This window comes from Stenotrophomonas sp. SXG-1, assembly GCF_014083965.1.
Classification (GTDB): domain Bacteria; phylum Pseudomonadota; class Gammaproteobacteria; order Xanthomonadales; family Xanthomonadaceae; genus Stenotrophomonas; species Stenotrophomonas geniculata.
Genome location: NZ_CP046588.1, coordinates 4,475,001 through 4,532,671 on the forward strand (window position 1 = coordinate 4,475,001; position 57,671 = coordinate 4,532,671).

General features: G+C 68.0%; 47 protein-coding genes (2 of these 47 cut by a window edge). 23 read left to right on the plus strand and 24 right to left on the minus strand.

The window, feature by feature from the left end:
• A protein-coding gene (locus GOC52_RS20395) for a benzoate/H(+) symporter BenE family transporter (protein ID WP_049412904.1) crosses the window boundary here: on the plus strand, positions 1–960 show its 3' portion. Its footprint begins 228 nt before the window's first position; 960 of the gene's 1,188 nt are visible here — the last part of the coding sequence; its start codon lies off the left edge, out of view; the stop codon is at positions 958–960.
• A gap of 6 nt (positions 961–966) precedes the next feature.
• Here GOC52_RS20395 and GOC52_RS20400 read toward each other — a convergent pair whose 3' ends face one another.
• The 4 genes from GOC52_RS20400 to egtB form a co-directional block, all read right to left on the minus strand.
• The gene (locus tag GOC52_RS20400; RefSeq protein ID WP_043403041.1) at positions 967–1,740 is read right to left on the minus strand and encodes a DUF2628 domain-containing protein; all 774 of its coding nucleotides are present in this window, start codon (positions 1,738–1,740) and stop codon (positions 967–969) included.
• 26 nt (positions 1,741–1,766) lie between these two features.
• On the minus strand, positions 1,767–3,953 hold the full coding sequence (locus tag GOC52_RS20405) for a lytic murein transglycosylase (RefSeq protein ID WP_191850357.1): 2,187 nt from the start codon (positions 3,951–3,953) through the stop codon (positions 1,767–1,769).
• An 84-nt stretch (positions 3,954–4,037) separates the two neighbouring features.
• A complete protein-coding gene (egtD, locus tag GOC52_RS20410; protein WP_191850359.1) occupies positions 4,038–5,012 on the minus strand; it encodes an L-histidine N(alpha)-methyltransferase in 975 nt (324 codons plus the stop codon).
• On the minus strand, positions 5,009–6,280 hold the full coding sequence (egtB, locus tag GOC52_RS20415) for an ergothioneine biosynthesis protein EgtB (protein WP_109815281.1): 1,272 nt from the start codon (positions 6,278–6,280) through the stop codon (positions 5,009–5,011). The genes egtD and egtB overlap by 4 nt, the downstream gene beginning before the upstream one ends.
• 150 nt (positions 6,281–6,430) lie before the next feature.
• Here egtB and GOC52_RS20420 point away from each other — a divergent pair, with 150 nt between their 5' ends.
• Positions 6,431–7,711, plus strand: coding sequence for a GGDEF domain-containing protein (locus tag GOC52_RS20420; RefSeq protein ID WP_191850361.1), 1,281 nt, complete (start codon positions 6,431–6,433; stop codon positions 7,709–7,711).
• A gap of 3 nt (positions 7,712–7,714) precedes the next feature.
• On the opposite strand, the gene GOC52_RS20425 is transcribed toward GOC52_RS20420, so the two are convergent.
• Entirely contained in the window at positions 7,715–8,107 is a 393-nt protein-coding gene (locus GOC52_RS20425; protein ID WP_164194373.1) for a YchJ family protein, read from the minus strand.
• Positions 8,108–8,209: 102 nt separating this feature from the next.
• On the opposite strand from GOC52_RS20425, the gene GOC52_RS20430 reads away from it, so the two are divergent.
• Positions 8,210–8,989 carry a sulfite exporter TauE/SafE family protein gene (locus GOC52_RS20430; RefSeq protein WP_029550807.1) on the plus strand — a complete coding sequence of 260 codons (780 nt, stop codon included), beginning with the start codon at positions 8,210–8,212 and terminating at the stop codon, positions 8,987–8,989.
• A 105-nt stretch (positions 8,990–9,094) separates the two neighbouring features.
• Here the strand turns inward: GOC52_RS20430 and GOC52_RS20435 are convergent, their stop codons facing one another.
• From GOC52_RS20435 to folE, 4 genes are all read right to left on the minus strand, one after another.
• Positions 9,095–12,475: an ATP-binding protein gene (locus GOC52_RS20435; protein ID WP_191850363.1), complete on the minus strand. Its 3,381-nt coding sequence runs from the start codon at positions 12,473–12,475 to the stop codon at positions 9,095–9,097.
• Positions 12,476–12,491: 16 nt separating this feature from the next.
• Positions 12,492–13,193 (minus strand): DUF4194 domain-containing protein, encoded by a 702-nt coding sequence (locus GOC52_RS20440; RefSeq protein ID WP_005421303.1) that lies wholly within the window; start codon positions 13,191–13,193, stop codon positions 12,492–12,494.
• Positions 13,180–14,649: a DUF3375 domain-containing protein gene (locus tag GOC52_RS20445; protein WP_010487509.1), complete on the minus strand. Its 1,470-nt coding sequence runs from the start codon at positions 14,647–14,649 to the stop codon at positions 13,180–13,182. The genes GOC52_RS20440 and GOC52_RS20445 overlap by 14 nt, the downstream gene beginning before the upstream one ends.
• A 112-nt stretch (positions 14,650–14,761) precedes the next feature.
• On the minus strand, positions 14,762–15,373 hold the full coding sequence (folE, locus tag GOC52_RS20450; protein WP_004141296.1) for a GTP cyclohydrolase I FolE: 612 nt from the start codon (positions 15,371–15,373) through the stop codon (positions 14,762–14,764).
• A 688-nt stretch (positions 15,374–16,061) separates the two neighbouring features.
• Here folE and GOC52_RS20455 point away from each other — a divergent pair.
• The 6 genes from GOC52_RS20455 to GOC52_RS20480 all read left to right on the plus strand — a co-directional run bounded on the left by GOC52_RS20455 (position 16,062) and on the right by GOC52_RS20480 (position 21,742).
• Positions 16,062–16,517, plus strand: coding sequence for a MarR family winged helix-turn-helix transcriptional regulator (locus GOC52_RS20455; RefSeq protein WP_008265191.1), 456 nt, complete (start codon positions 16,062–16,064; stop codon positions 16,515–16,517).
• 108 nt (positions 16,518–16,625) lie between these two features.
• On the plus strand, positions 16,626–16,835 hold the full coding sequence (locus GOC52_RS20460) for a DUF1656 domain-containing protein (RefSeq protein WP_010487502.1): 210 nt from the start codon (positions 16,626–16,628) through the stop codon (positions 16,833–16,835).
• Positions 16,832–17,749 (plus strand): efflux RND transporter periplasmic adaptor subunit, encoded by a 918-nt coding sequence (locus GOC52_RS20465; RefSeq protein ID WP_191850364.1) that lies wholly within the window; start codon positions 16,832–16,834, stop codon positions 17,747–17,749. The genes GOC52_RS20460 and GOC52_RS20465 overlap by 4 nt, the downstream gene beginning before the upstream one ends.
• Positions 17,746–19,206: an efflux transporter outer membrane subunit gene (locus GOC52_RS20470; protein WP_010487499.1), complete on the plus strand. Its 1,461-nt coding sequence runs from the start codon at positions 17,746–17,748 to the stop codon at positions 19,204–19,206. Before GOC52_RS20465 ends, GOC52_RS20470 begins: the two co-directional genes overlap by 4 nt.
• A 3-nt stretch (positions 19,207–19,209) precedes the next feature.
• Positions 19,210–21,249: an FUSC family protein gene (locus GOC52_RS20475; RefSeq protein ID WP_126560701.1), complete on the plus strand. Its 2,040-nt coding sequence runs from the start codon at positions 19,210–19,212 to the stop codon at positions 21,247–21,249.
• 94 nt (positions 21,250–21,343) lie between these two features.
• The gene (locus GOC52_RS20480) at positions 21,344–21,742 is read left to right on the plus strand and encodes a hypothetical protein (RefSeq protein WP_191850366.1); all 399 of its coding nucleotides are present in this window, start codon (positions 21,344–21,346) and stop codon (positions 21,740–21,742) included.
• Between the two features lie 313 nt (positions 21,743–22,055).
• Here GOC52_RS20480 and recD read toward each other — a convergent pair whose 3' ends face one another.
• From recD to recC, 3 genes are read right to left on the minus strand one after another with little or no spacing between them, the layout of a single operon-like run.
• Positions 22,056–23,936: an exodeoxyribonuclease V subunit alpha gene (gene recD, locus GOC52_RS20485; RefSeq protein WP_191850368.1), complete on the minus strand. Its 1,881-nt coding sequence runs from the start codon at positions 23,934–23,936 to the stop codon at positions 22,056–22,058.
• Positions 23,933–27,613 (minus strand): exodeoxyribonuclease V subunit beta, encoded by a 3,681-nt coding sequence (gene recB, locus GOC52_RS20490; RefSeq protein ID WP_191850370.1) that lies wholly within the window; start codon positions 27,611–27,613, stop codon positions 23,933–23,935. The genes recD and recB overlap by 4 nt, the downstream gene beginning before the upstream one ends.
• The gene (gene recC, locus GOC52_RS20495) at positions 27,610–30,957 is read right to left on the minus strand and encodes an exodeoxyribonuclease V subunit gamma (protein WP_191850372.1); all 3,348 of its coding nucleotides are present in this window, start codon (positions 30,955–30,957) and stop codon (positions 27,610–27,612) included. The genes recB and recC overlap by 4 nt, the downstream gene beginning before the upstream one ends.
• A 189-nt stretch (positions 30,958–31,146) precedes the next feature.
• Between recC and GOC52_RS20500 the strand changes: the two genes are divergently transcribed.
• The 6 genes from GOC52_RS20500 to GOC52_RS20525 are packed head-to-tail and all read left to right on the plus strand — an operon-like array spanning position 31,147 to position 35,249.
• Entirely contained in the window at positions 31,147–31,935 is a 789-nt protein-coding gene (locus GOC52_RS20500) for an ABC transporter ATP-binding protein (protein WP_049412875.1), read from the plus strand.
• Positions 31,935–32,684 (plus strand): MlaE family lipid ABC transporter permease subunit, encoded by a 750-nt coding sequence (locus GOC52_RS20505; RefSeq protein ID WP_005414955.1) that lies wholly within the window; start codon positions 31,935–31,937, stop codon positions 32,682–32,684. Before GOC52_RS20500 ends, GOC52_RS20505 begins: the two co-directional genes overlap by 1 nt.
• Positions 32,685–32,743: 59 nt before the next feature.
• Entirely contained in the window at positions 32,744–33,268 is a 525-nt protein-coding gene (gene mlaD, locus GOC52_RS20510; protein ID WP_010487482.1) for an outer membrane lipid asymmetry maintenance protein MlaD, read from the plus strand.
• Entirely contained in the window at positions 33,265–33,933 is a 669-nt protein-coding gene (locus tag GOC52_RS20515) for an MlaC/ttg2D family ABC transporter substrate-binding protein (RefSeq protein WP_032128487.1), read from the plus strand. The genes mlaD and GOC52_RS20515 overlap by 4 nt, the downstream gene beginning before the upstream one ends.
• The gene (locus tag GOC52_RS20520) at positions 33,923–34,234 is read left to right on the plus strand and encodes an STAS domain-containing protein (RefSeq protein ID WP_032128488.1); all 312 of its coding nucleotides are present in this window, start codon (positions 33,923–33,925) and stop codon (positions 34,232–34,234) included. The genes GOC52_RS20515 and GOC52_RS20520 overlap by 11 nt, the downstream gene beginning before the upstream one ends.
• A 1-nt stretch (position 34,235) precedes the next feature.
• A complete protein-coding gene (locus GOC52_RS20525; RefSeq protein WP_191850374.1) occupies positions 34,236–35,249 on the plus strand; it encodes an MlaA family lipoprotein in 1,014 nt (337 codons plus the stop codon).
• A gap of 85 nt (positions 35,250–35,334) precedes the next feature.
• Here the strand turns inward: GOC52_RS20525 and GOC52_RS20530 are convergent, their stop codons facing one another.
• The 3 genes from GOC52_RS20530 to rmuC form a co-directional block, all read right to left on the minus strand.
• A complete protein-coding gene (locus GOC52_RS20530; RefSeq protein WP_053443763.1) occupies positions 35,335–35,880 on the minus strand; it encodes a glutathione peroxidase in 546 nt (181 codons plus the stop codon).
• Between the two features lie 126 nt (positions 35,881–36,006).
• Entirely contained in the window at positions 36,007–36,405 is a 399-nt protein-coding gene (locus GOC52_RS20535) for a hypothetical protein (RefSeq protein WP_053443764.1), read from the minus strand.
• A gap of 71 nt (positions 36,406–36,476) precedes the next feature.
• Positions 36,477–38,033, minus strand: coding sequence for a DNA recombination protein RmuC (gene rmuC, locus GOC52_RS20540; RefSeq protein ID WP_029380156.1), 1,557 nt, complete (start codon positions 38,031–38,033; stop codon positions 36,477–36,479).
• Between the two features lie 45 nt (positions 38,034–38,078).
• On the opposite strand from rmuC, the gene GOC52_RS20545 reads away from it, so the two are divergent.
• Positions 38,079–38,684 (plus strand): glutathione S-transferase family protein, encoded by a 606-nt coding sequence (locus GOC52_RS20545; protein WP_010487466.1) that lies wholly within the window; start codon positions 38,079–38,081, stop codon positions 38,682–38,684.
• Positions 38,685–38,845: 161 nt separating this feature from the next.
• Here the strand turns inward: GOC52_RS20545 and GOC52_RS20550 are convergent, their stop codons facing one another.
• Positions 38,846–39,853, minus strand: a complete 1,008-nt coding sequence (locus tag GOC52_RS20550) for a zinc-binding alcohol dehydrogenase family protein (RefSeq protein ID WP_010487464.1) — start codon at positions 39,851–39,853, stop codon at positions 38,846–38,848.
• A gap of 91 nt (positions 39,854–39,944) precedes the next feature.
• Between GOC52_RS20550 and GOC52_RS20555 the strand changes: the two genes are divergently transcribed.
• From GOC52_RS20555 to GOC52_RS20565, 3 genes are read left to right on the plus strand one after another with little or no spacing between them, the layout of a single operon-like run.
• Positions 39,945–40,916, plus strand: coding sequence for a LysR family transcriptional regulator (locus GOC52_RS20555; RefSeq protein WP_049412868.1), 972 nt, complete (start codon positions 39,945–39,947; stop codon positions 40,914–40,916).
• 14 nt (positions 40,917–40,930) lie between these two features.
• Positions 40,931–41,560 carry a leucine efflux protein LeuE gene (gene leuE / locus GOC52_RS20560; RefSeq protein ID WP_010487461.1) on the plus strand — a complete coding sequence of 210 codons (630 nt, stop codon included), beginning with the start codon at positions 40,931–40,933 and terminating at the stop codon, positions 41,558–41,560.
• Complete coding sequence (locus tag GOC52_RS20565; protein WP_010487459.1) at positions 41,557–41,991, plus strand: hypothetical protein; 435 nt, start codon at positions 41,557–41,559, stop codon at positions 41,989–41,991. The genes leuE and GOC52_RS20565 overlap by 4 nt, the downstream gene beginning before the upstream one ends.
• A 23-nt stretch (positions 41,992–42,014) precedes the next feature.
• On the opposite strand, the gene GOC52_RS20570 is transcribed toward GOC52_RS20565, so the two are convergent.
• Complete coding sequence (locus GOC52_RS20570; RefSeq protein ID WP_029380155.1) at positions 42,015–42,917, minus strand: LysR family transcriptional regulator; 903 nt, start codon at positions 42,915–42,917, stop codon at positions 42,015–42,017.
• Between the two features lie 121 nt (positions 42,918–43,038).
• Between GOC52_RS20570 and GOC52_RS20575 the strand changes: the two genes are divergently transcribed.
• Positions 43,039–44,034, plus strand: a complete 996-nt coding sequence (locus GOC52_RS20575) for an aldo/keto reductase (RefSeq protein WP_191850376.1) — start codon at positions 43,039–43,041, stop codon at positions 44,032–44,034.
• A 175-nt stretch (positions 44,035–44,209) separates the two neighbouring features.
• Complete coding sequence (locus GOC52_RS20580; protein WP_010487453.1) at positions 44,210–45,637, plus strand: amino acid permease; 1,428 nt, start codon at positions 44,210–44,212, stop codon at positions 45,635–45,637.
• A 55-nt stretch (positions 45,638–45,692) separates the two neighbouring features.
• On the opposite strand, the gene GOC52_RS20585 is transcribed toward GOC52_RS20580, so the two are convergent.
• On the minus strand, positions 45,693–46,928 hold the full coding sequence (locus GOC52_RS20585) for a dipeptidase (RefSeq protein ID WP_019336826.1): 1,236 nt from the start codon (positions 46,926–46,928) through the stop codon (positions 45,693–45,695).
• A gap of 138 nt (positions 46,929–47,066) precedes the next feature.
• Positions 47,067–48,236, minus strand: coding sequence for a class I SAM-dependent rRNA methyltransferase (locus GOC52_RS20590; protein ID WP_043397689.1), 1,170 nt, complete (start codon positions 48,234–48,236; stop codon positions 47,067–47,069).
• 373 nt (positions 48,237–48,609) lie between these two features.
• Here GOC52_RS20590 and GOC52_RS20595 point away from each other — a divergent pair, with 373 nt between their 5' ends.
• Together GOC52_RS20595 and GOC52_RS20600 are read left to right on the plus strand one after the other, a co-directional pair.
• Positions 48,610–49,572, plus strand: coding sequence for a TerC family protein (locus GOC52_RS20595; RefSeq protein ID WP_010487446.1), 963 nt, complete (start codon positions 48,610–48,612; stop codon positions 49,570–49,572).
• A 106-nt stretch (positions 49,573–49,678) separates the two neighbouring features.
• Positions 49,679–50,449 (plus strand): rhomboid family intramembrane serine protease, encoded by a 771-nt coding sequence (locus tag GOC52_RS20600; RefSeq protein WP_010487444.1) that lies wholly within the window; start codon positions 49,679–49,681, stop codon positions 50,447–50,449.
• Between the two features lie 108 nt (positions 50,450–50,557).
• Here GOC52_RS20600 and GOC52_RS20605 read toward each other — a convergent pair whose 3' ends face one another.
• The 5 genes from GOC52_RS20605 to yidC all read right to left on the minus strand — a co-directional run.
• On the minus strand, positions 50,558–51,673 hold the full coding sequence (locus GOC52_RS20605; protein WP_191850379.1) for a glycerophosphodiester phosphodiesterase: 1,116 nt from the start codon (positions 51,671–51,673) through the stop codon (positions 50,558–50,560).
• A 104-nt stretch (positions 51,674–51,777) separates the two neighbouring features.
• Positions 51,778–52,695 carry a BRCT domain-containing protein gene (locus tag GOC52_RS20610; RefSeq protein ID WP_227199920.1) on the minus strand — a complete coding sequence of 306 codons (918 nt, stop codon included), beginning with the start codon at positions 52,693–52,695 and terminating at the stop codon, positions 51,778–51,780.
• Positions 52,696–52,849: 154 nt separating this feature from the next.
• A complete protein-coding gene (gene mnmE / locus GOC52_RS20615; protein ID WP_010487439.1) occupies positions 52,850–54,199 on the minus strand; it encodes a tRNA uridine-5-carboxymethylaminomethyl(34) synthesis GTPase MnmE in 1,350 nt (449 codons plus the stop codon).
• 3 nt (positions 54,200–54,202) lie between these two features.
• A complete protein-coding gene (locus GOC52_RS20620; RefSeq protein WP_010487436.1) occupies positions 54,203–56,875 on the minus strand; it encodes a polysaccharide deacetylase family protein in 2,673 nt (890 codons plus the stop codon).
• Positions 56,876–56,990: 115 nt separating this feature from the next.
• Positions 56,991–57,671 carry the 3' end of a membrane protein insertase YidC gene (gene yidC / locus GOC52_RS20625; protein WP_043397705.1) on the minus strand. Its footprint extends 1,035 nt past the window's final position, so 681 of the gene's 1,716 nt are visible here — the last part of the coding sequence; its start codon lies beyond the right edge, outside the window; it ends in the stop codon at positions 56,991–56,993.

Here is a 57,671-nt window from a genome sequence, read left to right on the forward strand (position 1 = left end):
GTGACCGCATGGTCGACACCGGGCGCGGCGATGCTGGTGGTCGGTGCTGGTGGCGACTCGCTCGCTGAAGCCACCGGCGCATTCCTGCTCGCTGCGGTGCTTGGCATGCTGGCAGGCTTCTCCGGGGTGTTCGCACGATTGATGCAGCGGGTGCCGATGGCGCTGGCCGCCGGCATGCTGGCCGGCGTGCTGCTGCGCTTCGGTCTGGACGTGTTCGTGGCCATGAATTCCCAACTGGTACTGGCACTGGCAATGTTCGCCACCTGGCTGGCGGGACGCCGCTTGTTCCCGCGCTATGCGGTCATCGCCACACTGCTGGTCGGCATCGCGGTCGCAGCCAGCCGTGACCTGCTGCACGCACAGCAGGTGCAGCTGCAGCTGGCGGTGCCGCAATGGGTGACCCCGTCCCTGTCCTGGACTGCGGTAGCCGGCATCGCCCTGCCCCTGTTCGTGGTCACCATGGCCTCGCAGAACATCCCCGGTGTGGCAGTGATGCGTGCCTCCGGCTATGACGCGCCGGTGTCGCCTCTGATCGGCTGGATCGGCGTGGTCAATACATTGCTGGCGCCGTTCGGTGCCTACGCACTGAACCTGGCCGCGATCACGGCCGCGATCTGCATGGGCCGTGATGCGCACGAGGATCCGGCACGGCGCTACACCGCCGCCATGGCCGCTGGGGCTTTCTATATTGTCATCGGGCTGTTCGGTGCCACCGTGGCCGCCCTGTTCGCGGCTTTCCCAAAGGAGCTGGTGGCCTGCGTGGCCGGTATCGCGTTGTTCGGCACCATCGCCAACAGCCTGGCCAGTGCGCTGGCAGTAGAGCAGGACCGCGAGGCGGCACTGGTCACCTTCCTGGTCACCGCCTCCGGCGTCTCACTGGCCGGCATCGGTTCGGCGTTCTGGGGCCTGGTGGCCGGTGCGCTGTGCCTGCTGGTGCTGCGGCCGCGTCAGGGCCGCTGACCTGTCCTACCCCGCCAGTGCGGCGCCGACGGTGCTCAACACCACCGAGATGACGATGGCGGCCAGTGTGGCGACCACGCTGGTGCCGCCGCGTGCGGTCAGCTCGCTGCGCAGCCGTGCGTCATCGCCGCCGCTGACGGCACGGGCTTGGGCGATCAGGCGTTGGCAGTGTGCCAGGTACCAGGTGTTGCCAAAGGTGCCGGTGGTGACGCTGAGCGCGATGGTGATGACCAGCGACACGCCTTCGGGCACATCCAGCAAGGTCTCCACCACGCTGATCAGCAGCAGCAGGCCGACCCACATTGCCGCCAGGCGGTACATCCTGCGGTACATCATCCAGATCGGGCCGAGCAGGAAGGCCGGCCAGTGCCAGGTTCCACTGGCGGTGGCAATGCCCTGATCCAGCCGCCAGCGCTGGCGATAGATCGGGAAGTTGCCGCCGACCACGCTGGCGTACAAGGCCATCTCGCCCTCCAGCCCCGCGGCGGCAGCCGTATCCGGTGCAGCGGCGGGGGCTCGATACGGATCGGACGGATCGCCGACACTTGGCGCAACGACCTCAACCGGTGGGGCTGTGTCGATATCCGGAGCCGGCGCCATCTCGATGGGCGTTGAATCCTGTTCCAGCTCCGCCAAGGGGCGCCACGAGGGCATGCCTTCGCGCCACAGCAGCGTGCGTGCCGTCACCGTGCCATCCTGCTGCAGGCGACGCAGGGCGGCCAGGTCCACCGGTCCTTCGCTCTGCCTGCTGTTGGCGTACCACCACTGTGCGTCCTGCATGAAAACATCCTTGCTGCGTTGATTCGTTACCGGGTTACCGGTGTCCACGGTGCCGCGGACAATGTCTGTGACAGCACATGGCTGCCACCCGGCGGCAGGGTCACCACGTCGGGTCCGGCGTTGGCCGCTTCCAGGCAGACGTAGTCGCGCCAGCCCTCACCCACATCTGCCATCTTCGCTGCAGCCTCGGCACCGGGATTCCACGCCACCAGCGAGCGGCTTCCTTCCGTACGGATGTCGATGCGGCGTTTCAGCACCGGATCACGCAGGACATAGTGACCCTTGGCCTGCGTGTAGATGCGGTCGCTGCGCCCGGGATCACGGGGATCGCGCAACGTCCAGGCGCCCTGCTGCCGACGCGGCGTCGCATAGTTCTCGAACTTGTCCAGATAGTCCAGTCCGTCCACGCCGTCCACATCCACCGCGCTGGCATCACCCACGCGGAAATAGTTGTGCAGCGCCTGGGTGATGCTGGCAGGGGAACTGCCGACGTTCTCGGTGATCAGTCGCTGGGTCAACTGGCGGCCTACACGCACAGTCATCCTCAATCGCAGGTCCAGGCTCTGCAGCACCGGGGGTGCCAGCGTGAGCTCGATGCTGCCGTCGTCCAAGCGACGGGCCTGTTGCAGTTCCCACGGCACGGTACGGACGAAACCGTGGGCGGGCACGTCGTTGCCCTGGCCTTGGCGGCCGAAGTACGGCCAGCAGACGGGGCTGCCTCCGCGGATCGGCGTGGGCAGTTCGGCGCGCCGGGGGGACAGCCACATCAGATCCGGCTGGCCCTTGGGCACGAAGGAAAGCAGCTGGCCGCCAAACACACTGATGGCCGCGCTGGCGTCGCCGGTTTCCACCAGCCAGGCATCGAGCCCCTGGTACTGCCCGCTGCGTACACCCTGGATCTGCTGCACGTGGGATCGACTCCGTATGGCCGGCGATTGCACGGCACTGTAGTTGCTGGGAAGCATGAAACGCGTGGGCACCGGTGCAGTGCGCGGCGCGTTCTGCAGAGTGCGAAGGATACGCTGTCCCGCGCGCCCATCTGCGTTGGCCCAGCCCAGGCGCTGCTGCTCGACCTGGATAGCGCGACGCGTGGCCGTACCGATCATGCCGTCGGCGCTTCCGATGTCGTGGCCGCGGGCCAGCAGCAGGGTCTGCAGCTGGCGGCGCTCATCGCGGCCGATACCGGGATCATCGGTCGGCCAGGCCGTGGCCAGGCCCGTGCCGCCACGCAGCTGGTCGGCCAGCGTGGCGATCGCCAGCGCGTAGCTTTCGGCAGCGTTGTAGCTGTAGATCGCGTCGTAGTTGCGGAACACCAGCAATGCCGGGCCCTTGTTGCCGGCCGGCAGCAGCAGGGCGGCGCGCGCATCCGCCGGCAGGTTGACCGGAGCCAACGCGCTGCCATCCAGCGCGGTCACGCCCTGCGCACGCCAGTCGGCCAGGGCGCGACGCTGGGTGCGCCCCGCCTGGCTGGCGTTGAAGCCGGCAGGAACGCGAACTTCCATGCCCCACGGCTCTCCGCTGCGCCACCCGGCGCGCTTGAGGTAGTTGGCGGTGGACGCCAGCGCATCGGGAACGCTGCCGACCAGATCGCGGCGGCCATCGCCATCACCGTCCACGGCGATGCGTGCATAGGTACTGGGCATGAACTGCGTATGCCCGAAGGCACCGGCCCAGGAACCGGTGAGGCCCTGGGCCTGCAGGTCCCCGCGGTCGATCAGCTTGAGCAGCGCCAGCAGTTCACCGCGGAAGAAGGGTTGGCGACGGCCGGCGCAGGACAGCGTGGCCAGTGATTGCAGCAACGGGCGCTTGCCGAACACGCGGCCGTAGTCGCTCTCCACACCCCAGACCGCGACGATGGTGGCCGGATCGACGCCGTACTGCGCCGAGACCCGATCGAGCAGGTCGCGGTGCTGCTGCAGCATGGCGCGACCATCAGCCACGCGCTGGCGATCGACCAGCGCGGCCAGGTAGTCCCAGATCGGCGTGGTGAATTCGGGCTGCGCATCGAGCAGGCCGAGCACGCTGGGGTCCGGGGTGAGCCCGGCGGTGATCTCGTTGAAACGGTCGGGACTGATGCCTTGTGTCGCAGCGGTGGCCTGCAGGCCCGCCAGGCAGCGGCTGAAGGCCGGATCGACGGTGGCATTGGATGCTGCAGGCAGCACGGGGGGTGAGGCGAGAGCGGCCGCCAGGCCGAGCGTGGTCAGAATGGGCATGGCGTCCTCCGTGTTGCCGTTGCACGGCCATCTTAGGGGTAGCGGTACTGCTGAACCTGAAGGGGCACCGGCTGGCCGTCCGCCCTAGATGGCACGCAGCAGGCGCAGGCCGTAGGCGGGACTGTCGGCATTCCAGCGTTGCGTGACCTGCAGTCCCGCCTCCTGCAGCAGCGCCTCGAAGCTGTCGTCGGTGTACTTGTGGCTGTACTCCACACGAATCGGTTCGTCGGCCACAAAGTGGAAGGTCCGGCCATCCAGATGGACGTCCTGTGCCCGCTGGCTGACCAGATCGGTCTCGATGCGCAGCCGCGCGACGCTGTAGCGGGCACGATGACGGAAGCCATCGAGATCGAAGTCGCTGCCGATCTCGCGGTTGAGGCGCGCCAGCAGATTGAGGGTGAATGCGGCGGTGAGGCCCTGCGCGTCGTTGTAGGCCGCCTCGATCAGGGCCGGGTCCTTGTGCAGATCGATCCCGACCAGGGCCAGGCCGTCGCGCCCCATCGTCTGGCGCATCGCCAGCAGCAGGGCGACGGCGTCTTCGCCTTCAAAGTTGCCCAGCGTGGAACCGGGGAAGAACAGCAGTCGTCGCGCGGCCTCGCGTTCGGGCAGGGGCACGGCCACGGGATGGGTGAAGTCGGCACAGACCGGCAGCATCTCCACCTCGGGCAGCGCCGGTGCCAGATGGTCGATGCTGGACAGCAGCGCGGCGCGCGAGATCTCGATCGGGGTGTAGGCCACGGGGTTCTGCAGCGCGGCCAGCAGCAGCGCGGTCTTGCGTCCGCTGCCGCTGCCCAGCTCCACCACGTGCAGGCGCGGGCCAGCGGTGCGGGCGATGTCCGGCAGCACGCGCGCCAGCAGGGCCAGCTCGGTGCGCGTGGGGTAGTACTCGGGGGTCTGCGTGATCTGCTCGAACAGGCGCGAGCCGCGTGCATCGTAGAAGTATTTGGACGGCAGCTGGCGGGGCGTGCGCGACAACCCGGCCACCACGTCGGTGAGGACCTGCTGGCGGCCGGGGGTGAGATCGGTCAACGCCTGCAGCGCATCCTGCACCGTACTCATGCGAGGTCCCTGGCCAGACGCAGCCCGGAGAACTGCCAGCGCGCCGGTGGCATGAAGAAGTTGCGGTAGCTGGCGCGCACATGGCCGCGGGGCGTCACGCAGCTGCCGCCGCGCAGTACCCATTGCCCGCACATGAACTTGCCGTTGTATTCACCGAGGTTGCCGGCGAAGGGGCGGAAGCCCGGGTAGGCGCCATACGCGCTGTGGGTCCATTCCCATACATCGCCGAACAGCTGCCGCAGTCCACGGCCCTGCCCTGCCTGCGGGTGCAGCCGATCGTCATCGGCGAAATGGCCGCGCAGCGGCTGCGACGCGGCAGCGGCCTCCCACTCGAACTCGCTGGGCAGGCGCGCGCCGGCCCAGCGGGCGAAGGCATCGGCCTCGTAGTAGCTGAGGTGGCAGACCGGCGCGTGCGGATCCAGTCCGCGCCAACCGCCCAGGGTGTACTCGCGCTGCAGGGCGTCATCCCAGTACAGCGGATGCCGCCAGTCCTCGGCTTCACGCATTGCCCAGCCTTCACTAAGCCACCAGCGCGGCTCGCGGTAGCCGCCGGCGTCGATGAAGGCGCGGTACTCGGCATTGCTGACGGGACGCTCAGCGAGCGCATGCGCGGGGAGCAGCACGCGATGCGCCGGCGATTCGTTGTCGTAGGCGAAGGCGGCGTGCTGCGGCCAGGCTGCGGCACCGACGGTGACGATGCGCTCGGGTGATTCGATCCAGCCCTGCGCACTGGCAGCGCTGGCGGCAGGCTGCAGGTCCTCGCGGTAGGCGGGCTGCAACGGGTTGCACCAGAACGCATGCTTGATGTCGGTGAGCAGCAGTTCCTGGTGCTGCTGTTCGTGCTGCAGGCCCAACTGCAGATGCTGCAGTGCCTGCTCATCAAGGTCGCCTGCCGCCAGCCGCGATTGCACCTGTGCATCGACCTGCTGGCGGTAGTCGCGCACCTGCTGCAGCGATGGCCGCGACAGCAGCCCACGCTGCGGCCGGGCATGCGCCGGCCCGATGCTCTTGTAGTAGCTGTTGAACAGGTAATCCCAGGCGGGGTCATGCGCCGGTGCAGCGGTGAAACCCGCCAGCACGAAGCGTTCGAAGAACCAGGTGGTGTGGGCCAGGTGCCATTTGCTCGGGCTGGCATCGGCCATGCTCTGCAGCATGGCGTCCTCGGCGCTGAGCGGCGCGGCCAGTTGCATGCTGCGCGCACGCACCCGTGCGAACTGGTGGGCGAGATCGTGCTGCGGGGCAGCGACGGCGGCGGGTACGCTGTCCATGTGGGCAGCATCGGCGCTGGACGGTGAGTGCAATGTCATGGTTCAGCGTCACTTCGTTCACATGGATGAGCCTGCCGCATTCAAGAAGCCACCCCGCACGCCGCTAACGGCAATGCTGCGGCCGCGTCGTCACCGCGCTGGAATTCCTGCTTGCCCCTGCATCCGCTCCGCCAGCCTGCGCACTACCTGTTCGTGCTGCCCGTCCTGCTGGTTGCCGTAGTGGTATGGACCGCATTGGATACCGCAGACGTGGCCAGCCCGGCGCAGCGCATCCTGCCCTGGCTGCTGGCCTGCCTCGGTGCCGGCCTGGCCCTGCTCTACCACCAGGTACGTCCGCTCTGCCTGCTGCTGGTGGTGGCGGTCATGTTCGCGCTGCTGCACCAGGACGTGGGCGGCTACCTGCGCAGCGGCCATGTCGGCGCGCTGACACCCCTGCGCTTCCATGCCATCTCGGCGTGGCTGCCATTGCTGTTCGCCGGCCTGTCGTTGTGGCCGGAGCGCGGGCGTCGCCGCCACGACCTGCTGTTGCGCTCCGTCGCCAGCGGTACGGCATTGCTGATCTTCCTGCTGCTGGCCACGCAGCAGCCGCGCGGCATGCACGATCTGCTGTCGAACCGTCACTGGGCGTGGATCCCGGCCGACTGGAACGCGCTGGCGCAGCTGCCGGCGCTGCTGTTCCTGCTGGCCACGGCGGCGCTGGGCTGGCAGGCCTGGCGGCATCCGCGGCCGCTGCACACGGCGATGCTGCTGGCCCTGCTGTGCCTGTGGTGGATGCTGCCACGGGTATTCCTGCAGCCGGTGCTGCTGCCAGCGCTGAGCAGCGCTGCCCTGCTGCTGATGCTGGGTGCGATGCTGCAGGAGTCGTTCCACATGGCCTTCCGCGATGAGCTGACCGGCCTGCCCGGGCGCCGCGCGTTCAACGAGACCCTGCAGCGGGCACGCGGCACCTACAGCATCGCGATGGTGGATGTGGACCACTTCAAATCGTTCAACGATACCCACGGCCACGACACCGGCGACGACGTGCTGCGCCTGGTGGCCTCACGGCTGGCGCGCGTGGGTGATGGTGGACGTGCGTTCCGCTATGGCGGCGAGGAGTTCGCGGTGGTGTTCCTGGACCGCCCGGCAATGGCCTGTGTCGATGCCGTGGAAGCCTTGCGGCAGAGCATCGAGGACACCCGCATGCAGCTGCGTGACCGCAGCACCCGCAGCCGCGACGATGACGCCGGGCGCCAGCAGCGCGGGCGCGGCGGCAGCGGACAGGTAGTGCAGGTAACGGTAAGCATCGGTCTGGCCGACACCCGCGTCGGTCTGCGGCCGGCGGCGGTGGTCAAGGCTGCCGACCAGGCGCTGTACGTCGCCAAGGACGGAGGCCGCAACCAGGTGCGCGCGTATGCCGGGCAGGGCGCGCTGGCAGTACGCGGTGGCTGAGGCTCAGAGCGCGTCGAGGTAATACCAGCGGTCTTCGATGCGCAGGAAGCGGCTGTGCTCGGTCATCTTCACCGCGCTGCCGCCGCCCACCCGGTAGCGCGCGGTGAACCGGACCTCAGCGCTGCCGGCGCCGGTGACGGTGTGCTCGTGCACGGTCAGGCCCAGCCAATACGTACGCTGGCCGGGCGCATCATCCAGCGACAACTCGGCCGGACGCGTGTCCGGGTGCCAGCTCTGGCGCAGGTAGTCGGCCAGGCCCCGCACATAGGCGCTGTAGCGCGAACGCATCAGGCGCTCGGCATCCGGCGCGGCTTCACCGGCGTGGAAGCGGCCGCAGCAGGCAGCATAGTCGGCGGGCAGGCCGCAGGGACAGGGATCGGCAGGTTTTCGGCTCATATCAGCATTGTCGCCGGGTTGCGCGGATTGATCCACGCACGGCACAGGTCGCCGGGTACAGGACAGGCGTATGCTGTCGCGCCCCCACCTTGATTGATCGCCGTGCTGGAACTGGTTCCCCCCGAGTTGTGGTGGCTGGTGGTGATCGCCTTCATCGCCGGTCTTGTGGATGCCGCCGTGGGTGGCGGTGGCCTGGTGCAGCTGCCTGGACTGTTCACGGTGCTGCCGCAGCAGACGCCAGCGATGCTGTTTGGTACCAACAAGTTCAGTTCGATGTTCGGTACCGGTGCGGCGGCCTGGCGCTATGCGCGCAATGTGCGCTTCCCGTGGAAGCCGGTACTGTTCGCGGCCGGTACGGCCTTCATCTTCTCCTTCGCCGGGGCCACGGCGGTAAGCCTGCTGCCCAAGGACGCGGTGCGCCCACTGGTGCTGGTGCTGCTGATCGCGATGCTGGGCTACACACTGTGGAAGAAGGACTTCGGCGCGTTGCACCGGCCGCAGGAGATCGGCCGCCGCGAACTGGTGATCGCGTTGGCGATCGGTGCGGCGATCGGCTTCTACGACGGCTTCTTCGGGCCGGGCACTGGCAGCTTCCTGATCTTCCTGTTCGTCCGCTTCTTCGGCCTGGATTTCCTGCGCGCGTCAGCGGCATCGAAGGTGGTGAACCTGGCCACCAACGTCGCGGCAATCTCGTTCTTCGTGCCGACCGGCAACATCCTGTGGCTGTTCGCGCTGCCGATGGCAGCAGCCAACATCATCGGCTCGGTGGTGGGCACGCGCCTGGCGCTGAAGGGCGGCACACCCTTCATCCGAAAGCTGTTCGTGGGGCTGGTGGTGGTGCTGATCGCGCGGATGGCGTGGGATACGTTCCGCGGTTCGTGAGGGACGTTATGAAATGGTAGGTGCCAACCTTGGTTGGCACGTTGTTTCAGGTCGCGAAGAGCAGCCGAGCATGGCTCGGCCCTACAGGTGGATTGCCCGAGGCGCTCAGGCCTCGGCTTCTTCCGGTTCGTTGGCCTGCTGGCGGCTGCGCTCGGGCAGCTTCAGGCGCTTGCCTTCTTCGTCGTACTCGATCAGCAGCACGCCGGAGTCGTGGCGGCCGCTGATCTCGACGAAGCAGGCGCCGCCGATGAACGGTTCCAGCGTCATCACCGACTTCAGCGGGGTGGCGACCACCATCTGGAAGCCGAAGTTGTCGAAGATGTTCATCGCCAGTGCGGTGAACTCGTTATCGGCCTTGTCGAAGGCTTCGTCGAGCACGACCGCGGCGTAGCTGGGCAGCTGGCTGTCGGCACCGCCGAGCTGGTAGCGCAGCGCGGCCGCCAGGCAGGTCGTGGCCAGCTTCTGGCGCTGGCCACCGGACTTGCCGGCGCCGCTGCGGTAGATCTCGACCTGCTGGCGCGTTTCCGCATCCAGCTCGACGCCGATGAACTCCACGTGCATGCGCACGTCCAGCACCAGCTCGCGCCAACGCTTGTCCTCGCCTTCCTGCGAGCCCAGGCGGTTGACCAGCTGGCGCAGCACGGTGAACTGCGATTCGGCCAGCTCGCGCTGCTCGGTCTGCTGCTGCGACAGCACTTCGCGCAGCTGCAGATGGAACTCGCCGACTTCCGGCAGGCGTCGGTCGTTCAGTTCGATGGTCAGCAGCGTGCCTCGGTTGAACGGCACCTGTTCCAGGCTGGCGTTCACTTCGTCCAGGCGCTGGCCGATCGACTTGCGGGCCTCGGCGCTGTGCCGCTGCAGGGCCAGCAGGTTGTTCTTGCTCTGGTTCTGCAGCAGATCGAAGAAGCGCTCTTCGTGCTGCGGCAGGCCATCGCGCTCCAGGCGTTCGAGGCGTGCGAGGAAGTCCTCGGCCGAGGCCACCGAGACGGTGAAGTCGCCCGATTCCTCCGGCCACTGCTGGATGAAGCGACGGAAGCAGCCGATCAGCTGGTTCTCGATGCGGTTGAGGTCCTGCTGCGAGGACGACAGCTGCTCGTTCAGCGCGTTGCTGACCTGGCGCATGTGCGCTTCCAGCGTTTCCAGGCTGAGCGGACCCTGCTCCTGCAGGCGCTCGGAAAGGCCGGCTTCCTGCTCCTGGGCCAGGCTCGGCAGCACCAGCGCACGGCTCTGCTGGCGTGCGCGGTCGAGGCGATCGCGCTCCTTGACCAGCTGGCCACGCTCGACGCGGACGTCTTCATAGGTGCGGCGCGACTGTTCGATGTCCGCGCGCACCGCGTCGATCTGCTTGGCCAGCTTGGCGAGGTCGGCGTTGCCTTCGCGCAGGTCGCGCAGCGTCGCTTCGATATCGCTCAGGCGCTGCTGCGGGGCGGCGATATCGATCTCGTTCCAGCTGATGCTGACCAGCTCGTGACAGGCCAGGCGGCGTTCGTTGTCGCGATCACGCTGGCCACGCAGGCGCGCGATGTCGGTCTCGCAGCCGGCGATACGCTTGGCCAGTTCCTGCGCTTCACGCTCGAAGGCGCCGACCTTGTCGTGGTTGTTGAAGCCGAGAATCCAGCGACGGCGGTCGCCCACCGCGCTGCGGTCGTCCTTCTCGAAGCGGTCGCCCGGATGCTTGACCTGGCCTTCGCGGGTGATGCCGCGATCGACGTTGCGCAGCTGCTTGGCATCCACGCACTCGTAGTCGAAGCGCTTGCCAAGCTCACGGCGCAGCCAGCTTTCGAACACGTGCTCGCGCAGTTCCAGCTTGTGCAGCAGCGACTTCGCCGACGGCTCGCGCGCGAACGCATCATCGTTGCGGCGCACGCGGTAGTAGGTGAAGCGCATGCCCAGGTGGGTACGGTTCACCCACTCGGCGACGTCGTTGTAATGCTTGTCATCGACCAGCAGCGACAGCGCGAAACCGCCCAGCACGCGCTCGATGGCACCCTGCCAGCCCTGCTCTTCGGAGCGGACCTGGATCAGTTCGCCAACGAACGGCAGCGCTGCTTCGGCGATGCCCGTTTCCTCGGCCAGGCGCGCGCGCAGCTTCTGCATCGGCGCAGGGATGTTGGACGGCGTGCGCTGCATCGCTTCGAGTTCCGCACGGACTTCGCCGAAGCGGCGCTCGTCATCGCGCTTGCCACCCAGGCGATCGCTGATCGCGTCGTCCAGCGCCGAAGAGGCACGCTGGCGGTCCTGCAGCTCGTTCTGCGCGCGCTCGACCAGCTCGGCGAAGCCGTGGGCGTCGTCCGGCAGTTCCGCCTGCAGCTGCTGCGCCGCCTGGCGTGCCTGCTCGCGCTTGGCCTGGCGGCGGTCGCGCTCAGCTTCGGCACGACCCTGCTCGCGTTCCAGTTCCTCGATGCGCTCACCGCCCTGCTGGCGGCGCTGCAGCTCCAGTTCGGCCAGGCGCTCGGTGTGGTTGTCCAGTGCGGCACGGCGCTGGGCTTCTTCGCCAAGCAGGCCGCGGTCACGCACGTCCATCTCGCGCAGGCGCGCCTCGATCAGCGCCTGGCGCCGGCTTTCGCGGAAACTGTCAACACCGAGCTTCAGCGCTTCGTCGTCGCCACGCCGGCGATGCATTTCCTTCAGGTCGTTGTAGTAGGCGCGCGCCGGCAACAGGGTTTCCACCTGGCGGCGCGCGGTGACCACCGCCTGGTGCGCGCCATCAAGCTCGGCGAAGTCGCTGACCAGGCGCTCGGCGGCGTCGAAGGTCTTCGGCGTGTCGAGCATGAAGTCGCGCAGGAAGACATTGAGGTCGCCCAGGTTCTTCGCCGACTGCGTCTTGTGCAGCAGGCGCAGCGCCATCTCGTTGTCGATGCCGAGCAGGTCGCGGAAGCGCTCGGCGTAACCGGAGAAGGTGTCGAAGTGGTGCAGGTCGGACAGCTTCTGCTTGAGCTTGCGCAGGTCCAGGTCGAAACCACCAAGATCCTTGGCGATGTCGAACGGGCGCTCGGCGATCATGTAGTGCTTGCGCACATCGCCAGCCGAGGTGCCGTTGCCGGAGATCCACAGCAGGCGCACCAGGCTGACCACGCGGCCATCGCCGGCGCGGTATTCCAGCACCAGCGCAGTCCAGGTGGCGCCCTTGCGCAGGTACTGGGTGGCGATTTCGCCGGTGCCGCTGTCCTGCTGGTCGGCCCACGCGCCACGCACGTAGGACACCAGGTTGCGGTCGCGGCCACTGCGTTCGGCTTCACGCGCGGCTGCGTTGAAGTCGACGATGGCCGGCGGCGTCAGCAGCGCGGACATGGCATCGAGCAGGGTCGACTTGCCCGAGCCGGAACGGCCGACGAACAGGAAGCCGCGCTCGGCGATCGGCACTTCGGTCAGGCCGTTGAAGGTACCCCAGTTGTGCATCTGCAGGCGGCGCATGCGGAACTGCTGCAGGCGTGGGTCCGGCAGGCCTTCGTTGAACAGGGCGGGAGTGTGCTTGGAGATAGCCATGCGATGGTCGGGTCTCTCAGGCCTCGGCGGCCGGGGTTTCGCGCAGCTGGCGGTAGACCGCCGAGAGCTGGGACACGTCTTCGGCGGAGAACAGCAGCTTCAGCGCCGGCGAGACTTCGTGGCGGTCTTCCTGGCCGCTGAGGCGGGTCAGGATGTGGTTGTCCTTCATCTTCTGCACCGCCGAAGCGACACGGCGGTTGAAGCCGGCGCGGTCGGTGGACAGGTTCTTTTCGTAGATGGCCAACGCTTCGGCCATCTCGGCATCGGCGACCACCGCGCGGTTGCCGCGCGCATCGGCCTCGGCCAGCTGCTGGCGAAGGTACAGCAGCAGCACCGAGTCGATGAAGGTCAGCGGCGAGGTGCGCAGCAGCACCGGCGCATCAACGTCTTCGGTATCGGCCTGGCGGGTGAACGCCACGCCGCTGTCACGATCGAGCACCAGTTCCAGGAACAGGTCCGCCAGCGACGAGCGGATGGCCGCCTCGCTGCGGATCAGCGCCGGCCACAGTTTGGCGTGGCGCAGCTGGTCGATGCTGGGGCCGATCAGCAGCTGGCACAGCGCGCGGCGTGCGTCCAGCGGCAGGCGCCCGGTATCGCCGAGGTAATACACGTCGTTGCCACGGCGGGGCTGCGCCACGGCCGCCACCGGCTCGGCCTCGTAGGCGTCTTCCGCCACGTCGGCCTGCGGTGCGTCGATGGGATCTTCATGCCAGCTCATGGCGTCTCTCCTGAGTGAACCAAACCAGCGGGATGCGGGCGCGACGGATCTGGCCGTCGCCACCACGCCATTGCGCAAGCTCCTGCTCGCCGGCAACCACGTTGCCGAAGCGCGTGCCCAGCGACAGGTAGCCGATGACGCTGCCGAGGCCCTGCGGCGCTTCGCGCTGCGACAGGGCCTGGGCGATGCTGAGCCGCGGCTGTGCATCGAGCAGGTCGTGCAGGTCGCGGCGCAGGGTACGGAAATCGATTTCGGACGAGGCGACCAGATCACCGACGCTTTCCAGGCTGATGGCCGCGGCGTCGTTGTACTCGACATTGCCATCGACCTGGGCACTGCGCGGATCGTGCAGCCTCCACTGCGACCACGAGCGCAGGCGGCTGGTGGTCAACTGCAGGTCACGGCCGATGCCACGCTGTGCGGGGAATTCGTCGCGCAGGGCCAGCGCTTCGGACTGCGCCTGCTTCAGCAGCTGGTTGAGGCGACGCTGTTCCAGGTAGCCACGGCTCTGCACGAAGCCGCGCAGGCTGCGCGCGAAGTTCTGCAGCACGTCGTGCACCTGGCCACCGCGTTCGAGCATGGTGCTGGTGAAGCTGCGCAGGAAGTTGCGTTCGTTGCGGTCCAGGCGGCGCGCAAAGCCACGCGCCAGCACCGCTTCCAGCGCGGCATCGAGCTGGGCGCTCTGCTCGGCGTCGTTGAGCAGGCGCCAGAACGCCTGGAAACTGCGCCCGGCGTCACTTTCGCCGATGACATCCACGCCTTCGAACAGTTGCGACAACACGTCGCCGCGCTCGCCCTCGTCGTCGATGATGCGTTCGCGGAAATCGCGATTGAGCTGCTCGAAGTCATCGCGCACACGGCGGAAGTCCTCGGTCAGCTCGTCGGCCAGACCGATGATCTGGCGGGTGCGTTCCAGCGCGCGCTTGCCGTCCAGCGCAACCACGCGGCCAGTGCCGACCCGGGCGATTTCGGCATCGATGCGGTCGCGCTCGTCGTGCAGCGCGGACAGGCGCGCATCAGGATCGGCTTCGGTCTGCGCAGCCAGCGCCGAGAGCTGCTCAATGACCAGCGCCAGGCGGCTTTCGGTGGCGGCCACGCGGGCCTGCTCGAGGCCGTCGGCGAAGCGGATCGCCTGCAGTGCGGCGGTGGACAGCTCGTACTGCTCCTGGTCGGCGCCTTCGGGCAAACGGCGTTCCAGCCAGCCCTGGGCCAGCCAGTGCGCGATGTAGGCCTGCGCGGTACGCGGCAGCTCGCGCGAGAGTTCATCGCCGGCCAGCTGGTCCAGCGCGCGCTGCAGGCGCTCGTTGAGCACCGATGAAGGCAACGTGCGCTCGCCGTCCATCAGCAGGCCCTGCAACAGGCCGATGATTTCCGGGGCGTGGTCGGCGGCAAGCAGCTTCCACTGGGGCTGTTCGCGCAGGTGGCGGTAACGGGCAATGCGTTCGCGATGCTTCATGCAGCGAAAGAAGTCTGTAGGGCTGACAGGGACGAGCCGCCATGCACGGCTGCCGCGGGGGCAGCCGTGGGCATGCCGGCCGCCAGGGGCCGGCGCGGTGCGGGCAAGCGGCTCAGCGCTTGCCGCCCACTTCGATGAAGCGCAGGAACTCGGCGCGGGTGCGCGCGTCGTCGCGGAAGCTGCCCAGCATCTTGGAGGTGACCATGCTGACGCCGCGCTTGTGGATGCCGCGCGTGGTCATGCACTCGTGGGCGCCTTCAACGACCACGCCGACACCGATCGGCTGCAGCACATCCTGGATGCACTGGGCGATCTGCGCGGTCATCTTTTCCTGCACCTGGAAGCGCCGGGCGTAGGCTTCGACGACGCGGGCCAGCTTGCTGATGCCCACCACCTTGCCGGCCGGCAGGTAGCCGACGTGCACGCGGCCGATGATCGGCGCCATGTGGTGCTCGCAGTGGCTTTCGTACTCGATGTCCCGCAGGACGATGAGTTCGTCGTAGCCGGCCACTTCCTCGAAGGTCCGCTCCATGTAGGCGCGCGGGTCGTCGCGGTAACCGCTGAACCAGTCGCCGTAGGCTTCGGCGACACGGCGGGGGGTATCCAGCAGGCCTTCACGGGACGGGTCCTCACCGGCCCAGCGCAGCAGGGTGCGCACCGCATCCTCGGCCTGGTCCTGGGTCACGTCGCCCTGCGGGGCGGCCTTTTCGTTGTTCTTGCTCATTGCGTACAGCGTCCCGAACGGGGGGCGAGCATCGTACCCGACCGGGGGGTGGGTCGTCCTGTTGGGACGGTTCATCGGGGGTCGTTGCTGGCGCGTCGTTGCTATCGGATTGGAGGAGGAGAGGGGGCTGCGCAGGACACGCCGTGAACCCGTCCCTGGGGGCTCGATGGCGCCATCCATGGCGCCAACGGTCCTGCGCAGCCCCCTCTCCCCCTCCCTGACGTTTTCCTGCGGGCGCGGCCGGACCGCCCGAAAGCGGGGTCAAAAGCTTGGGTTCATGGCTTCGGAAGCGCCGCGCGACTGCGCGACTGCTGTGGTGGGTGCGAACCGTTGGTCCGCACAGCTTTGGCTTCTGCCCCTGCCTTTAAAGAGCCAACCCACCGCGCTCGCGGGGGGATGGGAAGGCAGCGGGGGCCGGGCGGGGCAGGACCGTCCGCGGCATGGATGCCGCGGCCGAGCCCCCAAGGGTGAGGGCGCTTTGCTTGCGAGGCATGCATCGCAAGCGCCCGAACGCACAGCCGCCAGCGGCTGGGCCGGACCCCGGAGGGGGGTTCACGGCGTGTCCTGCACCGTCCGGCCCCCGCCGCCCCACCCGGCACCAGGCAGGCGCAACGCTTTCCTCAACCCACCCACCCATTCAGCAAAACCATTGATAGGAATGAAATTAGTAGTATCCTATCTATCTCTTATGGACCGACCCCTCGACGAGCGCACCGTGCTGCAGATGCAGCTCAGCTCCGGCCTGCTGTACGCAGGGCGGCAGTGGCAGCGCTTGGCCGACAGTCGGCTCGGCAGCTACGGCATCTCCACCGCCTGCACCATGCCCCTGCTGATGATCGGACGCTCCGGCGGTGGCATCCGCCAGGTGGCACTGGCCCAGCAGCTGGGCATGGAAGGGCCCTCCCTGGTGCGCCTGCTGGACAAGCTGTGCGCCAGCGACCTGGTCCGCCGCGAAAGCGATGCCAGCGACCGCCGCGCCAACCTGCTGTGGCTGACCGACGCCGGGCAGGCGCTGGTCAGCGAGCTGGAAGACCAGCTGATCGGCCTGCGCCAGGACGTGTTCGGCGAGCTTTCCATGGATGAACTGCACGCCGTGCTGAAGGCCTGGCGCCTGCTGGCCGAGGCCGCCGACCGCATCACGTAAGAGCGCTGCCCCCGAACACCGCCGCTGCCGTGCATACGCCAGCGGCTTTTGCCCGTTGCCGTTGTTCTGTTGTCCCTCCCCTCCCCCACCTCGCCCCCGCCCCTTCCGATGCCCGGTGAATTCAGTCTCCATGGAGTGTTCGTCCCGACCCTGCTCGGGTTGATGTTGTTGGCCTACTTGGTCAACAGCGGCCTGCACGCGCTGCTGCAGCGTGCCGGCGCCTATCGCCATGTATGGCACCCGGCGCTGTTCAACCTGGCGCTGTACGGGATCGTGCTTGGCCTGCTGTTCCACCTCCTGCGTTGGATGCAATCGTGAACAAGATCGTGAAGAAGACCCTGCCCATACTGCTGACCAGCGCAGCCGTGATCGTCGCCCTGCTGGTGCTGCGCCAGCTGTGGGTCTATTACATGGATGAGCCGTGGACCCGCGACGCCCATGTCGGTGCCGACGTGGTGCAGGTGGCACCGGACGTGTCCGGGCTGGTGGAAACGGTGAACGTGGCCGACAACCAGGCGGTGAAGAAGGGCGACGTGCTGTTCGTGATCGACCGCGCGCGCTACCGCATCGCGCTGGAACAGGCCAAGGCCAGCCTGTCCGAGCGCCAGGCCTCGGTGGCGCAGCTGCGCCGCGAAATCGGCCGTGACCGCAGCCTGCAGGATCTGGTCGCCGCCGAGGACGCCGAAGTGCGCCGCGCCAAGCTGCAGGCTGCACAGGCTGCGCTGGGCACCGCACAGGCGGCGGTCGACCTGGCCGAGCTCAACCTGGGCCGCACCGAGGTGCGCGCACCGGCCGATGGCCGGGTCAACGACCGCACCATGCGCGTGGGCGACTACGTGGTGGCCGGCAAGCCGGTGCTGGCGCTGCTGGACACCGGCTCGTTCCGCATCGACGGCTACTTCGAGGAAACCCGCCTGCGCGGCGTGGCCCCGGGGCAGCGCGTGGACATCCGCCTGATGGGCGAATCGGCGCCGCTGCGCGGCCATGTCGAGAGCATCGCCGCCGGCATCGAGGATCGCTACCGCAGCAACGGCAGCACCCTGCTGCCGAACGTGACCCCGGCCTTCGACTGGGTGCGGCTGGCGCAGCGCATTCCGGTGCGCATCGCCATCGACGAAGTGCCAAAGGGCGTTGAGCTGATTGCCGGCCGTACCGCCACGGTGACCGTACAGACCAACAGCACCAAGCATGCAGACAAGGTCGGCACCGCGCCGACACAGGCGGGCCTGTGAACGCCACCCTGCCCCGTCTCGGCCTGATCGTCGCGCTGGCCAGCCTGGCCGCGTGCAGGACCGTCGGCCCGGACTACGCGCTGCCGGAAGGCTCGGCGTTCAAGCGCCCGGAGGCCAATGCGGCCTTCATCGATACGCAGAACCCGCAGGTGGCCGCCAACCAGGCGCTGCCCGACCGCTGGTGGTCGTTGTACAACGACCCGGTGCTGGACGGGCTGATCACCCAGGCGCTGCGTGACAACGTGGAACTGAAGGCCGCCGATGCGCACCTGCGCCGCGCCGCCGCCGTGTACGAACAGGCGCTGGACGCCGGCGGCTTCGAGTACGAGGCCGAGGCCGGCGTCAGCCGCGCGCAGCTGTCGGCCGAATCGTTCCTGCAGGAGCACGAGCTGCCGGTGATCAACCTGGCCGATGGCAAGTTCGCGGTCAGCTACCAGTTCGACCTGTTCGGCAAGCTCAAGCGCGGCGCCGAAGCGGCGCGTGCCGACGAGCAGTCGGTGGCGGCGGCACGCGATCTGGCCCAGGTCAGTGTGGTCGCCCAGGTGGCCGACAGCTACCTGGAAATCTGCCATGCCAACCACGAACTGCACGTGGCCGAGCATTCGCTGCAGCTGCAACAGCGCAGCCGCACCGTTACCGAGCGCCTGATCGCGGCTGGCCGTGGCACGCCGCCGGAGCTGGCCCGCGCCAATGCCCAGGTGGCGCTGCTGGAAGCTGCACTGCCGCCGCTGCATGCGCAGCGCTCGGCGGCCGCCTATTCGCTGGCCGCCCTGCTCGGGCAGACCCCGGGCCAGCTGCCGGCTGGCGTGATCGACTGTGCACACGCCCCCGGCCTGGCGCAGCCGCTGCCGGTCGGTGATGGCCGCGCGCTGCTGCAGCGCCGCCCGGACGTGCGCCAGGCCGAACGCAAGTTGGCCTCGGCCACCGCGCGCATTGGCGTGGCCACCGCCGAGCTGTATCCGGACATCCGCCTGGGTGCCTCGGTGGGTGCCGCCGGCCTGCTGGAAGACTTCGGCACGCCGATGACCCAGCAATGGTCGATCGGCCCGCTGATCTCGTGGACGTTGCCGTCGTCGGGCACGCACGCGCGCATCCACGCCGCCGAAGCCGGTGCCGACGCGGCGCTGGCCGAGTTCGACCACACGGTCCTGCAGGCGCTGCGCGAGACCCAGACCGCGCTGGACCGCTATGCGCAGGACCTGCGCCGGCTGCAGTCGCTGCGCATCGCGCAGGAGCAGGCCGCACTGGCTGCCGAGCAGAACCGCCGGCTGTACCAGGGTGGCCGCACGCCGTACCTGTCCAGCCTGGATGCCGACCGCAGCCTGGCCACCAGCGATGCCACCCTGGCCGCCGCCGAAGCGCAGGTCTCACGCGACCAGATCCATCTGTTCCTGGTGCTGGGCGGCGGCTGGCAAGCCAGCACCGCTGCGGCCGGCACCCCGACCGCAGCGAAGTAAGCCATGAACGCGCTGACCGACCGCCAGGCCTGGCTGTTCTCGATCAAGACCTACCTGGCCGCGGTGGCCGCGCTGTACATCGCCATGGCCGGCAACCTGTCGCGCCCGTACTGGGCGATGGGCACGGTGTACATCGTCAGCCAGCCGCTGCTGGGCCCGACCCGTGCCAAGGGCGTGTACCGCATCGTCGGCACCCTGGTGGCCGGCCTGGCCACCCTGCTGGTGCTGCCGGCACTGGTGGAAACGCCGCTGGTCCTGAGCGCGGCGATGTCGATCTGGCTGGCCGGCTGCCTGTTCATGGCCCTGCTCAACCGCGGGCCGCGCGGCTACGCGTTCCTGTTGGCCGGCTACACCACCGCCTTCATCGGCTTCCCCGCAGTGACCTCGCCGGAAACCATCTTCGACACGGTGGTGGCGCGCAGCGAGGAGATCATCCTCGGCACGGTGGTGGCGGTGCTGTTCGCCTCGCTGCTGTTCCCGGCCTCGGTGCGCCCGATGCTGCGCGCCCGCATCGGCAACTGGATGGAGGACGCCGCGCAGTGGTGCCGGCAGATCCTGGAACGTGGCCGTGCACACGCGCCGCGCAACCGGTTGGCCGCCGATCTGGTGCAGTTCGAGGCGCTGATCGAATTCCTGCGCCGCGATGATCCACGCCATGCAGGGTCGGCGGTATCGATGGAGCGCCTGCGCGAGCGCATGCTGCTGCTGTTGCCGGTGCTGTCCTCGATCGCCGACCGCCTGAGTGCGCTGCGCAGCGATGGCCAGGCGTTGCCGGAAGGCCTGCCGGAGCTGATCGACGACATCCACGACTGGCTCGACGGGCCGACCAATGCCAGCGAGTACGCCCGCCTGCGCGCGCGCATCAGTGCGCTGAAGCCGCAGGTGGACCGCGACCTGCAGCACCTGCAGCTCGCCAGCCTGCTGCTGCGCCTGGAAGAACTGGTGGACCTGTGGCAGGACTGCCGCACCCTGCAGCACGCCATCGACCACGGCACCGCGCCGCTGGACCGCGCGCACTACCGCATCCGCACCGAACGCGTGGCCGCCGACAAGCACGTCGACTACGGCATGGCGCTGTTCTCCGCGCTCAGTGCCGGCGTGGCACTGATGAGCTACTGCGTGTTGTGGATCGCGCTGGGTTGGGAAGGCGGCGGCAACGGCGCGATGATGGCCGCGGTGACCGCCGCGTTCTTCGCCGCACAGGACGATCCGGCACCGAGCATGGTGTCGTTCCTGGTGTGGGCGATGGTCGCCTCGGTGGTGGCCGGCGTGTACCTGTTCGGCGTGTTCCCGGCCGTGCACGACTTTGGCCTGCTGGCACTGGTGCTGGCGGTGGCGTTCCTGCCGCTGGGGCTGATGCTGCACCACCCCAAGAGCGCGCTGTTCGCGCTGCCGCTGACGGTGAACCTGGCCGCGCTGTTGAGCCTGCAGAACACCTACAGCGCCAACATCCAGACCTTCCTCAACTCGTCCATCGCAATGTTCATCGGCATTGGCTTTGCAGTGGTGATGACCCGCCTGTTCCGTTCGGTAGGTGCCGAGTGGACCGCACGCCGGCTGGTGCGGCAGGGCTGGACCACGCTGGCCGAAGCCGCCGAAGGGCGTGGCCAGCAGGACCGCCAGCGCTTCGCCGCGCGCATGCTCGACCTGCTGGGCCTGCTCGCACCGCGCCTGGCGGCGACGCCCGAGGGCAGTGACATCGCTTCGGTGGACATGCTCAATGAGGCGCGCATCGGCCTGAACATCCTGCAGCTGCGCCGCGCGCGGCTGGAGCTGCCCGAGCGCAGCCGCGAAGCGGTCGAGCACATCCTGGAAGAGATCGCCGTGCATTACCGCCGTCAGATCGCCGCGCGCAAACCCATTGTGGCGGCCGAGGCGCTGCGTGAGCGGCTGGATACCTCGCTGGGCCGGGTCGGCAGCGTGGGCGCCTGCAAGGCCCGCGACGAGGCGCTGATGGGCCTGATCGGGCTGCGCTTCGCGTTGTTCCCGGAGGCGAAAGCGTTGGCGCCGGGATGGGTAGGCGCCGAATCGCCGTCCGTGTAATGCGATCCGCCGGGCGCGGCCCGGCGCTACCATCGTGGTTCGGTAGCGCCGGGCCATGCCCGGCGGCCACTCGCGATCCCCACAGGACGGTTCAATGAGTTACGACATGATGGTGTTCGAGGCCAGCGCGGCCCCACGCGAGGCGGCGGCCTTCATCGCCTGGTTCGAGAAGCAGACGCAGTGGAACGAGCGCCACGAGTACGACGACCCGGCGGTCAGCAGCCCGGCGCTGCAGGCGTGGTTCGCGGAGATGGCGCAGGACTTCCCGCCGATGAGCGGCCCATTGAGCAACGACGATGACGACCGTGCCGAGGTGACCGAGTACAGCATCGGCCGCCAGGTGATCTACGGCGCCTTCGCATACTCGGTGGCCGAACGTGCGCATGGCCGCGTGCAGGACCTTGCCGAGAAGCACGGCGTGGGCTTCTTCGACGTCAGTGCTGACGAAGCGGCGATCGTGTATCCGGATGGGCTGGTGTTGATCGCGGAATGAAGGCGGCGGCAGGGCTGCGCCCTGCACCTGCCGAGGCAACGTCAACGTCAACGTCAAAAGCGGGCATTCCGTGGGATGGCGCGGTGGGTCCGGTTGCGGGGGACGCTGCAAGTACGTCCCTGTAAGCTCGGTCGCCGCATCCATGCGGCTCACGCCCCCGCAACCGGACCCACCCCGCCTTCGACAGATCTCCGCAATCTGTCTGGATGGCATGGCCTGCTCTTGGTAGGTGTCGACCTTGGTCGACACGTAGATCCACGCCATGCGTGGATGAGGGTGCGCGTTGTGATTGGAGGAATTGGAAGGACTGAGGTCAGAACAGCTGGCCCTGCACCGTAGGCTGTTCGATGCGTGCCGGCGCTTCAACCACCTCTTCCGCACCCAGCCGCCAGGCCAGGCCACCCAACCGGCTGGCGTGGCGTTTCAATGCGGCCTGCAGCACGTCGGCGCTGCCGGCCACATGCAGTACCTGGCGGGCGCGGGTCAGGCCGGTGTAGACCAGTTCGCGCGACAGCACGCGGCTATCCTGGCGTGGCAGCTGCAACCACACTTCGTCGAACTCCGAGCCCTGTGCCTTGTGTACGGTCATCGCGAACGCGCTTTCGTGCGTGGGCAACGCGGCCGGGTGGAAGGCGCGTGGCTGCTCGACGGTATCGCCAGGGAACCAGGCCACCATCGCACCGCTGTCATCGCGCAGGCAGATGCCGATATCGCCATTGAACAGGCGGTGCCGGTAGCTGTTCTCGGTGACCAGCAGCAGGCGGCCCTGGAAGTAGCCCGGGGTGTTGCCGGCCAGCAGCTGTTCGATGCGGCTGTTGAGCCCGCGCGCGCCCTGCGGGCCTTCGCGCAATGCGGTCAGCACGCGCAGGCGCCCGGCCTGCTGCAGGGCACTTACCGGATCAGCGGCCTCGGCCAGCGCGCGCCAGTGGCCGAGCAGATGCTCGCGTTGGCCACGCAATGGGTCGGCTTCGCCTTCATGGAAATGCACGCCAGCCAGTGAACCGCCACGCAGCAGCTGCAATGCGGTGCTGCTGTCGCCTTCGCGCACGGCATGCGCCAGCGGCGCCAGGTCCAGCGCATCACTCTGACGGTAACCGCGCTGCAGCTGCACGCGGCGGCCAGCAAAGGCGCGTGGTGCCGCCGGCGGCTGCAAGGTGGCCGGCGCCAGCAGTCCATGCAGTGCCTGCGCGTCGTCGGCGCGGGTGCCGATGCCATCGCCGCTGGCGCGCAGGATCGCGCTGAGTACGTCGCCGGCTTCCACCGACGGCAGCTGGTCCGGGTCGCCGAGCAGGATCAGCCGGGTGCCACTGGCGATCGCATCGACCAGCTTGGCCATCATCGGCAGATCGATCATCGACGCTTCGTCGACCACCACCACGTCCACCGGCAACGGGTTGTCGGCGTGGTGGCGGAAGCGCGGCGAATCGGGAATCACGCCAAGCAGGCGATGCAGGGTGGTGCCGGTACTGGGCAGTGCCGCGCACAGTGCCGGGTCCACACCGTCCTCCTGCAGGCGCTGCACGGCCAGCCGCAGGCTCTCGGCCATGCGTTCGGCAGCGCGCCCGGTCGGCGCGGCCAACGCCACCTCGGGCAGCGGCGGGCCGGCATACCGGGCCTGCGCCGCCAGCAGCAGCAACAGGCGCGCGATGGTGGTGGTCTTGCCGGTGCCGGGGCCGCCGGTGACCAGTGCCAGCGGATGGCGCAGGGTCACGCCGGCTGCGCGTGCCTGGTGATCTTCACTGTTCAATGCCTGCGGGAACAGCTGCGCGAACAGCGGCGCCAACGCCGTCATGTCCGGCGCCGGCAGCGGATGCCGGCCGATGCGCTGCAGCCCGGCTGCCAACTGACGCTCGTACTCGCGATAACGGCGCAGGTAGAGCAGGCCGTTCTCCAGCACCAGTGGCGCATCCTCGGCGATGGCGTCGGACTGCTCGGGTGTCGCCACCCACGGCGACGCACGCAACTGTGCCATCCAGTCGTGCGCGGCAGGCCACTCGGGCACGCCTTCCAGCAACCGCTGCGGTTGTGCCGGATCGAACGCGGCGTGGCCCTGCGATACCGCCAGCGAGGCCAGCGCCGCCGCCAGCGCCACACTCTCGGGCGTGTCGTCGCGCAGCCGCTGCAGGCTGGTCGCCAACGCGTGATCAAGGGTGCGCAGCTGGCCCTTCTGGTGCAGTTCCTTCAGCAGGCTCATGCGCTGGCTCCACGTGCACGTGCGGCCAGTTCGGCCTGGGTCTGCTCGCCACCGGCGAACAACGCATCCAGGGCATCCACCAACGCCAGCGGGAAACGGTCCACATGCACGCCATTGCCGGTGCCATCCAGGCCGCGGCAGAACAGGTAGCGGATGCCGCCCATGTCACGTTCGTAGTCGTAGGCCGCGCCCAGGCGGAAGCGCAACCAGCGATGCAGGGCCACGGTGTAGATCAGCGCCTGCAGGTCGTACTCGCTGTGCCGCATGGCAATGGCCAGCAGGTCCGGGCTGTAGCCGGGCAGGCGGTTGGACTTGTAGTCGAGCACGTACCAGCGCCCGTCGCGCACGTAGGTCAGGTCGATCATGCCGGTCATCAGCCCTTCCAGGCGGTGACGCTGGCCGAAGCCTCGACGACCACTGGAAACGCCGTGCGCATGAAGGACCTGCAGCAGCGCCGGCACCGTGGTCGGTTCGATGGCGAAATGGAAGTCGATTTCTGCGCGGCGCTCGCCTTCACCCAGGCTGTGCAGCGCACCGCCTTCGGGTAGCGGCACGGTCAGCGTGTGGCCAACCAGCGGCACCAGCACGGCCACGCCGTCGTCCAGATCGGCATCGGCATAGCCTTCGTCGTGCAGCGCCTTGCGCAGCACCTCGGCCTGCCCCTCAGGGGCTTCCAGGCCCGGCTGCCAGTCAGCCCATGCAGCAAAGTCGACGTTCTCCATCGCCTCATGCAGCACGTTGCCGAAGCGACTGCCCATGAAGCGCGGATCGAGCGGGGCGTTGTCCTCGGCGGCCGCGGTCGGTTCAGGCAGCGCCGGTTCCAATGGCAGTTCCGGGCCGGCCGGTTCGTCGGCGGCCGGTGCCGGCAGCTCGGTGGCGGCCGCTTCGATATCGCTGCCAACGCCTGCATCTGCGTGGGCCAGCTGGGTAAAGCTGTACACCCACCAGTCGTGCGGCACGCGCCGGGTCAGTGCACGCACGGCTGGAAGCTCACCTTCCACTTCGGCCGCCAGCTGCGGCAGCGTGGCCGGCGCCTCGCTGTCATCGATGTGCACATCGGCGAGCGCGCGCAGCGCCTGCAGGTCACCCAGCAGCGGCGCCAGCCGCGTCTTGCCGAGCCCGGCCAGATCACCCACGGCGATCCACAGCGCATGCTCGGCGCGGGTCAGTCCCACATACAGCAGGCGCGCATCCTCGGCGCGCTGCTCGCGTTCGCGCTGCGCGGTGGCCGCTTCCCAGGCCTCGTCCTTGTCCAGCTTCCAGTGCAGCTGGCGCTGGCCGCCCACATGCACCGTGCAGTGCGAGGCCGTGTTCGGTGCGCCGCCGTCGATGCCGACGAAGGGCAGGAACACCAGCGGATACTCCAGGCCCTTGCTCTTGTGCAGGGTGATGATCTGCACACGGCGCGCGTCCGATTCCAGGCGCAGCAGCTGCTGCTCGTCATCCTGGTCGGCGCTGGCCATCTGCCCCTGCAACCAGTCCAGCAGCCCGTGCATGCCCAGCGCCTGCGCGGAGGCTTCCTGCAGCAGTTCACCCAGCTGCAGGTAATTGGTGAGGCGGCGCTCGCCATCGATCAGCGCCAGCAGACGCTCGCCCTGCGCGGCACAGACATCGGCGATCACCGCGAACGGCCCGCCGCGCTGCCAGCGCTCTCGCCAGTGCAGCAGCTGCGCCTGGAACCCGCGTTGCAGGTCGCCCTCGCGTTCCATCGCCGCAATCGCACTTGCGCGCTGGCCGAGCAGTACCGTGGCCAGCGCTGCGCGCAGGCGGCCCTCGTCGGCCGGTTGCAGCAGTGCCAGCAGCAGCGCACGCAGATCACGCGCTTCAGGCGTGGAAAACAGGCTCTGTTTGCCGGCTGCCACTGCCGGAATGCCGACCGCGGCCAGTGCGCGCTGCACCAGGGTGGCCTCGCGATGCGAGCGCACCAGCACCGCGATGTCACCGGGCTGCACCGGGCGCCCACGCAACACGGCATTGCCCGCACGCGCCTCGACCAGGATCTGGTGAATCGCGGCCACGCAGGCCTGGGTCGCCGCATCGCGCGAGGCATCGGCGCTCATCGCCTTGTCACCGCCACTGCGCAGCACGCGCAGGGTGAGCGCCGCGGCGGCATGGCCGTCGCGCTGGTAGTCCGCATCGCTGCGCACGCCACCGGGCCGCACCGGCTCGAACTGGATGTCGCGTTCGAGGAAGGCGTCTTCGCCGGCGTTGTCGTACAGCGCCTGCAGCGCGCGCAGCACAGCGGGTCGCGAGCGGAAGTTCTGGTCCAGCACCGGCGCCTGCTGCGCCACCTGCTTGGCCTTCAGGTAAGTGTGGATATCACCGCCGCGGAAACCGTAGATCGCCTGCTTGGGGTCGCCAATCAGGAACAACGCCGGTGCCAGGCCCAGCTCGCGCACCTCCGGCGAATCACCGAACACGGTGTGGAAGATGCCCCACTGGCGATCGTCGGTATCCTGGAACTCATCAACCAGCGCGATGCGGTACTGCGCGCGCAGCTGCCTGACCAGCGTCAGTCGCTGCGGGCCTTCCAGGGCGAGCGCTACGCCATCGATCAGATCGTCGTAGGTCTGCACCCGGCGGATGCGCTTCAGTGCCTGCAGCCGCTGCGTGGCGTCGGCGCGAAGCGCGTGCAGGAAATTCAATGCGGTGGCACGCAACCAGGCATCGCGTTCGGCCAGCAGCACGACATAGCGCGCCAGCGGTGCCTGCAATGGCGACGACGGCGTGCGCTCGGCGAATTTCTTGTTGGTCTTGGCGGCCAACGCCTCCGGCAGCAGCGCCGGCAGGCGTTCGCTGATCAGCAGCTCGCGCGGGTCGGCGCGCTCGGCCCAGGCCAGCAGCTGCCGGCCCAGCGGATGCAGCCAACCCAACTTGTAGGACACGCCGTTGAGCCACTTGTTGTCGACCGCATCGCAGAGGTCGATGAAGAACTGCTCGCCATGCTCGCGCACGCTTGCAGACAGTGCTTCTGCCGCGCTCTGCAATGCCGGGTGTGGATCGGCCAGTGTCACCGGCTGTGGCAGCGGATGCAGCGGTGGCGTGCCCAGCAACGCGCGCAGATCGGCGGCCAGCGCGTCCGGGTTGGACCACAGCCAGGTCAGCGGCTCCAGCGTGACCGGGTCGTTGGCGTGCACCCGCCACAGGTCGGCCGCCAGCTCCTCCAGCAGCTCGCGGTCACTGGCCAGCAGTTCCGGCGGATCGAAGGTATGGCCGCTCTCCAGCGCATGCTCGCGCAGCACGCGGGTGCAGAAGCCGTGGATGGTGAAGATGGACGCCAGATCGATCTCGTCTGCGGCCACCTGCAGGCGGCGTTTCAATGCGGCGGCGCTTTCGCTGCCCTCGTGCAGATGACGCTGCAGCACCTCGCGGGTGAGGCGCACGTCCGGCGCTTCGCCCTCGGCCGGTTCCAGATCGACCAGGCGTGCGGCCAGCGCCAGGCGCTCGCGGATGCGCTTGCGCAGTTCCTGGGTAGCGGCGTCGGTGAAGGTCACTGCCAGGATCTGGCCGATGCGCAGGCCCTGCTCCACCACCAGGCGGGTGAACAGCGTGGCCAGGGTGAAGGTCTTGCCGGTGCCGGCGCTGGCTTCGATGAGGCGGATGCCGTCCAGCGGCAGGGTCAGGTAGGGATCACGGCTGAGGGATTCGATGCCGTCTTCGGCGATGGCGGTGCTCATGCGTTGCCCTCCTGGCGTGCTTCGGCGCCGAGAGTGCGGCCTTCGCGCACCGCGCTGAAGACCACCTGGCTGTTACGCAGCAGGTCGGCATAACTGGCATCGGTGGCGAACGGGTCTGCGCCGCGCAGCAGCAGCTGCCAGGCGTCGCTGCTGGATTCACCCCAGGTGCGGTCGCTGCCGTGCCATTGCTTCCAGCCTTCGCTGCGCTGTTTTTCTGTCGGCGCGTTGTACAGCACCCAGCCGGTATACGGGGCAAAGCGCAGCGGCTCGCGCAGGCCACGCTGGCGCAGCTGCAGCAGCGCACGCAGCGCCGCGCGCGCCGCCGGAACGCTCAATGCCGGCAGCACATGCGGGCCGGGGCCGGCATCGCCGCCATCGTGGAACTGCACGAGGGGCAGCGCGTCGCCAGCGGCGTTGGCCAGCAGCCAGTCCAGGCCCTGGCGGATCACTGCATTGCCATTGAGCGTGCCGGCACGCAGGCGCACCAGCCCTTCGGGATGCCGATCGGCCACGCGGCCATGCAGGCGCACGCCATCGATGTCCACTTCGTAGCGGCGGCTTTCCAGTGGATCGCCCTGCATCCAGCCCAGCAGCGCACTGGCATACGGGCGTGTCTTCAACTGCTCCACCTCGAACTGGCGCTGGCCCAATGGACCTGACGGCAGCAGGCCACGCGCGCGCAGCCGCGGGTACAAGGGCTCGGTATCGCCGCTGAGCGTGGCGCGTACCACCGCCGCCTGCACGCTGCGCTTTTCCGGCCCGCGCGACGACAGCACCAGCGGTTCCAGGTCATCGACCTCCTCGACATCGTCGGCCAGGCGCAGGCCCAGCGACTGTGCGAGGAACTGCCCGGCCGGGTCGCACAGGAAGCGGCGCAGGGTATCGAGCGCGACCTCCTCTTCCACCGCATCGTCGAGCGGCGGCGGCAACGGTGCATCGAACCATGGTTGCAGGCCACCGCGCTGGCCGGTCAGGCGACCGGCGGCCGGATGCCACTGGCGGCGATAGCTGAAGCGGCGTGGATCGCCATCACCGAACGCGGCTGGCGAGAACGGCTGCAAGGCGTGACGCACGGTGAAGTCGCGGACCGCCGCAGTCGGATCGAGGTGATACGCGGCGGCGGCATCGATCAGTTCGCTGACCAGTACCGACGGCTCACGCACGCTGCCATCGCGCGGATCGGCGCCGAGATAGCTGAGATAGAACACCTCCTGCGCGGCCGCGAACAGCTGCAGGAACAGGAAGCGGTCATCCTCGCGGGTGGAGCGGTCGCCCGGACGGCGGCGCGGCGTATCCAGCTCGGCGGTGAGCTGGTTGAGACCGGCGGCAGGGTCACGGCGGGGGAAATCGCCATCATTGAGACCGAGCACGCAGATCACCCGGAACGGCAGCAGCCGCATCGGCACCATGCGGCCGAAACTGATGCCACCGGTCAGCAGCGGTGCGCGCGTATCGGCCTCCCCCAGTACGCCGGCGAAGTGCGAACGCACCACCTCCGACGGCACGCCGTCTTCGAAACCGGCCTTGGCGGCATCGTCGGCGAACTGGTTGAGCAGCTTGCGCAGGCGCTCCAGCGCGCGCTGGCTGTTGGGCGAGCTGGGCGCGGTGGGCAGCAGTGCATCCAGCAGCGACAGCAGGCGCTGCCGCCACTGCGCCGGGGTCAGCAGCTCGCCGAGGCGACGCTGATAGATCGCCAGCACGCGCAACAGGCGCAGCAGCCGGTCCAGCGCGTCCAGCGCGCCGCCTTCCAGTTCGATCCACGGCGCCACACCGGCCAGGTCAGCCTCACTGCCGGTGGCATGGCCGAGTACCAGGCGATCCAGCGCGAACTGCCAGGTGTAGGCGTCGTCGGCCGGTGCCTGGTGCTGGTTGCGGTGCTTCGCATCCAGGCCCCAGCGTGCACCGGCCTGCTGCAGCCAGCCATGCAGGCGATCGAAGTCCACCGCTTCCAGCCCGGCCGCTTCGGCCAGCGGCGCGCTGGCCAGCAGGTCCAGCACTTCGTTCAAGCCAAAGCGCGAGACCGGCAGGCCCAGCAGATGCACGAACACATCGGCCAGCGGCTCGCCCGCCAGTGGACTGCTGTCGGCCAGCGCATACGGAATGTGCTCCTCCTCGCCGCCGCGACCGCCGAACACGGCTTCCAGGTACGGCACATAGGGATCGATGTCCGGCGCCAGCACCGCGATCTCGCGCGCCTGCAGCGGCGGGTCGAAGCGCGGATCCTGCAGCAGGCTGCGCAGCTGGTCGTGCAGCACCTGCAGCTCGCGCAGCCGGGTATGGCAGGCGTGCACCCGCAGGCTGGGGTCGTCACTGCGCAGGCCTTCGCGCAGCTCGCCCGAGGGCAGTGCGCGGCGGTGGAACAGATCGCGCTGCAGGCGATGCAGCAGGCTGTCGGACAGGCCGCCTTCGTCCAGGGTCGGCCGGGTGTCCTCCTCCGGATCGGAATAGGCGGCGATCTCGCCGGCCGGATGCACCACCTCGTAACTGCCGAGCACCGCCATGAAGTCGCGGCCGGCCGCACCCCAGGCTTCCAGCAGGCGGTTCTCGCCGGCCGCTTCACCGAAGGGATCGGGCGCGCCGCTGCGCAGGCGCTCGGCCAGCGTCTGCAGGTCGCCCCAGTAAGACTGAACCGGGGTGGGCATGTAGAAGTGCAGCTCGCCCACCCGGGCCTGGGTGGCCATCACCCGCAGCACGTCGGGCGAGATGTTGAGCGTCGCAAACGCAGACATGCGCGGCGGCAGGCCTTGCGGCAGCGGCTGGCCGGCGCCTTCGAAGCGGTCCAGGTACTCCTGGATGCGGCGGGCGCGATAGTCGTGGCCCCGGGTGATGGTGCGCCACAGGATTGCCTGCGGATCGGCCGGATCGGCCCCGGCCGCCCAGCGCAACAGCCAGTCACGCCGCCAGGCCTGGTACTTCTCGAACACCGAGGCCAGCTCGCCGGCCAGCGCCCACGGCTTCAGAGCATCATCGCCGGCAAGATACGACTGCAGCGCGCGCATCGGTGGCTGCGCCAGCAGCGACGGATCGCGCAGCGCCTGGTACAGCTTCCAGTGCAGGCCGGCGGCGTCCAGATCGTCCTGCTCACCGCTGACGTTGGCCTTCAGCGCGCGCGCCACGAACTCGCCCGGGGTCAGGAACTCGAGGTTGGCAGCCACACCGAACTCGGCCGCCAGTGTCGCCTGCAGCCAACGCCGCATCGCCACCTGCGGGATCAGCACCACTTCCGGCGCCAGCAGCGGCTGGCCCGGTACCGGCGCACGCACGTTGCGCGCCAGCAGCGCGGCCAGCACGTCCAGGGAGTTGGAATGGTAGAGGCGGAAATCGCTGCCTGGGTCACTCATCATGCACAGTGTGCAGGACGGCAGGCAGTATTCAATGGTCAGCCCATCGCCGGTACGGATTGTTCCGGGCTGCCGGGCGATTGTCCCGGCCTGCGCGAGGCCTTGCCGTGCAACAATACTGGACCGTCCAGTCTGCTTATGTTCAGCCGACGGGCCCGATCCTTCGATGTCTAAAAAACGTTAATGGTGCCCATGTCGGCTTCCTCCTCCAGTCTGGTGCAGTTATCCAACGTCCGCATCGACCGGAGCGGACGCACGATCCTGCGCGACGTGTCGCTGCAGGTGCCAAAGGGCAGCATCACCGCGGTGCTCGGTCCGTCCGGCAGCGGCAAGTCGACCCTGCTGGCGGCGCTGACCGGCGAACTGCGCCCGGTCGCCGGCGAGGTCACCCTGTTCGGCAAGCCGATCCCGCATGACAGCGGCGCGCTGCTGGAAATGCGCAAGAGCGTGGGCGTGCTGTTGCAGGGCAACGGCCTGCTGACCGACCTCACCGTGGCCGAGAACGTCGCCCTGCCGCTGCGTACGCACACCCGCCTGCCGACCGCCGTGCTGCGCCGGCTGGTGCAGATGAAGCTGCATGCGGTGGGCCTGCTGGCCGCCGCCGATGCCTGGCCGCGCGAGCTGTCCGGTGGCATGGCGCGCCGTGTGGCGCTGGCCCGTGCACTGGCGCTGGACCCGCCGCTGATGATCTACGACGAGCCGCTGACCGGGCTGGACCCGATCGCCTCGGGGGTGATCATGAGCCTGATCCAGCGCCTCAACCACAGCCTGGGCCTGACCAGCATCATCGTCAGCCACCACGTGCACGAGACCCTGCCGATCTGCGACCAGGTGATCGCGATCGCCAATGGCGGCATCGTGTTCCAGGGCACGCCCGAGGCACTGCAGTCCAGCCAGGACCCGCTGCTGCGGCAGTTCCTGCACGGCCAGCCCGATGGCCCGATTCCGTTCGATGCCGCGCCACGCGCGAGGGTTGCCTGATGCCGTTCGTCCAAGCCACCCGCTCGCTTGGCCGCGCCGGCCTGTTCTCGCTGACCGTGCTGCGCGGTTCGCTGCCCACGCGTGATTTCCTGGCCGAGCTGACCCGCGAGATCTACAAGATCGGCGCACGCTCGCTGCCGATCATCGCCGTCGGCGGTGCCTTCGTCGGCCTGGTGCTGACCCTGCAGGGCTACCGCACGCTGACCACCTTCGGCGCGGCCGACGCGCTGTCGACCCTGCTCGGCCTTTCGCTGTACCGCGAGCTGGCACCGGTGCTGACCGCGTTGCTGTTCATCGGCCGCGCCGGCAGTTCGATCGCCGCCGAACTGGGCCTGATGCGTGCCACCGACCAGATCAAGGCGCTGGAGCTGATGGCGATCGATCCGGTAGCCAAGGCGGTGGCGCCGCGCTTCTGGGCGGCGGTGCTGACTGTGCCGTTGCTGACCGGCATCTTCTGTTCGCTGGCGATCAGCGCCAGCTACTTCGAAGCCGTGCACGTGCTGGGCCTGGACAACGGCGTGTTCTGGTCGGCGCTGCGCAACAGCGTGGACTTCTGGGACGACTTCGGCGTGGCAATGCTGAAGTCGGCGATCTTTGGCGGCACTGCCGCGCTGGTCGCCGCCTACGTTGGTTTCCATGCCGAGCCGACCATTGAAGGCACGTCGGTGGCGACCACCCGTGCGGTGGTCAACGCCTCGCTGCTGGTACTGATGTTCAACTTCGTGCTGTCGGCAATGTTGTTCACCTAACCCCTCCACCGGCGGTGCGCAGGCGCGCGCGGCCACCACGACTCGATCAGGTAATCCACATGGCCATCCGCGGTCCCAGACTCGAATTCTCCGTCGGCGCTTTCCTGCTGCTGGCCCTGGCCTCGCTGATGGTGCTGGCCGTGGCCTCGACCAACCAGCGCTGGAGCTGGGGCAGTGAAGGCTATGACCTGAAGGCGCGCTTCTCCCAGGTCGGCCAGCTGCGCAAGCAGGCGCCGGTGAAGATCGGCGGCGTCACCGTCGGCCAGGTCGCGTCGATCGATCTGGACCCGGTGAAGTTCGAATCGATCGTGACCCTGCGCATGGACAGCAAGGTCAAGGACCTGCCGGCGGACACCTCGGCCGGCATCTTCACCAGTGGTTTGCTCGGCGAGAGCTATATCGGTCTGCAGCCGGGCGGTGATCCGGACGTGCTGAAGGCCGGCGACGAGATCGTCTTCACCCAGCCGGCAGTGGACCTGATCCAGCTGGTCGGCAAGTACATGTTCAGTGGCGGCGCCGGTGGCGGCGCTGCTCAGAAGCCCAACGATGGCGCGCAGGCGCCTGCAACGGAACCGCAACCATGAAGATGAAACTGATTCCGGCCCTGCTCGCCTCGGCGCTGCTGGCGGCCACCCCGTTCCTGGCCCAGGCCCAGGCCCAGGCCGCCGCGCCTGCCGCTGCCGCAACGCAGAGCCAGGCCGGCAAGGTGGTGATCGATGCCAGCAGCCGCATCCTGTCCACGCTGCAGCAGCGCAAGAGCGAGTTCACCAGCAACCCGGCCAGCCTGCGCAGCTACATTGACAGCGAGCTGACCCGCACCTTCGACCGCGACTACGCCGCGCGCCTGGTGCTGGGCCCGCACGCCCGCGGCGCCTCCGACGCCGACATCAAGCTGTTTGCCGATGCCATGGCCGACAGCCTGATGCAGCGCTACGGCTCGACCCTGCTCAACATCCAGGGCAAGCCGAGCTTCCGCCTGAAGGGTGAAAGCCCGCTGCCGGGCAATCGTGGCGTGCGCGTGAGCACCGAACTGGTGCGTGCCGGCAACGAGCCGACCCCGGTCGAGTACTGGATGCGCAACGTGAATGGCCAGTGGAAGATCTTCGACGTCAACATCGAAGGCATTTCCTACGTGCAGACCTTCCGCAACCAGTTCGATACCCCGCTGCGCCAGAAGGGCATCAAGCAGGTGGCCAACGAACTGCACAGCGGCAGCATGCAGGCCGGGCCCGCGGGCAATGGCAAGTAACGCACTGGCGCTGCTGGAAGGCGACACCCTGCGCCTGCGCGGGGTGCTCGACCGTGCCGCGGTGATCGCGCTGTGGCCGCAGCTGCAGGCCCTGCCGGCGAAGCTGTCACGGCTGGAGCTGGGTGAGGTCGAACGCGTGGACAGCGCCGGCCTGGCGCTGCTGGCCGAACTTGCCGCACGCGCGCGCAAGAGCGGTCACCCCCTGGCAGTCTCCGGCGCGCCGGCCGGCTACAACGAGCTGAGCGCAGCCTACCGGCTGTCGCCCGACCTGGATTTCAACGCTACTTCTGCTGCGAGCTGACATGAACGTCGTACGCACTTTCCCCCTGATCGTCCTGGCCACCGCCCTGACCGCCTGCGCCGGCAAGCCCGCACGCAGCGATGCACCGGCAGCCAGCACCGTGGTCCCTGCCAGCACCATCGCCGAGGCCTCCGCCCCCACCGCCGATGCCGCTACGGTCGATGCCGCGCCGGCCGCAGCCGTGGTTGCCGCACCTGCACCGGCCACGCCACCATCCGCACCGGCCCGCAGCGCCGACACCGATGCGGCCAGGGCCGCAGCGGCGACCGCCCCCGGTGGTGATGACGACTTCGATGCCCTCTATGGTGGTGCCGGCAACACCGGCAGCGCGGCGGCCTACGATCCGTGGGAACCGTTCAACCGCAGGGTGCACACCTTCAACAACGCGGTTGACCGCGGCATCGCGCGCCCGCTGGCCACGGCCTACACCCACGTGGTGCCACGCTTCGCCCGCACCGGCGTCAGCAACTTCTTCAGCAACCTGCGCGCACCGGTGACCATCACCAACCAGCTGCTGCAGGGCCGCGGCGCCGATGCGTGGGACAGCCTCGGCCGCTTCCTGATGAACAGCACGCTGGGTATCGGCGGCCTGTTCGATCCGGCCAGCAAGGCGATGGTACCGCGTCGCAATGAGGACTTCGGCCAGACCCTGGGTGCCTGGGGCTGGCGTCGTTCGCGCTACGTGGAACTGCCGTTCTTCGGCCCGCGTACCGTGCGTGATGTGTTCGGCCTGGCCGGTGACATTCCGCTGTCGCCGATCCGCCGTATCGAAGAGGACAAGATCCGCATCGGCCTGCAGGGCCTGCAGCTGGTCGATACCCGCGCGCAGCTGCTGGCGATCGACAACCTGCGTGACACCGCCGTGGACGAGTACTCGCTGGTACGCGATGCGTGGATGCAGCGCCGCAACTACCAGATCGAGAACGATCTGCGCAGCAAGCGCGACCGTGGCCACGACGATGCCAATTCGCCGATCCCGGTCGATGCCATGCCGATGCCGAACTGGAGCAACTGATCGCTGCAGCCCGTGCATGAAAAAACCCCGCCTCGGCGGGGTTTTTCTTTTCCGGTAGGTGCCAACCCTGGTTGGCACGCTTTCCTCAGGCCGCCAGCGCGGCCTCGATGGCTTCGCGCAGGCGCGCGTCATCGGCAGCCACGTCCGGGGCGAAGCGCGCGATGACCTTGCCGTCGCGGCCAACCAGGAACTTCTCGAAGTTCCACAGCACCGCCGGTGCTGCGTGGATCGGAATCTCCTTGCTCGCCAGGCGCTCACGCAGCGGGCCTTCGCCGATCGACTGCGGCTGGGCGGCGGTCAGCTGCTGGTACAGCGGGTGGGTGTCATCACCGGCCACGCTGATCTTGGAGAACATCGGGAAACTGACGTCGTAGGTGAGCTGGCAGAACTGCTGGATCTCCGCCTCGCTGCCCGGCTCCTGGCCGAGGAAGTTGTTGGCGGGAAAGCCCAGCACTTCCAGGCCCTGCGCGTGCTTTTCCGCATACAGCGCCTGCAGGCCTTCGTACTGCGGAGTGAGGCCGCACTTGGAGGCGACGTTGACCAGCAGCAGCACCTTGCCCTGGTAGTCGGCAAGCGAGGACGGCTTGCCGTCGATGGTGGTGAGGGAAATGTCCTGGATCGGGGTGCTCACGCGGGGGCTCCGGCAACAGCGGGGAATGGCCCACCAGCATAGCGCCGCGCGCGCTCTTGTAGAGCCGAACCTACGCTCGGCTGATGCCACAGCAGCCGAGCGTGGGCTCGGCTCTACAGGCAGGATTCAATCCACGCAGATCGTGCCCTGCGCCTTGCCCTCATCAATGCGCTGGCGGCATCCGAAGTTCTGGCGCACATCACGCTGGCAGGTCCCGGTGGCGACGCTGCCGACAGTCACCTCGCCGCCGGCCAGGCACTGGCCCATGCAGTCGCTCTTGCGGCTGCAGGCCTTGCCGGCGTCGGCGTAAGGAATCACGCACTGTTCGCGCTGCAGCCGGCCCAGCCGCTGCAGGGTGCCGCCAGCGGCCTGGCAGTCGACGTCGCGCGCTTCGCGGTACGCCTCGGCCGCTTCGGGGCTGGTGGCTGCGGCGGATGCCGCCGCCGTATCGGCAGCCGGTGGTGTGCTGCTGCAGGCGGCAAGCAGCGCGGTCAGGACTAGGCTGGTGAAGCGGCGCAGGCGCATGACGATACCTGATCGAAGCGGACAGGCCGCCAGCATACGCATCGGCGATGCAGGCGGCGTGTCAGCGTGGCTCAGGCCTCGTCGCCGTCGCCTTCACTGCCCTCGTCCTCGGCGGCCGCATCACCCTCGGCCAGATCGCCGAGCAACGACTGTGCCTGTTCGGACGCCAGCGACTCCACGCCACGCAGGCGCCGTTCGATGGTGCGGGTCTTGCGGCTGGCCTCGCCGATGCTGCGACCCACCGTGGTGATCTGCTTCTCGGCCTTTTCGAGGATGCCGGCGAACTTGCCGAACTCGCTCTTCACCGCACCCAGCAGGCTCCACACCTCGCTGGAACGCTGCTCGATGGCCAGCGTGCGGAAGCCCATCTGCAGGCTGTTGAGCAGCGCGGTGACCGTGGTCGGGCCGGCCACCACCACGCGGTGCTCGCGCTGCAGCAGGTCGACCAGGCCCGGGCGCCGGATCACTTCGGCATACAGGCCCTCGGTGGGCAGGAACATCACCGCGAAGTCGGTGGTGTGCGGCGGCGCGATGTACTTGTCGCAGATCGACTTGGCCTGCACGCGCACCGCGCGTTCAAGCTGGATGCCCTGCAGGCGCACACCCTCGGCGTCTCCCTGTTCCTGCGCGTCCAGTAGGCGCTCGTAGTCCTCGCGCGGGAACTTGGAGTCGATCGGCAGCCACACCGGCGTGTCGTCGCTGCTGCGGCCCGGCAGGCGCACGGCGATATCGACCATCTCGCCACTATCCGGGCGCACCTTCACCGCACGCGCGTACTGCTCCTGGGTGAGCGTCTGCTCGAGGATGTTCTCCAGCTGCACTTCACCCCAGCTGCCACGGTTCTTGACGTTGGTCAGCACGCGCTTGAGGTCGCCGACGCCGGTGGCCAGCTGCTGCATTTCGCCGAGGCCACGCTGCACCTGTTCCAGGCGCTCGGAGACCAGCTTGAAGGAATTGCCCAGCCGCGTTTCCAGCGTGGACTGCAGCTTCTCGTCCACGGTGTGGCGCATCTGCTCCAGCTTCTGCGCGTTGTCGTTCTGCAGCGCGCGCAGCTGTTCTTCCAGCGTCGTGCGCATCTCGGCGATGCGCTGCTCGTTGCGCTGGGTCAGTTCCTGCAGGCGCAGGCCAAGGCTTTCGGTCAGGCGCTGCTGCGACTGCGCGCCCTCCTCGCGGCCCTTGCGTGCATCGTCCACCAGGGTCTGGCGCAGCGCGCCGAGCTGGGTATCGGTACGCCCGGTGAGCTCCTGCAGCTGCTGGCCAAACGCATGGATGCGCGCTTCCTGCTGCTGGCCGAAGGTCTCCAGCTGGCCCCGCAGTTCCTGCAGCCGCTGTCCCATCAACGCCGCGCCCCTCTGCTGGCTCTCGGCCGCTTCGGCGCGCGCCTTGCGGGCATCTTCGCCCAGCGCTTCGCGCAGCAGGTCCAGGCGCTGGTCGGTGCGGGTGGACAGATCGGTCAGCGCGCGGGCGAAGCCATCGAGCTGTTCGCGCAGTTCGCTGCGCCCGGCGCGCGCCTCCTCCCGCACCGCCTGCTCCAGGCGGTCGTGCGGCGGGCGGCGCAGCAGGGCGACCAGCTGCAGGATGAGCACGGCCAATAGAAGACCGCCAATGAGCAGATATTCGGTTTGCATGGGGCAAGTGTAGGCTGGCCGAGTCTCAGCTGCTGCGTCAGGACCATGCTCGCTCTGTACGGAAAGCCCACCTCCATCAATGTGCGCAAGGTGCTGTGGCTGTGCGCCGGTCTGGACTTGCCCCTGCACCACGAACCGGCCCCCCCGCCGGACCTGCTGGCCGCGCTGAACCCCAACCGGCAGGTGCCGGTGCTGCGCGATGGCGACTTCGTGCTGTGGGAATCCAACAGCATCTGCCGCTACCTGGCCGCACGCGCCGGTCGCGAGGATCTGCTGCCACCTGCAGCGAAGGACCGGGCCCGGGTGGAGCAGTGGATGGACTGGCAGGCCAGCGACCTCAACAGCGCCTGGCGCCACGTGTTCATGGCGCGCGTACGCCAGCATCCGGACTACCCGGACGATGCCCGCGCCGAGGCCAGCCTGGCGCAGTGGAACCGGCTGATGGGTGTGCTTGAAGCCCAGCTGGCCGCCACCGATGCCTACGTGGCAGGCAGCACCTTCACCCTTGCAGATATCGTGCTGGGGCTGTCGACCCAACGCTGGCGCAGCACGCCGGGCAGCAAGCCCGCGCTGCCCCACCTCGTCGCATGGTTCGAGCGCCTGCGAGAGCAGCCCGGTTTCGCCGAACACGTCGACAACGGCGTGGCGTGAGCCGTGGTTCCCGCAGCTGTTGGTAGGTGTCGCCCCTGGTCGACACGGCTGATCCACGCCATGCGTGGATGAAGCTCCGTAGAGCCGAGCCTATGCTCGGCTGACGCCCACGCGCGAACGGCAGCCGAGCGTGGGCCCGGCTCTACAGACAGCGTCTGCTCCTACCAGCCTTCCAGCACGATCTTGCCCTTGGCGCGATGGCTCTCCAGCAGCGCATGGGCACGGCGCAGGTTGGCTGCGTCGATGCGTCCGAAATGCTCGCCCAGGGTGGTCTGCAGCACGCCCGTGTCGATCAGCTCGGCCACCCGGTTCAACAGATCGTGCTGGCGCTGCATGTCGGCGGTGCGGTACAGCGGCCGGGTGAACATCGATTCCCAGTGCAGTGACAGCGCCTTGCGCTTGAGCGCCATCACATCCACCTGGCCCGGGTCATCGATCAGGCCGAGCTGGCCCTGCGGCGCCAGCAGCTCCACGATCTGCGCGTAGTGCTGGTCGGAGTGGGTCAGGCTGGCCACGTGCTGCACCTCGCTGATGCCGAGCCGTGCCAGGCCCTCGGCCAGCGGCAGGCTGTGGTCGATCACGTGGTGCGCGCCCATCGCGTAGACCCAGTCCTGGGTATCCGGACGCGAAGCGGTGCCGATCACGGTCAGCTTGGTCAGCTTCCGCGCCAGCTGCACCAGGATCGAACCGACACCACCGGCAGCACCGATCACCAGCAGGGCCTGGCCCTCGCCACCGCCCTCGGGAATACGCAGACGGTCGAACAGCAGCTCCCAGGCGGTGATCGCGGTCAGCGGCAACGCTGCGGCGGCCGCATCGTCGAGACTGGCCGGCTTGCGGCCGACGCTGCGCTCGTCCACCAGCTGGTATTCGGCATTGCTGCCCGGCCGGTCGATCACGCCCGCGTAGTAGACCGCATCGCCAGGCTGGAACAGGGTCACCTCGCTGCCCACCGCATCGACGATGCCGACCGCATCCCAGCCCAGCACGCGCGGGCCGTCGGTGGCCACGCCGCGGCGGACCTTGGTGTCGACCGGGTTCACCGCCACGGCACGCACCGCCACCCGCAGGTCGCGCGGGCCGGGCTGCGGCAGTTCCAGTTCGATGTCGATCAGGGCCCGGGCGTCGTCGATCGGCAGGCCGGCGTGGGTGTAGGCAATGGCGCGCATGGCAGCGGTCCAGTGGGGAAGGAGTGGACAGGTTGCGCCGCGCATGGCCGCTCAGAAAGGCGCAGAATCAGGCAGCACTTTCACTCCGGCAATGAAGATGATCCGCTTCGACGACCTGCAGTTGTTCGTCCGCACGGCCGCGCTGGGCAGCTTCTCGCAGGCCGCCCGCGAGGCTGATCTGTTACCCGGCCAGGTCGCTGCTGCCGTGGCGCGGCTGGAACGCGAGCTGGACCTGCGCCTGTTCGTGCGCACCACCCGCAGCCTGCGCCTGACCGGCGAGGGCGCGCTGTACCTGCCGTACGCGCAGGAGGTGCTGGCCACCCTGCGCGAGGGCCAGGCGCGCGTGCAGGGCGAGGACACCGAGCTGCACGGCACCCTGCAGCTGTCGGCGCCCTCGGACCTCGGCCGCAACCTGCTGCTGCCCTGGCTGAGCGCCTTTCGCGCCGCGCACCCGCGGCTGCGCCTCCACCTGCGCCTGTCCGACGAAGTGGCTGATGTGTTCCGCGACCCGGTCGACGTGGCCATCCGCATCGGCCACTTCGACGACGCCAACTACGTCGCCCTGCCCCTGCTGGAAGGCAATCGGCGCGTACTCGCGGCCTCGCCCGGCTACCTGCAGCGGCGCGGTACGCCCACGCGCCTGGACGAACTGCGTGAGCACGACTGCCTGGTCTACCAGCTCAGTGGCCGCGCCTACGATCGCTGGTCGTTCGAGGTCGACGGGCGCCGCAGCGTGATTCCGGTGCGCGGTCCGCTGGTCTGCGATGACGCCGATGTGGTGCGGCGCTGGGCCGTGGCCGGCGAAGGCATCACCTACAAATCCTGGCTGGACCTGCGCGAAGACGTGCTGGCCGGGCGCCTGCAGCTGCTGCTCGACGGCGTCGGCAGCCACATTCCACTGCATCTGGTGTGCCCACACCGCAAGCAGTTCTCGCCGGCGGTGCGGCAGCTGCACGCGCAGCTGCGCCAGCACCTGCAACCTCTGCTGTCTGGCATGCCCGAAGGTCCTGCCGGCCCCCTGTCGCCAGTCCCGGCGCTGGCCGACAATGGCGGCCCCCCGTAAGAGAGAACACTGCCATGCCGTGGATGGGCATCCAGGACCTGTGGACGTTTCTGGTCGCCGTGCTGGTGTTTCTCGCCCTGCCCGGCCCCGGCACCTTCACCCTGCTGACCGCCACCGGCCGGGGCGGCGTGCGTGGCGGCTACACCGCATTGGCCGGCCTGCTGGTCGGCGACCAGATCCTGATGTGGCTGGCGCTGGCCGGCGTGGCCGCACTGCTCAAGGCCAACCCGCTGGTGTTCCACGCCGTGCAGTACCTGGGTGCGGCCTACCTGGTGTGGGTGGGCATCAGCCTGCTGCGCACGCCCAAGCACGAGGGTGGCGACGCTGGCCCGATCCGCATGCAGCCCGGCCGCTATTTCCAGCAGGCGATCCTGGTCAGCCTGCTCAACCCGAAGGCGATCCTGTTCTACATGGCCTTCCTGCCGTTGTTCATCGATCCGAAGGCACACCAGGGCATCGCCACCTTCGCGGCACTGGCCGGCATCATCCTGGTGGTCAGCATCGGCTACTGCTCGATGCTGATCGGTGTGGGCAACCTGGCCCGTCGCCGGTTGATCCAGCACCCGCGGATCAGCGATGCGCTGCGCCGCGTGGCCGGCCTGTTCCTGGTGGGGTTCGGCATCCGGTTGGGGCTGAACGGATGATCCGGCGGCTGCTGGTGCTGGTGTTCATCGGGCTTCTGGCCGACACCGCAGCGGCCAGCGTGCAGGACCATCGCTGCCTCACCGGGGGCCGCAACGACGGCATCCACCTGCTGTGGCGCTGGCTGGACGATGGCAGCGCCGACGTGCAGTACGCCGGGCAGCGAGGCCGCCTGCAACTGCAACAGGTGTCGCAGGAAACGACGGTGCTGGCCGAAGACCGCCCGTACCAGTTCGACAGCGTCTGGGAAGAACGCATCGGTGGCCGCCTCAATGGGCGCTACTACCTGAGCACCCAGGGCGCGCACGTCTACGGTTTCAGCTACGAGCGCGCCCGCGACGGGCGACGTATCGAGTTCAACGAGGACGTCGAGGCGTGGCACGAGGATGGCTGCCATTGGCCGGGAGGCGTAGCGGCGCGCGTGGTCGATTGAAGCATGCCAACCAAGGTTGGCATCTACCGGTGGTGCATCTCCGCGCGCAGGTGATCGATGAACACCCGCAGCTTGGGCGCCATCTGCTCACGCGCGGGGTAGTACAGGTGGAAGCCGGGGAACGGCGGCTGCCAGTCCTGCAGCACGCTCTGCAGTCGCCCAGCGGCGATGTCGTCGGCCATCAGCGAAGCGAAGCCTTGGGCCATGCCCAGCCCCGCCAGCACAGCGTGATGGGCGACGCCGGCATCGTTGAACACCAGCCGCCCGCTCACTTCCACGTCCAGGTCGTGGCCTTCGCGGCTGAACTCCCAGGGCATCAGCCGGCCATTGGCCAGGCGGTGCACGATGCAGGCGTGGCCCTGCAGGTCATGCGGGGTCTGCGGCACGCCATGGCGTTCGAAATAGGCCGGCGTGGCCACCACCACCTGGCGCTCAGGTGGCCCGACCGGCACCGCGATCATGCCCTGTGCGAGTGATTCGCCGAGGCGGATGCCGGCGTCGAAGCCCTCGGCCACCAGATCGGTCAGCGCCGGGTCGACGCACAGTTCCACCTGCACCTGCGGGTAGCGCGCAAGGAAATCGGGCAGCCGCGGCAGGACCATGCGATCGGCGACGATGCGCGGCAGGGTCACACGCAGCCGCCCGGCAGGCACCGAGCGCGCGCTGTCCAGTTCGGCAAAGGCCTGGTCGATCTGGTCCAGGCCGCCGCGCACGCGCTGCAGGAAGCGCGCGCCGTGTTCGGTCAGGCTGACCCGCCGTGTGGTCCGCTGCAGCAGGCGCACGCCCATCCGCGCTTCCAGCGCGCGCACGCTCTGTGACAGCGCCGAGGTCGACACGCCCAGGGCATCGGCGGCGCGGGTAAAGCTGGCGTGCTCGGCCACGTGGACGAAGGCGACCACAGCGGTGAGGGGGACGGAGGCATCCATTGTGAAGCCAGTCTTCAAGGTAAGTCCGGTGGCACGCAGTTTATCCACATGATGACGTGGAGGATGCTGTGCCCCTCGCCGCTGCCCCTCCAGGCATGGCGCCTTCCCCAAGGAGATCCGCATGAAGACCCGTACTCTCGGCCGCGCCGGCCCCACCGTGTCCACCCTTGGCCTGGGCTGCATGGGCATGAGCGCCTACTACGGCGGCCGCGGCAGTGACGATGACGGCATTGCCGTCATCCGGCACGCGCTGGACCGGGGCGTGACCCTGCTCGACACCGCCGATGTGTATGGCCCGCACACCAACGAGGTGCTGGTCGGCCGCGCGATTGCCGGCCGCCGCAACCAGGTGTTCCTGGCCAGCAAGTTCGGTATCGGCCTGGACCCGACCGACCCGAAGGGGCGGCCGGTCAACGGCCACCCGGACTATGTGCAGGCCGCCTGCGAGGCCAGCCTGCGCCGCCTGGGCGTGGACCACATCGACCTGTACTACCAGCACCGCGTCGACCCGACCGTGCCGATCGAGGACACCGTAGGTGCGATGGCACGCCTGGTGGAACAGGGCAAGGTGCGCTGGCTGGGCCTGTCCGAGGCCTCGGCGGCCACCCTCCGCCGTGCCCATGCGGTCCACCCGATCACGGCGGTGCAGAGCGAGTACTCGCTGTGGTCGCGCGATCCGGAGCAGAACGGAGTGCTGGCCACCACGGCGGAACTGGGCATCGGCTTCGTGCCGTATTCGCCGCTGGGCCGTGGCTTCCTGACCGGCGCCATCCGCAGCCCGGACGACTTCGACGCCGACGATTACCGGCGCACCTCGCCCCGCTTCGAAGGCGAAAACTTCCAGCGCAACCTTGCACTGGTGGACACCGTACAGACGCTGGCCGCCGAGCGCGGCATCGCCGCCTCGCAGCTGGCGCTGGCCTGGGTGCTGTCGCACGGCGAGCACATCGTGCCGATTCCGGGCACGACGCGGCGGGTACGGCTGGACGAGAACCTCGGTGCGCTGCAGGTGGAACTGGATGCGGCCACGCTGGACGCACTGGATGCGGCCTTCCCGCCGCATGCCGCGGCCGGTGAGCGCTATTCGGTCAGCGGCATGGCCAACATCCAGTCGTAGCAGCGGCCGGGACCAATGCACACCGGTGGCTGCCGCCGGATTGTGCCGATTCCGGCAGCCTGGCCGGGGCGCAGCGCGCGCCCCGCTATGCATGACCCCCGTCAGTGGTAATGCTGCGCTGCGTTCGGTCACACTCGGGAACTTGTCGTTCTTAGTCACCCCTTCCGAGGCCTGCATGTCCCTGTTCCGGCGCAAGTCCCTAGATTCCGTCACCGTCCACGAAGCCGGCAGGCGCCTGATCCCCACGCTCAGCTGGCCGCACCTGATCGCGCTGGGCATCGGCGCCATCGTCGGTACCGGCATCTATACGCTGATCGGCGTGGGTGCCAACCTGGCCGGCCCGGCCGTGCTGATCTCCTTCGCCATCGCCGGTGCCGTCTGCGCCTGTGCGGCGCTGTCCTACGCCGAGCTGTCGACGATGATGCCTGCCGCCGGCAGTGCCTACACCTACAGCTACAGCGCGCTGGGCGAAGTGTTCGCCTGGGTGGTGGGCTGGAGCCTGATCCTGGAGTACTCGCTGGTGGTGAGTACGGTGGCGGTGGGCTGGTCCGGCTACTTCGTCGGCTTCCTCGAATGGGTCCATACCCAGTTCGGCTGGAACGTGCACCTGCCGGCCTGGCTGGCGGCCGGCCCGCATGTGGAAGGCGGCATGATCAATCTGCCGGCGATCATCATCACCTGGCTGGTGGCCGGCATGCTGATGGCCGGCACCAAGGAGAGCGCGACGCTCAACGCCATCCTGGTCGTGTTCAAACTGATCGCGCTGGCCATCTTCGTGGCCGTGGCCCTGCCTGCGTTCGACAGCGCCAACCTGCAGCCGTTCATGCCCTACGGTTTCGCCAAGTCGATGGGCCCTGATGGCGTCGAGCACGGCGTGATGGCGGCAGCGGCCATCATCTTCTTCGCCTTCTACGGCTTCGATGCGATCTCCACCGCCGCCGAGGAAACCAAGAACCCGGGCCGCGACCTGTCGATCGGCATCATCGGTTCGATGATCGGCTGCACCATCGTCTACGTGCTGGTGGCGCTGGCCGCCGTGGGTGCGATGAGCTACGCGGTGTTCGGCCACAGCGCCGAGCCGCTGGCCCTGATCATGCGCCAGCTGGGCCATCCGACCGCGGCGATGGTGATCGGCGTAATCGCGATCATCGCCCTGCCGACCGTGCTGTTGGCCTTCCTGTACGGCCAGAGCCGCATCTTCTTCGTGATGAGCCGCGATGGCCTGCTGCCGCGTCGCCTGTCCAAGGTGAACGCACGTACCGGCACGCCGGTGGCGACCACGCTGTTCACTGCGGTGGTGGTGTCGGCGCTGGCCGGTGTCGCCCGCCTGGACGAGATCGCCGCACTGGCCAACGCCGGTACCCTGGCCGCGTTCACTGCGGTAGGCATCTGCCTGGTGGTGCTGCGCCTGCGCGAGCCCAACCGCGAACGCACGTTCCGTACGCCGCTGGCCTTCGTGGTCGGCCCGCTGGCCGCGCTGGGCTGCATCTACCTGTTCATCAGCCTGCCGCATACCACCCAGCTGTACTTCCTGCTGTGGAACGTGGCCGGCCTGGTGCTGTACTTCCTGTACAGCCGTCGCCACGCGCTGATCGCGAAATAAGGGCGCCGCCGGGCATGGCCCGGCGCCCCTCTGTAGAGTCGAGCACCACTCGACTCTACGGAGCAGCGGCGTACTCCTGCGCCTGGCGCATCACCCGCAGCAGGTTGCCGCCCCAGATGCCGGCAATCTGCTTCTCGGTATAGCCCTTGCGCAGCAGCCACGCGGTGATCTTCGGCAGCTGGCTGACATCGGGCAGGTCACTCAGGCCACCGCCGCCATCCCAGTCCAGGCCAATGCCCACGTGCTCGGGGCCGACCACCTTGAGGATGTGCTCGAAGTGGGCGAAGAAATCGTCCAGGCTGGCATGGCGCACTGGATGCTCGTGGTCCAGCGCCTGCTCGGCCTTCAGCAGGGCAACGCCCTGTTCGATGCCCATGCCTTCCCAGCCACCCAGCTGTTTGCTCAGCGCTTCCTCGGCCTGCTTGCGCTCGGGCGTCTTTGCGGTGTCGATCAGGTAACCGCCATAGGCATTCACCTGGATCACGCCGCCGGCCTTGGCCAGCTTGCGCAGGCGCGCGTCGTCGAGATTGCGCGGGTGGTCGTAGACCGCCTTGGCCGAACTGTGCGACAGCACGAACGGTACCGGCATCATTGCCAGCAGGTCATCGAACACCGCGTCCGACGCATGTGACTGGTCGATCACGATGCCCAGCTTCACCGCCTGCCGCACCAGCTCCTTGCCGGCCGGGCTAAGTCCTTTCCATTCCGCGCCCTTGGGGTCGGTGGCCGAATCGGCGAACTCGTTGTTGGCGAAGTGCACGGTGCTGAGCAGGCGCAGGCCGGCGCGGTGGTAGAACGAGAGCAGGCTGGAATCGGCCACCAGCGGGCTGGCGTTTTCCATGCTGATGTAGACCACGCGCTTGCCGGCAGCCTTGATCCGCGCCGCGTCATCGGCGGTCAATGCCAGCGCGAAACGCTCGGGATTGGCGGCCAGCATTTCGCGGATCTCCAGCAGCCGCTGCAGGCCGTGGTCACGCTCGGCCAGATGGGCGGCGGCGGTGCGATCGCCCTGGTCGGTGTAGATCGCCCAGAAACCGCCGTCCAGCGCGCCTTCGACCATGCGCGGGTAGTCCACCTGCGAGAGCGCGTTGCGGTCGTGGCGCTGCTCGATGTCGAAGCCGCTGCGGCCGAAATTGGCCGGCGTATCCAGATGGCTGTCGAGGGTGACCAGGCGCTGCTGCAGGGCCTTGGCGCGGGCCAGTTCCTGTGCGCTGAACTCGATGGCATGAGCCGACAGCGGCGCGCACAGCGCCAGGGCAAGCACGACGGACAGGTGGCGCAACGATGGCATGGGCTCTCACCGGCAATGGGAAGAGCCCGACCATAGCGCTGCGGCCGCGCATTGGGTAGCGCCGGGCCACGCCCGGCGGATCTTGAGGCTGTCAGGCAGATCAGCCGAGCATGGGCTCGGCTCTACAGCGTCCCGCGGTCAATCCACCACGCGGCAGAACACGGCCTTGAGGTAACGCGATTCCTGCACGTGGGCCATGAACGGATGGTCCGGACCCGCACCAGCGACCTTCAGGATCTGGATCGTGCGGCCAGAGAAGTAGGCCGCGCGGCGCAGCATGTCGAGGAACTGGTCCTCGGCCACCAGGCCGGTGCACGAGAACGTGGCGAACAGGCCGCCCGGCTTCACCACGCCCAGCGCCAGCTTGTTCATGTCCAGGTACTTCTTCAGCGCGGTGATGACCTGGTCGCGGTCGCGGGTCATCTTCGCCGGGTCCAGGATCACCACGTCGTACTGCTCGCCGCGGTTGGCGGCATCGCGCAGCCACGGGAAGATGTCGGACTGGACGAACTTCGGGCGCACGTTGTTCAGGCGCGAATTGCCCTTGGCGATCTGGATGACGTCTTCATCGATGTCGATGCCGACCACTTCCGAAGCACCACGCGCCGCCGCATACACGGCGAAACCGCCGGTGTTGCAGCACAGGTCCAGCACGCTCTTGCCTTCCACCTGCCGGCTCAGCCACTCGCGGTTCTCGCGCTGGTCGGCGAAGAAGCCGGTCTTGTGCGCACCGGCCGGGTCGGCGCGGAACTTGATGCCGTACTCGGTGATCACCGACGCTTCGGTGGTGGTGTTGCCGTGGAAGTCGAAACTTTCCTGCTTCTGCACGTGCTCGTCGGCGAAGCTGTGGAAGCGGCAGCCCGGGAACTGCTCGCGCAGGGCGTCGTAGATCCACTCGCGATGGCGGAACATGCCGGCGGCGAAGAACTCGACCACCACCAGATCACCGTAGCGGTCGACCACCAGGCCGGACAGGCCGTCGCCTTCGCTGTGCACCACGCGCCAGGCATCGGACACCGCATCGAGCTTGAGCACCTCACGGCGCAGCGACACCGCCTGGGCGATCTTGCGCGAGAACCAGCCGGCATCCACCGGCACGTTCTGATCGGTTTCGAGGATGCGCACGGCGATGCGCGAGTGCCCGTTGTAGAACCCGCGGCCAATGAACTCACCATCGATGCCGACGACGTCGACGATGGAACCGGGCTTGGGCCGGACGGTCGGCTTCTCGACCAGTTTCTGGAAGATCCACGGGTGGCTGGAACGCCACGCATTCTTGAGGCGGACAATCGGAAGGGGGGTATTCATCCACCTATTGTAAACCGGGCGCCGGGGTCAGATTCCCGTAGGGGCTCTGCCCCCGGCCGGTATGCCAACCAAGGTTGGCATCTACCAGAGCGGGGGTGCGGAGCCCGGTTGGGGATCCGACCCCAATGCAGGGGCATTTGACGGCGGCCCGGCCAGGCCGCAGAATCGGCGTCAGAAGGGGAGTAGCTCCCAGACGTTGTCGCCGTCATTTCGAGCCCGCAGGCTCCGGTGCAACGGCAGTTCCAGCCGACTGGGACTGCGAGCGAGACCTTCGCCGTACTGGCGAAGCTCTGTCCCTGGATCCCCCTCCCGATCCTCCGTTGCAGATCCTCGCCGTCCGGCCTGGCATTCATCTTTCCAACGGACATTCCCAATGCAGACGATCGGTAACGTGTGGTTGTGGGGCGGCTTCGCAGCGGTGGTGGTCATCGCACTGCTGGTCGACCTCGTGTTGATGCGCCATGGTGGACCGCACAAGGTCACCTTCAAGGAGGCCCTGTGGTGGTCCATCGGCTGGGTCGCGCTGGCCCTGCTGTTCAATGCGGGCCTCTGGTACTACCTGAATGAGACTGCCGGCCAGGTGGTGGCCAACAAGGTCGGCCTCGAATTCCTGACCGGTTACCTGGTCGAGAAGGCGCTGGCAGTCGACAACATCTTTGTCTTCCTGATGATCATGAGCTACTTCGCAGTGCCGGAAGAACAGCGCCAGAAGGTGCTGATCATCGGCATCCTGGGCGCGATCGTGCTGCGTACGATCATGATCTTCGCCGGTAGTGTGCTGATCAGCCAGTTCCATTGGCTGCTCTACGTGTTCGGTGCCTTCCTGCTGTTCACCGGCTGGAAGATGTGGTTCGCCGCCGGCCAGGAGCCCGACCTGGAGACCAACCCGGCCCTGCGCTGGATGCGCAAGCACCTGCGCCTGCTGCCGGACTACGCTGGCAACGCGCTGAGCGTGAAGCGTGATGGCGTGCGCTGGTTCACCCCGCTGTTCGCGGTGCTGATCCTGATCGCGGTCACCGACGTGATCTTCGCGGTGGACAGCATCCCGGCGATCTTCGCGATCACCACCGACCCGTTCATCGTGCTCACCTCCAACGTGTTCGCGGTGCTGGGCCTGCGTGCGATGTTCTTCCTGCTGGCCGGCATGGCCGACCGCTTCCACCTGCTGCCGTATGGCCTGGCACTGGTGCTGGGCTTCATCGGCATCAAGATGATGATCATCGACCTGTTCAAGATCCCGACCCCGGTGTCGCTGGGCGTGGTGGCGGTGATCATCGCCGCCACCGTGGTGCTGAGCCTGAAGTACCCGCCGAAGGAAGGCGAAGGCCAGGCCTGAGCCCGACCCGCTGGATGGCGCGGCCGGTGGGATTGTCCCGCCGGCCGTTTCCACTCTCCCGCCGCGGTGGCCTTGGTTTCACGCCAACCACCGCCATTGCTGAGGTATGAACAACAACGCGCCCCTGCCCGCTGGCGACGTGCCGGCCCCCCGCAATGACCGCTCGCGCATCCTGCGGGCGTTCAATGCCAGCCTGGCCGCCGTGCTGGTGCTGGTGGCCGTGTTCGCGCTGCAGGGCACGTTCGACTGGCGACCGTGGGCGGTCGCGCCGCTGGAAGCCAAGGGCCTGCTTGGCCTGATCGGCGGCCCGATGCTGCATGCCTCGGTCGAGCACATCGTCGCCAACAGCATTGCGATCCTGATCCTCGGCACGCTGGCCGGCAGCGTCTACCCGAAAGCCACCGTTCGCGCGCTGCCCCTGCTGTGGCTGGGCTCGGGCATCGGCGCGTGGATGCTTGGCAATCCGGGCAGCGTGCACCTGGGCGCCAGTGGCGTGACCCATGGCCTGATGTTCCTGCTGGCCAGCCTGGGCCTGCTGCGCCGCGATCGCGCGGCGATTGCCACCGGCCTGATCGGCATGCTGTTCTACGGCGGCATGCTGATGACCATCCTGCCGCACGCCGACGGCGTGTCCTGGCAGTCGCACATGGGCGGCGCCTTCGCCGGCATCATCGCCGCGCTGCTGTTCCGCAATGCCGACCCGCTACCGCCGCGCCCGCGCTACAGCTGGGAAGACGAGGAAGAAGACATCGAACCGCTGCCCGACGACGAGCTGGAGCCGCCGTCACCGCAGCGCGTGCCGGTGCTGTGGCAGCCGCGCGAAGGCCAGGACTACGTGGTGATCCCGTTCCGCCGGCCGGACGAGCCGCGCAGCTAGGTGACGGTAGTGCCGGCCGCTGGCCGGCAACCTCATGAGCCGGTAGTGGCTGACCTTGGTCGGCACTCCTGCCGTGTGCCAACCAAGGTTGGCATCTACCAGAGCCCGTCAGTTCGCCGCATTCCCGGCCGCACCCATCCCATCCACCGCCTGCCGGCCCAGTGCCGGGTCATCGGTGAAGAAGGCATCGATGCCGGTGGCCAGGTAGGCACGCATTTCGGCGATCGATCCCTCTGCATTGCGCGCGTTGTCGGCCCCCTTGCGCAGGTTGCTGGCCTGGAAGTGGTTCTCCGGGCGGAAGGTGTACGGAATCACCATCAGGCCCACCGCATGCGCATCGCGCACCAGCGTGGTCGGCGTGCCCAGTGCGCCCTTGTCATCCAGCGGAATGATCGAGCGCAGCTCCGGGCCGATGCTGTCGGCGTAGCTGGCGATATCCTTCAGTCCGGCCGGCGTCATCATCTGCGCGTAGGTCAGCGTGCCACCGGCCTTGGCGATGTCGGTCGGCTGGGTGTCGCCCTTCCACAGCAGCTGCAGCAGGCGGATGTTGCTGCCACGCGGGATCTTGCCGCGCAGGTAACGCAGGTTGGCGGTCTCGAACGACTGGATGGTGACCGGGCCGACGTTGGTATAGGCGTTGCCGCGCAGCGCGGCCAGCAGCTTGTCTTCCATCGGCAGGCCGATCGACTGGAAGTAGGTCGGGTGCTTGATCTCCGGCACCAGGCCGATGCCGCGGTTGGCGCGGCCGGCCTGCTGGACCAGGAAGGCCAGGATCTCGTCCAGGCTGGCGATGCGGAACTGGCCGTCGTAGGCCGTGCTGCGCAGCTCCGGCAGGCGCTCGCGCGCGTACAGGGTCTTCAGCTCGGCCAGAGTGAAGTCTTCGGTGAACCAGCCGTCGACCTTCTGCCCGTCGATGACCTTGCTGGTGCGGCGGCTGGCGAACTCCGGATGCGAGGCGACGTCGGTGGTGCCACCGATCTCGTTCTCGTGGCGGGCCACCATCACCCCGTCCTTGGTCATCACCAGGTCCGGTTCGATGTAGTCGGCGCCATCGGCGATCGCCTGGGCGTAGGCCGCCAGGGTGTGCTCCGGCAACAGCGCGCTTGCGCCGCGATGGCCGTAGACCGACACCTTGTGCGCGGCCGGGGTGGAGGATTCAGCACTCATGGCCACCGATGGTGCCACGGCCAGCGACAACAGCAACGCACAACCCCACGACTTCACTGCGACTTCCCCAAGCGGTATGTGATGGGCGTCAGTATGCGGCGGCAATGTGACAGGTGGGGGACCTGGGATCGGATCCCCGCAGGGGCTCCGATCCCGCGTCTTCAATCGACCAAGGCGTCATGGAAATCGCGTTCGTGAACGATCATGATCCGCAGTCCTTCCTTGCGCAGTTCCACTGCGCGTTCCACCTTGCGGCCGTAGCAGGCGTAGCTCCAGCAAGGGTTTCCCTCAGCGCCAATCACCAAGTAGTCAACCTTTTTCGAAGGTGCACTGTGCACCCGCCCTCCTCGCGCCGTTACCAGCGCCTGGATATCGGCACGCGACCCTCGGGACGATGCACCCGTAAAGCAGAATCCCCTCTCCTCGAAATGGATCTCGGGAGCCACCGCACAAAGCCCGACCAGACTACCGGCGATCTGCAACGACGGATCGGTCAAGGTGCGGTCATCGCCGAGGACGACGAACTCGCTGAAGAACTGGCGAAGCAGATCTTGTTCCTGCGCATCCACCACACCATCAGCCAGTACCTTGGCTACGAGGTGTCCGATTTCGTCGTACGGCCAGCATCCCTGTAGATGGGAATGCTCATCCATCCAGTCCGAAAGACCACGCAGCTCGGCCTCTGAAATCTGGCCATCAGCGATTATTCCGCCCAGTACGGCATGAAGTCGCTGGAGATCTGCTGTGGTGGCATTGACCCGATCACTTGAGCACATCCGGTCGATCAACCATCGCAGATCCTCCGCCGCATCTTCATCCATGCGACCTTCGCCAAGTGAGCGCTCGAGCACAGGCATCAGTTCAGTGAACGGATGCTGCTGGCGCTGATGCAAATGATCCTGGATCCAGTGCGCCAAGAAGCGACGCTCATCGGCGTTGATCTCTCTGTCAATGGAGATCCCTTCGATGATGCCCGCCAGTGAGTTCAACGCACGAGTGAGCTGCGCCGGGCTTGTGAAGTGAACGTAGGAAACATGGTCCGGATGCATTCGCAATTCCTTTGCCTGAATTTCCTGCACGCTAGCTCGGTCGGCGCCGGTACTCAAGACGTACCGGACAAGACTCCGGAGTATTGGAGCTGATCACGTCATTTCACGGGGTCAGAGGCCCTTCGCGGATCTGACCCCGAGTTGCTGAGACCTAAAGCAGCCGAGCATGGGCTCGGCTCTACAGTTACTTCCCGATGCAGAAACTGGAGAAGATCCTTCCCAGCAGGTCATCGGCACTCATCTGCCCGGTGATCTCGCCCAGCGCGTCATGCGCCAGCCGTAGTTCCTCAGCAGCCAGTTCCAGGTGCTCATGCGCCAGCTCGCCATCGGCGCGCTGCGCGTGTTCCTGCGCACGCTCGATTGCATCCACATGCCGCGTGCGCGCCGAGAACTCGCCATCCACCTGCTCCCCTGCCCCGGCCGATGCGATCGAACGCAGGCGCGCGTGCAGATCCTCCAGGCCGGCACCGGTCGCAGCGGAGACGAACACGCGGTCCGGATCGTCCAGCGCCGGCAGCACATCGAGCAGATCCGATTTGTTGTGGATGTAGACCTTGTGCGGCACCGCTGCCACGGCCTCGCCCAGCGCGGCTTCACCCGCCGCCGGATCGCGCGCATCCAGCACGATCAGGGCCAGGTCGGTGCGCTCGATCTCCACATGGGCGCGGCGCATGCCTTCGCGTTCGATGGCGTCACCGCCGTCGCGCAGGCCGGCGGTGTCGACCAGGGTCAGTTCCAGGCCATCCAGGCGGATGGTCTCGCGCAGGGTGTCGCGGGTGGTGCCGGCGATGTCGGTAACGATGGCGCGTTCGCTGCCGGCCAGTGCGTTCAGCAGTGAGCTCTTGCCGGCATTCGGCGGACCGATCAGCACGGCATGCAGGCCATCGCGCAGGCGGCGGCCACGTTCGGCGTCGCGGCGCAGCAGGGCCAGGTCGCTGCGCGCCTGTTCCAGGCCACGCCGCACCTGCGCGCCGCCGAGGGTATCCAGCGGTTCGTCGGCGAAGTCGATGGCCGCTTCCACATGGATGCGCAGCAGCACCAGCTGCTCGACCACGGCGTCGATGCGGCGCGAGAACACGCCGTCCAGCGAGCGACGTGCCGCGCGCGCCGCGCGGTTGTCGCCGGCCGCGATCAGGTCGGCGATGGCTTCGGCCTGGGCCAGGTCGAGCTTGCCGTTGAGGAACGCGCGTTCGCTGAACTCGCCCGGCCGCGCCTGGCGCGCACCGAGCGCGATGCAGCGCGCGACCAGTTGCTGCAGCAGGACCGGACTGCCGTGGCCCTGCAGTTCCACCACCTCTTCGCCGGTGAAGCTGTTCGGTGCCGGGAACCACAGCACGATGCCATCGTCGATGACCTCGCCATCGGCGTCGCGCAGGCGTGCGTAGTGCGCATGGCGCGGGCGCAGTGCAGGCGCACCCAACGCGTTGGCGATGGCCGCTGCGCGCGGACCGGACAGGCGCAGCAGGCCGACACCGCCCGCGCCGGGGGCACTGGCGATGGCCACGATGGTATCGGCGCGGATTGCATCATTCATGGCTCAGAGTTTCTCCAGCTGCGCCCGTGCCTGCGCGGCACCACTGCCCTGCGGCTGCAGCGCCAGGTAGGTGGTGTAGGCCTGCTTCGCCTTCGCCTTGTCGCCTGCGTTGAAGTAGGCATCGCCCAGGTTGAGATAGGCCACGGCGCGCGAGGGGTCGATCTTCAGTGTGTTCTCCAGCCAGCGCGCCGCTTCGGCATAGCGCTGCTGGCGGTAGTAGACGAAGCCGAGGTTGTTGGCGGCCTGGGCGAAGTCCGGACGCAGCTTCAGTGCCTCGGTGAACTGGGCTACCGCTTCGTCGTACTGCTTCTCGCGGTACAGCTGCAGGCCGCGGTCATTGGCCTGCTGCGCGCGCTGGCGGTCGGAGGCCGGGCCGGCGGTGGGCACCACCAGCTTGGCCTTGCCGCCCTGCAGGTCGGCCACCGTCACCGGCGCCTGGCTGCCCTTGGCTTCGCTGGCGGCTTCAACCTTGTTGTTCAGTGCGATTGCATCGGCGGTCAGCTGGCGCGTATCGGCGTTGAGGAATTCCTGGCTGTCGGGCACCTGGAACACGAACTCACCACCCTGCGAACCCGGCAGGCTGCCGAAGGCCGGGGTCTGGTGCGAAACGGCTGAGACGGCCGGCGCCACGTAGGCGGCCAGTTCGGTACCGGTGATCAGGCCATCGCCGTTGAGATCGCCCTTGCCAGCCAGCGCCTGCAACAGCACCCAGGTGAACACCGAGTGGCCGTTCGGGCCGGCATCGGCCACCTGCTGGTCGGCGCCGCCGGCGGTCAGCATCTGCCGTGCGCTGCGACGAGCGTTCTCGCGCAGGAACGACGACGAAGAAGGGCCACCACGGGTCAGGCCCAGGCCGCTGTAGCAGGCATCCATCACGAACATCACGTGCTTGGCCTGCATGCTCTCGGCAATGTTCTGGATGTCGGTCATTGCGATGGCGTCGGTGGCGAACTCCTTCGGGTCCGAATCGACCGGAATGATGTAGCCCAGGTCACGCCCGGAGGCGAGCTGGCGGGTGGCGCCGTGGCCGGCAAAGAACACGAACACGCGGTCGTTCTTTCCGGTGCGGTCATCGGCCAGGCGGTCGTGGAAGGCGGCCAGGATGTTGTTGCGCGTGGCCTGCTCGTTCTTCAGTACGATCACCTGCGAAGACGGGAAGCCGAACTGCCCGGTCAGGGTATCGGCCACCGCCTGCGCATCGTGGCTGGCGTATTCCAGCTTTGGCCACTTGGCGTAGTTGTCGATGCCGACCACGATCGCCCACGACTTCTCGTAGCCGGTGGTGACGGTGGCGGGGCTGGTGTCACCCTTGCGCGCGCGGGCGACGGTGAAGTCGCGGCCATTCCACCCGGCGAACTGGTAGCCATCAGCGATCAGCCGGTCGAGGATCTGCGGCAACGCCTTCACCGCACGGTCGTGGATGTCATGGAACAGGATGATGCCGCGCTGTTCCTTGTTCACCTGGTCGAGCACGCGCTGCACGATCGATTCCGGCACTGGGTCGGCCCAGTCCATCGAATCGATGTTCCACATGATCGACTTCAACCCGGCTTCGTTGAGCAGCTGCAGGCCTTCGGCATTACGCGCGCCATAGGGGAAGCGGAACAGCGGCGCGCGCTTGCTGTCGACATCCTTCAGCAGCGTGTCGGTGTCCAGCACCTGCTGGCGCAGCGCATCGCCGGTGGTACGCGACAGCTGCGCATGGGTCAGGCTGTGGTTGCCGACGGCGTAGCCCTCTTCCATCAGGTTGCGGCTGATCTTCGCCATCGGCCCGAGGCTGACCTTGCCGTCGGTCTCGACCTTGCCGAGGTTGCGGCCGACCTCGAAGAACACGGCCGGTACGTCGTAGCGCTTGAGGATGGCCACCACTTCATCGGTATAGGCCTTGTGCGGGCCATCGTCGAAGGTCAGCACCACCGTCTTCGGCGGCAGGTCGCGGCCGAAGATCTCGCGTTCGCTGTCCTTCATCGACATCGGGTACGGCTCGATCACGCCGTAGTCGCGCAGGATCGCTTCGCGGCTGTAGTCCTTGTGCAGGTGCGCGATGTAGTCGTCCCACTTCTCGCGCTTCAGTTCGATGGCACGGGTGCGCTCGAAGCGGCTGAAGATGCGGGTCAGTTCCTGGTTGTAGTTGCGCTCGATCTCGTCCAGCGCCTCCAGGTCTTCGCCGATGCGCTGGTGCAGCTTCACTGCCGGCAGCGACGAATCGGCGCCGACGCGCTCATGCAGATCGCGCAGCACTTCTCGGAAGGCCAAGCGGTCGGCGTCGAACAGCTCCGGCGCCGACTCGATGTAGTCCAGCACAGTGCCGAGGGTGGCGAAGCGCTGCGGGCTGCTACCACGCAGCAGCGTGTCGAACTGCGCGGCAATGGCGCTGCGCTGTTCCAGGCCGTCGTGGAACAGCTGCTGGCCGATGCGGGTGGAGGTGCTGCGATCGGCCGCCGACTGCTGTTCCTCATCGGCCAGCAGCACGACGATCCGGCGATAGCCATCGAGCTGCTTCTGCAGCGCGGCCAGCAACGGCGCCGCGGCCGGATCGGCGGCGGCCGCGGCCTGCGCGCTGGGCTGGGTGACGGTGGTCGCCGGCGCCTTCGCATCCTTGTCACCACAACCGGCAACGACCAGGGTCAACAACAGCGAGGGCAGGAACAGGCGGAACGACGACGCACGCGGCATGGCGGACTCGATGGATGCGGGATCGGTGTGCCGGCGATTCTAACGCCGGATGCGAAAAGCCCGCCTTGCGGCGGGCTTCTGCTGGGGTCAGCCGGCCAGCGGCCGGCTCTACCGATTACTTCTTTTTGACCGGGGCCGGCGCGGTGGTGGCCGGGACCGGCTCGCCGCCATGGCGCTTGGTCATCCACCACTGCTGCAGCAGGCCCAGGCCGCCGTTGACTACCCAGTACAGGACCAGGCCGGACGGCATGAAGGCCATCATGACGCCGAACACCAGCGGCATGAACTGCATCATCTTCTGCTGCATCGGGTCCATGCCCGGTGCCGGGGTCAGCTTCTGGGTGAACCACATCACCGCCACGTTGATCACCGGCAGGATGAAGTACGGGTCGCGTGCGGTCAGGTCCTGGATCCAGCCGAACCAAGGCGCCTGGCGCAGTTCGACCGATTCCACCAGCACCCAGTACAGGGCGAAGAAGATCGGCATCTGGATGAGGATCGGCAGGCAGCCGCCCATCGGATTGATCTTTTCCTTCTTGTACAGCTCCATCATCGCGGTCTGGAACTTCTGGCGGTCGTCGCCATAGCGTTCCTTCAGCTGCGCGATGCGCGGCTGGAAGCGACGCATCTTCGCACCGCTCTTGTACTGGGTCGCCGACAGCGGGTACAGCACCAGCTTCAGCAGCACCACCAGGCCGACGATCGCCCAGCCCCAGTTGCCAACCAGCTTGTGCACCTGGTTCAACACCCAGAACAGGCCCTGGCCGATCACCGCCATCATCGAGAAGCGGCTGTA

Coding starts and splice junctions, on each gene's coding strand:
- GOC52_RS20400 (WP_043403041.1), bottom strand. CDS start 1,740: ATGCAGGACGCACAGTGGTGGTACGCCAACAGCAGGCAGAGCGAAGGA.
- GOC52_RS20405 (WP_191850357.1), bottom strand. CDS start 3,953: ATGCCCATTCTGACCACGCTCGGCCTGGCGGCCGCTCTCGCCTCACCC.
- egtD (WP_191850359.1), bottom strand. CDS start 5,012: ATGAGTACGGTGCAGGATGCGCTGCAGGCGTTGACCGATCTCACCCCC.
- egtB (WP_109815281.1), bottom strand. CDS start 6,280: ATGGACAGCGTACCCGCCGCCGTCGCTGCCCCGCAGCACGATCTCGCC.
- GOC52_RS20425 (WP_164194373.1), bottom strand. CDS start 8,107: ATGAGCCGAAAACCTGCCGATCCCTGTCCCTGCGGCCTGCCCGCCGAC.
- GOC52_RS20435 (WP_191850363.1), bottom strand. CDS start 12,475: ATGGCTATCTCCAAGCACACTCCCGCCCTGTTCAACGAAGGCCTGCCG.
- GOC52_RS20440 (WP_005421303.1), bottom strand. CDS start 13,193: ATGAGCTGGCATGAAGATCCCATCGACGCACCGCAGGCCGACGTGGCG.
- GOC52_RS20445 (WP_010487509.1), bottom strand. CDS start 14,649: ATGAAGCATCGCGAACGCATTGCCCGTTACCGCCACCTGCGCGAACAG.
- folE (WP_004141296.1), bottom strand. CDS start 15,373: ATGAGCAAGAACAACGAAAAGGCCGCCCCGCAGGGCGACGTGACCCAG.
- GOC52_RS20455 (WP_008265191.1), top strand. CDS start 16,062: ATGGACCGACCCCTCGACGAGCGCACCGTGCTGCAGATGCAGCTCAGC.
- GOC52_RS20460 (WP_010487502.1), top strand. CDS start 16,626: ATGCCCGGTGAATTCAGTCTCCATGGAGTGTTCGTCCCGACCCTGCTC.
- GOC52_RS20475 (WP_126560701.1), top strand. CDS start 19,210: ATGAACGCGCTGACCGACCGCCAGGCCTGGCTGTTCTCGATCAAGACC.
- GOC52_RS20480 (WP_191850366.1), top strand. CDS start 21,344: ATGAGTTACGACATGATGGTGTTCGAGGCCAGCGCGGCCCCACGCGAG.
- recD (WP_191850368.1), bottom strand. CDS start 23,936: ATGAGCCTGCTGAAGGAACTGCACCAGAAGGGCCAGCTGCGCACCCTT.
- recB (WP_191850370.1), bottom strand. CDS start 27,613: ATGAGCACCGCCATCGCCGAAGACGGCATCGAATCCCTCAGCCGTGAT.
- recC (WP_191850372.1), bottom strand. CDS start 30,957: ATGATGAGTGACCCAGGCAGCGATTTCCGCCTCTACCATTCCAACTCC.
- GOC52_RS20500 (WP_049412875.1), top strand. CDS start 31,147: ATGTCGGCTTCCTCCTCCAGTCTGGTGCAGTTATCCAACGTCCGCATC.
- GOC52_RS20505 (WP_005414955.1), top strand. CDS start 31,935: ATGCCGTTCGTCCAAGCCACCCGCTCGCTTGGCCGCGCCGGCCTGTTC.
- mlaD (WP_010487482.1), top strand. CDS start 32,744: ATGGCCATCCGCGGTCCCAGACTCGAATTCTCCGTCGGCGCTTTCCTG.
- GOC52_RS20515 (WP_032128487.1), top strand. CDS start 33,265: ATGAAGATGAAACTGATTCCGGCCCTGCTCGCCTCGGCGCTGCTGGCG.
- GOC52_RS20520 (WP_032128488.1), top strand. CDS start 33,923: ATGGCAAGTAACGCACTGGCGCTGCTGGAAGGCGACACCCTGCGCCTG.
- GOC52_RS20525 (WP_191850374.1), top strand. CDS start 34,236: ATGAACGTCGTACGCACTTTCCCCCTGATCGTCCTGGCCACCGCCCTG.
- GOC52_RS20535 (WP_053443764.1), bottom strand. CDS start 36,405: ATGCGCCTGCGCCGCTTCACCAGCCTAGTCCTGACCGCGCTGCTTGCC.
- rmuC (WP_029380156.1), bottom strand. CDS start 38,033: ATGCAAACCGAATATCTGCTCATTGGCGGTCTTCTATTGGCCGTGCTC.
- GOC52_RS20545 (WP_010487466.1), top strand. CDS start 38,079: ATGCTCGCTCTGTACGGAAAGCCCACCTCCATCAATGTGCGCAAGGTG.
- GOC52_RS20550 (WP_010487464.1), bottom strand. CDS start 39,853: ATGCGCGCCATTGCCTACACCCACGCCGGCCTGCCGATCGACGACGCC.
- GOC52_RS20555 (WP_049412868.1), top strand. CDS start 39,945: ATGAAGATGATCCGCTTCGACGACCTGCAGTTGTTCGTCCGCACGGCC.
- leuE (WP_010487461.1), top strand. CDS start 40,931: ATGCCGTGGATGGGCATCCAGGACCTGTGGACGTTTCTGGTCGCCGTG.
- GOC52_RS20565 (WP_010487459.1), top strand. CDS start 41,557: ATGATCCGGCGGCTGCTGGTGCTGGTGTTCATCGGGCTTCTGGCCGAC.
- GOC52_RS20570 (WP_029380155.1), bottom strand. CDS start 42,917: ATGGATGCCTCCGTCCCCCTCACCGCTGTGGTCGCCTTCGTCCACGTG.
- GOC52_RS20575 (WP_191850376.1), top strand. CDS start 43,039: ATGAAGACCCGTACTCTCGGCCGCGCCGGCCCCACCGTGTCCACCCTT.
- GOC52_RS20580 (WP_010487453.1), top strand. CDS start 44,210: ATGTCCCTGTTCCGGCGCAAGTCCCTAGATTCCGTCACCGTCCACGAA.
- GOC52_RS20585 (WP_019336826.1), bottom strand. CDS start 46,928: ATGCCATCGTTGCGCCACCTGTCCGTCGTGCTTGCCCTGGCGCTGTGC.
- GOC52_RS20590 (WP_043397689.1), bottom strand. CDS start 48,236: ATGAATACCCCCCTTCCGATTGTCCGCCTCAAGAATGCGTGGCGTTCC.
- GOC52_RS20595 (WP_010487446.1), top strand. CDS start 48,610: ATGCAGACGATCGGTAACGTGTGGTTGTGGGGCGGCTTCGCAGCGGTG.
- GOC52_RS20600 (WP_010487444.1), top strand. CDS start 49,679: ATGAACAACAACGCGCCCCTGCCCGCTGGCGACGTGCCGGCCCCCCGC.
- mnmE (WP_010487439.1), bottom strand. CDS start 54,199: ATGAATGATGCAATCCGCGCCGATACCATCGTGGCCATCGCCAGTGCC.
- GOC52_RS20620 (WP_010487436.1), bottom strand. CDS start 56,875: ATGCCGCGTGCGTCGTCGTTCCGCCTGTTCCTGCCCTCGCTGTTGTTG.